48 protein-coding genes and 1 pseudogene (2 of these 49 only partly in view) are annotated in these 57,671 nt (G+C 71.3%); 16 read left to right on the forward strand and 33 right to left on the reverse strand.

The annotated features are described in order from the left end of the window. The 6 genes from OG538_RS06180 to OG538_RS06205 all read right to left on the reverse strand — a co-directional run. Positions 1-1,794 carry the 5' portion of a S8 family peptidase gene (locus OG538_RS06180; RefSeq protein WP_406090952.1) on the reverse strand. 1,959 nt of this gene lie to the left of the window's left edge, so only the first 1,794 of its 3,753 coding nucleotides appear in the window; its start codon is at positions 1,792-1,794; its stop codon lies off the left edge, out of view. A gap of 105 nt (positions 1,795-1,899) precedes the next feature. Continuing rightward, the gene (locus OG538_RS06185; protein WP_406090954.1) at positions 1,900-3,051 is read right to left on the reverse strand and encodes an XdhC family protein; all 1,152 of its coding nucleotides are present in this window, start codon (positions 3,049-3,051) and stop codon (positions 1,900-1,902) included. A 34-nt stretch (positions 3,052-3,085) separates the two neighbouring features. Further along, complete coding sequence (locus tag OG538_RS06190; protein WP_406090955.1) at positions 3,086-4,543, reverse strand: NCS2 family permease; 1,458 nt, start codon at positions 4,541-4,543, stop codon at positions 3,086-3,088. Between the two features lie 279 nt (positions 4,544-4,822). Beyond that, positions 4,823-7,207, reverse strand: a complete 2,385-nt coding sequence (locus OG538_RS06195) for a xanthine dehydrogenase family protein molybdopterin-binding subunit (protein WP_406090957.1) — start codon at positions 7,205-7,207, stop codon at positions 4,823-4,825. Positions 7,208-7,545: 338 nt separating this feature from the next. Next, complete coding sequence (locus tag OG538_RS06200; RefSeq protein ID WP_406090959.1) at positions 7,546-8,139, reverse strand: (2Fe-2S)-binding protein; 594 nt, start codon at positions 8,137-8,139, stop codon at positions 7,546-7,548. A 2-nt stretch (positions 8,140-8,141) separates the two neighbouring features. Next, positions 8,142-9,032, reverse strand: a complete 891-nt coding sequence (locus tag OG538_RS06205; RefSeq protein WP_406090961.1) for an FAD binding domain-containing protein — start codon at positions 9,030-9,032, stop codon at positions 8,142-8,144. 270 nt (positions 9,033-9,302) lie between these two features. Here OG538_RS06205 and OG538_RS06210 point away from each other — a divergent pair, with 270 nt between their 5' ends. Together OG538_RS06210 and OG538_RS06215 are read left to right on the forward strand one after the other, a co-directional pair. Beyond that, positions 9,303-11,027, forward strand: coding sequence for a PucR family transcriptional regulator (locus OG538_RS06210; protein WP_406090963.1), 1,725 nt, complete (start codon positions 9,303-9,305; stop codon positions 11,025-11,027). 163 nt (positions 11,028-11,190) lie between these two features. Next, entirely contained in the window at positions 11,191-11,976 is a 786-nt protein-coding gene (locus OG538_RS06215) for a hypothetical protein (protein WP_406090965.1), read from the forward strand. A 94-nt stretch (positions 11,977-12,070) separates the two neighbouring features. Here OG538_RS06215 and OG538_RS06220 read toward each other — a convergent pair whose 3' ends face one another. Beyond that, positions 12,071-12,832 carry a GntR family transcriptional regulator gene (locus OG538_RS06220; protein ID WP_406090967.1) on the reverse strand — a complete coding sequence of 254 codons (762 nt, stop codon included), beginning with the start codon at positions 12,830-12,832 and terminating at the stop codon, positions 12,071-12,073. A 145-nt stretch (positions 12,833-12,977) separates the two neighbouring features. Here OG538_RS06220 and OG538_RS06225 point away from each other — a divergent pair, with 145 nt between their 5' ends. Together OG538_RS06225 and OG538_RS06230 are read left to right on the forward strand one after the other, a co-directional pair. After that, positions 12,978-13,826 (forward strand): (2Fe-2S)-binding protein, encoded by an 849-nt coding sequence (locus tag OG538_RS06225; RefSeq protein WP_406090969.1) that lies wholly within the window; start codon positions 12,978-12,980, stop codon positions 13,824-13,826. Between the two features lie 227 nt (positions 13,827-14,053). Then, positions 14,054-15,133, forward strand: a complete 1,080-nt coding sequence (locus OG538_RS06230; RefSeq protein ID WP_406090971.1) for a DUF2637 domain-containing protein — start codon at positions 14,054-14,056, stop codon at positions 15,131-15,133. Positions 15,134-15,185: 52 nt separating this feature from the next. On the opposite strand, the gene OG538_RS06235 is transcribed toward OG538_RS06230, so the two are convergent. Further along, positions 15,186-15,584 (reverse strand): ATP-binding protein, encoded by a 399-nt coding sequence (locus tag OG538_RS06235; RefSeq protein ID WP_406100005.1) that lies wholly within the window; start codon positions 15,582-15,584, stop codon positions 15,186-15,188. A 429-nt stretch (positions 15,585-16,013) separates the two neighbouring features. On the opposite strand from OG538_RS06235, the gene OG538_RS06240 reads away from it, so the two are divergent. Together OG538_RS06240 and OG538_RS06245 are read left to right on the forward strand one after the other, a co-directional pair. Continuing rightward, complete coding sequence (locus OG538_RS06240) at positions 16,014-16,406, forward strand: ribonuclease domain-containing protein (protein ID WP_406090972.1); 393 nt, start codon at positions 16,014-16,016, stop codon at positions 16,404-16,406. A 98-nt stretch (positions 16,407-16,504) separates the two neighbouring features. Then, positions 16,505-16,894, forward strand: a complete 390-nt coding sequence (locus tag OG538_RS06245; protein ID WP_406090974.1) for a barstar family protein — start codon at positions 16,505-16,507, stop codon at positions 16,892-16,894. A gap of 44 nt (positions 16,895-16,938) precedes the next feature. Here OG538_RS06245 and OG538_RS06250 read toward each other — a convergent pair whose 3' ends face one another. After that, positions 16,939-19,326, reverse strand: a complete 2,388-nt coding sequence (locus OG538_RS06250) for a M9 family metallopeptidase (protein ID WP_406090976.1) — start codon at positions 19,324-19,326, stop codon at positions 16,939-16,941. A gap of 619 nt (positions 19,327-19,945) precedes the next feature. Further along, on the reverse strand, positions 19,946-20,554 hold the full coding sequence (locus OG538_RS06255; RefSeq protein WP_406090978.1) for a helix-turn-helix domain-containing protein: 609 nt from the start codon (positions 20,552-20,554) through the stop codon (positions 19,946-19,948). Positions 20,555-20,635: 81 nt separating this feature from the next. Here OG538_RS06255 and OG538_RS06260 point away from each other — a divergent pair. Then, positions 20,636-20,769, forward strand: a pseudogene (locus tag OG538_RS06260) (SAM-dependent methyltransferase); the annotation flags it as partial. A gap of 38 nt (positions 20,770-20,807) precedes the next feature. After that, positions 20,808-21,308 (forward strand): DinB family protein, encoded by a 501-nt coding sequence (locus OG538_RS06265; protein WP_406090980.1) that lies wholly within the window; start codon positions 20,808-20,810, stop codon positions 21,306-21,308. 238 nt (positions 21,309-21,546) lie between these two features. On the opposite strand, the gene OG538_RS06270 is transcribed toward OG538_RS06265, so the two are convergent. The 9 genes from OG538_RS06270 to OG538_RS06310 all read right to left on the reverse strand — a co-directional run bounded on the left by OG538_RS06270 (position 21,547) and on the right by OG538_RS06310 (position 34,874). Further along, positions 21,547-22,269 (reverse strand): GntR family transcriptional regulator, encoded by a 723-nt coding sequence (locus tag OG538_RS06270; protein ID WP_406090982.1) that lies wholly within the window; start codon positions 22,267-22,269, stop codon positions 21,547-21,549. Between the two features lie 69 nt (positions 22,270-22,338). Beyond that, entirely contained in the window at positions 22,339-23,340 is a 1,002-nt protein-coding gene (locus OG538_RS06275) for a proline racemase family protein (protein ID WP_406090984.1), read from the reverse strand. Positions 23,341-23,423: 83 nt separating this feature from the next. Further along, positions 23,424-24,332, reverse strand: coding sequence for a dihydrodipicolinate synthase family protein (locus tag OG538_RS06280; protein WP_406090986.1), 909 nt, complete (start codon positions 24,330-24,332; stop codon positions 23,424-23,426). A gap of 65 nt (positions 24,333-24,397) precedes the next feature. After that, positions 24,398-25,852: an NAD(P)/FAD-dependent oxidoreductase gene (locus tag OG538_RS06285; protein ID WP_406090988.1), complete on the reverse strand. Its 1,455-nt coding sequence runs from the start codon at positions 25,850-25,852 to the stop codon at positions 24,398-24,400. After that, on the reverse strand, positions 25,833-26,171 hold the full coding sequence (locus OG538_RS06290) for a (2Fe-2S)-binding protein (protein ID WP_406090990.1): 339 nt from the start codon (positions 26,169-26,171) through the stop codon (positions 25,833-25,835). Before OG538_RS06290 ends, OG538_RS06285 begins: the two co-directional genes overlap by 20 nt. An 81-nt stretch (positions 26,172-26,252) precedes the next feature. Further along, the gene (locus tag OG538_RS06295) at positions 26,253-27,428 is read right to left on the reverse strand and encodes an NAD(P)/FAD-dependent oxidoreductase (protein WP_406090992.1); all 1,176 of its coding nucleotides are present in this window, start codon (positions 27,426-27,428) and stop codon (positions 26,253-26,255) included. Positions 27,429-27,516: 88 nt separating this feature from the next. Further along, positions 27,517-29,259 carry a pyruvate dehydrogenase gene (locus OG538_RS06300; protein ID WP_406090994.1) on the reverse strand — a complete coding sequence of 581 codons (1,743 nt, stop codon included), beginning with the start codon at positions 29,257-29,259 and terminating at the stop codon, positions 27,517-27,519. Between the two features lie 123 nt (positions 29,260-29,382). Continuing rightward, the gene (locus tag OG538_RS06305) at positions 29,383-30,963 is read right to left on the reverse strand and encodes a protein phosphatase 2C domain-containing protein (RefSeq protein WP_406090996.1); all 1,581 of its coding nucleotides are present in this window, start codon (positions 30,961-30,963) and stop codon (positions 29,383-29,385) included. Positions 30,964-31,103: 140 nt separating this feature from the next. Further along, on the reverse strand, positions 31,104-34,874 hold the full coding sequence (locus tag OG538_RS06310; RefSeq protein ID WP_406090998.1) for a S8 family serine peptidase: 3,771 nt from the start codon (positions 34,872-34,874) through the stop codon (positions 31,104-31,106). Positions 34,875-35,085: 211 nt separating this feature from the next. On the opposite strand from OG538_RS06310, the gene OG538_RS06315 reads away from it, so the two are divergent. Both OG538_RS06315 and OG538_RS06320 read left to right on the forward strand, forming a co-directional pair. Beyond that, positions 35,086-36,075 (forward strand): helix-turn-helix domain-containing protein, encoded by a 990-nt coding sequence (locus tag OG538_RS06315; RefSeq protein WP_406091000.1) that lies wholly within the window; start codon positions 35,086-35,088, stop codon positions 36,073-36,075. A gap of 117 nt (positions 36,076-36,192) precedes the next feature. Beyond that, complete coding sequence (locus OG538_RS06320; RefSeq protein ID WP_406091002.1) at positions 36,193-36,675, forward strand: DUF456 domain-containing protein; 483 nt, start codon at positions 36,193-36,195, stop codon at positions 36,673-36,675. 34 nt (positions 36,676-36,709) lie between these two features. Here the strand turns inward: OG538_RS06320 and OG538_RS06325 are convergent, their stop codons facing one another. Next, positions 36,710-38,098: a DNA-3-methyladenine glycosylase 2 family protein gene (locus OG538_RS06325; RefSeq protein WP_406100006.1), complete on the reverse strand. Its 1,389-nt coding sequence runs from the start codon at positions 38,096-38,098 to the stop codon at positions 36,710-36,712. Positions 38,099-38,242: 144 nt separating this feature from the next. Further along, the gene (rsgA, locus tag OG538_RS06330; RefSeq protein WP_406091004.1) at positions 38,243-39,421 is read right to left on the reverse strand and encodes a ribosome small subunit-dependent GTPase A; all 1,179 of its coding nucleotides are present in this window, start codon (positions 39,419-39,421) and stop codon (positions 38,243-38,245) included. 375 nt (positions 39,422-39,796) lie between these two features. On the opposite strand from rsgA, the gene OG538_RS06335 reads away from it, so the two are divergent. Continuing rightward, positions 39,797-40,297: a DUF5949 family protein gene (locus OG538_RS06335; RefSeq protein WP_406091006.1), complete on the forward strand. Its 501-nt coding sequence runs from the start codon at positions 39,797-39,799 to the stop codon at positions 40,295-40,297. A gap of 122 nt (positions 40,298-40,419) precedes the next feature. On the opposite strand, the gene OG538_RS06340 is transcribed toward OG538_RS06335, so the two are convergent. The 6 genes from OG538_RS06340 to OG538_RS06365 form a co-directional block, all read right to left on the reverse strand. Next, positions 40,420-40,830 (reverse strand): rodlin, encoded by a 411-nt coding sequence (locus OG538_RS06340; RefSeq protein ID WP_406091008.1) that lies wholly within the window; start codon positions 40,828-40,830, stop codon positions 40,420-40,422. Between the two features lie 119 nt (positions 40,831-40,949). Next, positions 40,950-41,153, reverse strand: coding sequence for a hypothetical protein (locus tag OG538_RS06345; protein ID WP_406091010.1), 204 nt, complete (start codon positions 41,151-41,153; stop codon positions 40,950-40,952). A 222-nt stretch (positions 41,154-41,375) separates the two neighbouring features. Next, positions 41,376-41,786 (reverse strand): rodlin, encoded by a 411-nt coding sequence (locus OG538_RS06350; protein ID WP_406091012.1) that lies wholly within the window; start codon positions 41,784-41,786, stop codon positions 41,376-41,378. Positions 41,787-41,973: 187 nt separating this feature from the next. Further along, the gene (locus tag OG538_RS06355; protein ID WP_406091014.1) at positions 41,974-42,264 is read right to left on the reverse strand and encodes a hypothetical protein; all 291 of its coding nucleotides are present in this window, start codon (positions 42,262-42,264) and stop codon (positions 41,974-41,976) included. Positions 42,265-42,707: 443 nt separating this feature from the next. Beyond that, positions 42,708-42,941 carry a chaplin gene (locus OG538_RS06360; RefSeq protein WP_406091016.1) on the reverse strand — a complete coding sequence of 78 codons (234 nt, stop codon included), beginning with the start codon at positions 42,939-42,941 and terminating at the stop codon, positions 42,708-42,710. A gap of 281 nt (positions 42,942-43,222) precedes the next feature. Next, positions 43,223-43,624, reverse strand: a complete 402-nt coding sequence (locus tag OG538_RS06365) for a rodlin (protein WP_406091018.1) — start codon at positions 43,622-43,624, stop codon at positions 43,223-43,225. A gap of 360 nt (positions 43,625-43,984) precedes the next feature. Between OG538_RS06365 and OG538_RS06370 the strand changes: the two genes are divergently transcribed. Then, positions 43,985-44,833 carry a chaplin gene (locus OG538_RS06370; RefSeq protein WP_406091020.1) on the forward strand — a complete coding sequence of 283 codons (849 nt, stop codon included), beginning with the start codon at positions 43,985-43,987 and terminating at the stop codon, positions 44,831-44,833. An 87-nt stretch (positions 44,834-44,920) separates the two neighbouring features. On the opposite strand, the gene OG538_RS06375 is transcribed toward OG538_RS06370, so the two are convergent. The 5 genes from OG538_RS06375 to OG538_RS06395 all read right to left on the reverse strand — a co-directional run bounded on the left by OG538_RS06375 (position 44,921) and on the right by OG538_RS06395 (position 51,597). Next, positions 44,921-45,856 carry a dihydrodipicolinate synthase family protein gene (locus OG538_RS06375; RefSeq protein ID WP_406091022.1) on the reverse strand — a complete coding sequence of 312 codons (936 nt, stop codon included), beginning with the start codon at positions 45,854-45,856 and terminating at the stop codon, positions 44,921-44,923. Next, positions 45,853-46,860: an oligopeptide/dipeptide ABC transporter ATP-binding protein gene (locus tag OG538_RS06380; RefSeq protein WP_406091024.1), complete on the reverse strand. Its 1,008-nt coding sequence runs from the start codon at positions 46,858-46,860 to the stop codon at positions 45,853-45,855. The genes OG538_RS06375 and OG538_RS06380 overlap by 4 nt, the downstream gene beginning before the upstream one ends. Beyond that, complete coding sequence (locus OG538_RS06385; protein ID WP_406091026.1) at positions 46,857-48,830, reverse strand: dipeptide/oligopeptide/nickel ABC transporter permease/ATP-binding protein; 1,974 nt, start codon at positions 48,828-48,830, stop codon at positions 46,857-46,859. The genes OG538_RS06380 and OG538_RS06385 overlap by 4 nt, the downstream gene beginning before the upstream one ends. 1 nt (position 48,831) lies before the next feature. Continuing rightward, positions 48,832-49,782: an ABC transporter permease gene (locus tag OG538_RS06390; protein ID WP_406091028.1), complete on the reverse strand. Its 951-nt coding sequence runs from the start codon at positions 49,780-49,782 to the stop codon at positions 48,832-48,834. A gap of 219 nt (positions 49,783-50,001) precedes the next feature. Continuing rightward, a complete protein-coding gene (locus OG538_RS06395) occupies positions 50,002-51,597 on the reverse strand; it encodes an ABC transporter substrate-binding protein (protein WP_406091030.1) in 1,596 nt (531 codons plus the stop codon). 170 nt (positions 51,598-51,767) lie between these two features. On the opposite strand from OG538_RS06395, the gene OG538_RS06400 reads away from it, so the two are divergent. The 4 genes from OG538_RS06400 (at position 51,768) to OG538_RS06415 (ending at position 56,773) form a co-directional block, all read left to right on the forward strand. Further along, positions 51,768-52,487 (forward strand): FadR/GntR family transcriptional regulator, encoded by a 720-nt coding sequence (locus OG538_RS06400; RefSeq protein ID WP_406091032.1) that lies wholly within the window; start codon positions 51,768-51,770, stop codon positions 52,485-52,487. Between the two features lie 176 nt (positions 52,488-52,663). Then, positions 52,664-53,665 carry an acetylxylan esterase gene (locus OG538_RS06405; RefSeq protein ID WP_406091034.1) on the forward strand — a complete coding sequence of 334 codons (1,002 nt, stop codon included), beginning with the start codon at positions 52,664-52,666 and terminating at the stop codon, positions 53,663-53,665. A gap of 372 nt (positions 53,666-54,037) precedes the next feature. Then, a complete protein-coding gene (locus tag OG538_RS06410) occupies positions 54,038-55,474 on the forward strand; it encodes an exo-alpha-sialidase (protein WP_406091036.1) in 1,437 nt (478 codons plus the stop codon). A gap of 117 nt (positions 55,475-55,591) precedes the next feature. Further along, the gene (locus tag OG538_RS06415) at positions 55,592-56,773 is read left to right on the forward strand and encodes an FAD-dependent monooxygenase (RefSeq protein ID WP_406091038.1); all 1,182 of its coding nucleotides are present in this window, start codon (positions 55,592-55,594) and stop codon (positions 56,771-56,773) included. Positions 56,774-57,039: 266 nt separating this feature from the next. Here the strand turns inward: OG538_RS06415 and OG538_RS06420 are convergent, their stop codons facing one another. Continuing rightward, positions 57,040-57,671: the 3' portion of a FadR/GntR family transcriptional regulator gene (locus tag OG538_RS06420; protein WP_406091040.1), read on the reverse strand. It continues 64 nt past the right edge of the window; the window shows 632 of its 696 coding nt (coding positions 65-696); its start codon lies off the right edge, out of view; its stop codon occupies positions 57,040-57,042.

Here is a 57,671-nt window from a genome sequence, read left to right on the forward strand (position 1 = left end):
CTTCGCGATGACCTGTCCGGAGAAGGTGGTGTTGTTCGCGACCTTCGACGGGTCGAGCGAGAGGACGACCTCGGCGGTCGAACCGGCCCGAACGGTCAGCTGCTTCGCCGACAGCGTGTACGCGTCCACGTCGCTGTCCGTCGCCAGGTCCAGCGTGACATCCTCCGTGCCGCTGTTGCGGTACGTGATCGTCCGCTCGGCTACCGGATCGGACGGGCTGTGCGGCCAGTCGTAGGACGCGACCGCGACCGACCCCGTGGCCTCGATCGTCGTGTCGATCGCGGCCTTCACGTCGAGCCGGCCGGTGCCCTGCTCGTACGGGGTGTAGGCGGGCAGCACCTTGGACGAGGTCATCAGCGCTTCCTTGATGCGCTGGCCGGACCAGTCGGGGTGACGCTCCTTCACGATGGCGGCGGCGCCCGCGACGTGCGGGGTGGCCATCGACGTGCCGGACATCGACTGGTACATGCCCTCCATGCCGGGAACCGACTGCGACGCGGCCGCGTTGATGTCGACGCCCGGTGCGGAGAGGTCGGGCTTGAGGCCGTAGGAGCGTGTCAGCGGACCCATGGAGGAGAAGTCCGCGCGGTTGTCCTGCTTGTCGACGGCGGCGATGGTGAGCGCCTTGTCCGCCGAGCCGGGCGAACCGATGGTGCCGGCGCCGTAGGCGTTGCCCGCGGCGATCACGTACAGCGGGCCGCCGTCGGCCGACAGGGCGTCGACCGCCTGCGACATCGGGTCGCTGCCGTCGTCGGGGATGCTGGAGCCCAGGCTCATGGAGACGACGTCGGCGCCCTCCGCCTTCGCCCACTCCATCGCCTCGATGATGCCGGAGTCGGCGCCCGAGCCCCCGTTGCTCAGCACCTTGCCGACGAGCAGGCCGGCCGCCGGAGCGACGCCCTTGTTGACGCCGCCGGAGGCGGCTCCCGAACCCGCGATGGTGGATGCCACGTGCGTGCCGTGGCCGTTCTTGTCGTCGACCTCCTCACCCGGCACGAAGCTCCTGGTCTCCAGGATGCGGTCCTTGACGTCCGGGTGGTCGGTGTCGATGCCGGTGTCCAGGACGGCGACCTTGATGCCCTTGCCGTCATAGCCCTCGGCCCAGGCCTGCGGGGCGTTGATCTGCGGCACGGAGTCCTTGAGCGCGGCCTCGACGCGTCCGTCGAGCCACAGCTTCGCGATGCCGTTGTCCAGCGAACGGGCCGTGGCGGTGCGGGCGATGTCGTCCCAGAAGGCGCGCGCGGTGCCCTTGCCGGCCGTCAGCGCCGCGCCGTGGATGGACTCCAGGGTCCGCACGGACTTGCTGCCGCGCGGGGCGACGGGCAGCGAACGGGCCTTGCTCGCCGGGTAGGTGGCGATCAGCGGGATGCCGCCGGTCTTCTTGTCGTCGTAGCCCATCTTCGCGAGCGCGGAGATGTTGAAGAGACGGCGGTCCAGCTTGCCGGCGGCGATCAGGCTGCCGGCCTCGTCGGGCAGGACGTAGAGATCGTCCCCGGCCTGCTGGACGTGGACCCCGCCGATCGCGCCGTCGGGCCGGTCGACGGTGACGGTGTCCTGCTTGCCCGCGCCGTCGGCGTAGTGGACGACGTCACCGGTGACCAGGGTGATGTCGTACTCGTGGACCGAAGCGCCCCGGCCGGTGGCCGGAGCGGGACCGGTCGCCGCCGAGGCGGCGCCGGTGACGGGCAGCAGGGCGCCGCTCACCAGGGCGACGGACGTCGCTATGAGGAGGGCTCTGCGCCGCGCGCGAGCGGGTCTCGCCCGGTCGCCGGCGGTGGAGGGTGTGGATGTCATGCAGCTGATCTACCGGTAAACGCACCGGTTCGTCATGCGCCATCGCTGGCGGAAAACCGCCGCGGCGGAGAACCGCCGTTCCCGGACCGCGCCGGCGGGCGCGGATCAGGCCACGGAATCGATGCGCCCGGCCGGCGCCGGGGCGCCGCCGTGGTGGATCGGGGTGTGGGCTCCGGTCAGTGGGACACCGGTGCCGCCACGCCGGTCGGCGACGATCTCGGCGGCGATCGACAGGGCCGTCTCCTCGGGCGTACGGGCGCCGAGGTCGAGGCCGATCGGCGAGTGCAGCCTGGCGAGTTCCAGTTCGGTGACGCCCACCTCGCGCAGCCGGTCGTTGCGCTCCAGGTGGGTGCGGCGCGAGCCCATCGCGCCGACATAGGCGACCGGCAGCCTCAATGCCGCCTCCAGGAGCGGGACATCGAACTTCGGGTCATGGGTCAGGACGCACAGGACGGAACGGCCGTCCACCTCGGTGGTGGCCAGGTAGCGGTGCGGCCAGTCGACGACCAGCTCGTCGGCGTCCGGGAAACGTGCCTTCGTGGCGAAGACGGGGCGGGCGTCGCAGACCGTGACGTGGTAGCCGAGGAACTTCCCCGCCCGCACCAGTGCGGAGGCGAAGTCTATGGCCCCGAACACGATCATCCGGGGCGGCGGGACGCTGGACTCGACGAGCAGGGTGAGCGGCTGACCGCACTGCCCGCCGTCCGCACCGATGGTGAGGGTGCCGGTACGGCCCGCGTCCAGCATCGCCCGGGTCTCCGCGACCGCGACGCGGTCCAGTTCCGGATGTCCGCCGAGCCCGCCCTCGTGGCTGCCGTCGGGACGGACCAGCAGGGGCCGGCCGAGGAGTTCGGCGGGCCCGTCGGTGATCCTGGCCAACGCCGCCGCCTCCCCCCGTGCGGCGGCGGCGAGCACGCCGGCGAACACCGGCCGGGCGGGGTCGTCCGCCCGGACCGGTGTCACCAGGATGTCGATGACGCCACCGCAGGTCAGGCCGACCGCGAAGGCGGTCTCGTCGCTGTAGCCGAACCGCTCCCGCAGGGTCGTCCCGTCGTCGAGTGCCTGCCGGCACAGCTCGTACACCGCGCCCTCCACACACCCGCCGGAGACCGAGCCGATCGCCGTGCCGTCACGGTCGACGGCCAGCGCGGCACCCGGCTGCCGGGGCGCGCTGCCGCCGACGGCGACCACGGTGGCCACGGCGAAGTCGCGTCCCTGCCCGGCCCACCGGTCGAGTTCCTCGGCGATGTCCAGCATCTCGGTCTCCTTGGCGGATGGGGGTGAGGCGGGGTCAGCTGACGCCCAGCCAGCTCTCGATCGGGTGCAGGGCGAAGTAGATGACGAAGATGACCGTCAGCCCCCACATGAAGGCACTGACCTCCCGGGCCCGGCCCTGGGCCGCCTTGATGGCGACGTAACTGATGACACCCGCGGCCACACCGGTGGTGATGGTGTACGTGAACGGCATCAGGACCACGGTCAGGAAGACCGGGACGGCGACGGAGCGGTCGCTCCAGTCCACGTGCCGGGCGTTCTGCATCATCATGGCGCCGATGACCACCAGGGCCGCGGACGCCACCTCGGCCGGCACGATCGCCGTGAGCGGGGTGAAGAAGAGGCAGGCGGCGAAGAAGAGGCCGGTGACGACCGAGGCGAGCCCGGTCCGGGCGCCCTCCCCGACCCCGGTCGCGGACTCGACGAAGACCGTCTGCCCGGAGCCGCCGGCGACGCCGCCGATGGCACCGCCCGCGCCGTCGATGAAGAGCGCCTTGGACAGGCCCGGCATACGGCCCTTGTCGTCGGCCAGTCCGGCCTCCGTACCGACACCGATGATGGTGGCCATCGCGTCGAAGAAGCCGGCCAGTACGAGGGTGAAGACGATGAAGCCGACGGTCATGGCGCCGACGTCGCCCCAGCCGCCGAACTCCACGTCCCCGAAGAGGGAGAAGTCGGGTGACGAGACCGCGGAGCCGCTGAGCTCGGGCGGGCCGCTGCTCCAGATCTTCGGGTCGACGTCGGCGACCTTGTTGATCACGACGGCGACGACCGTACCGACCACGATGCCGATGAGGATCGCGCCGGGGATGTTGCGGGCCTGCAGCATGAAGATCAGCAGCAGGGTCACCGCGAAGACGAGGACGGGCCAGCCGGCGAGTTCGCCGGTCGCGCCGAGCGTCACAGGGGTGGCGGTGCCCTTGCCCACGAAGCCGGCCTTGTAGAGGCCGATCAGGGCGATGAAGAGCCCGATGCCCATGGTGATGCCGTGCTTGAGCGGGAGCGGGATCGCGTTCATGATCAGCTCCCGCAGACCGGTGACCACCAGGAGGCAGATCACCAGGCCGTACATCACGCACATGCCCATGGCCTGCGGCCAGGTCATCTCCGGAGCCACCTGCGAGGACAGGACGCCGGAGACGCTGAGTCCCGCGGCGAGCGCGAGCGGGACCTTGCCGACGAAGCCCATCAGCAGGGTGGTCGCCGCGGCCGCGAGCGCGGTGGCGGTGATCAGGCCCGGCTGGCTGAGGAGGTTCCCGTCGACGTCCTTGCCGCCGAGGATCAGCGGGTTGAGCAGCAGGATGTACGCCATGGCCATGAAGGTCGTGACACCGCCGCGCACCTCGGTGACGACGGTCGATCCGCGTTCGGATATGTGGAAGTACCTGTCGAGCCACGATCTGCCGGCGGGAACACGCGGGCCGGGGCCCGCCTCCTGGGCGAGGGTCTTCGGTTCCACTGACTGCTGGGTCATGATGCCTGACTCCCAAGGTTCACAGGGGCACCCGCGATGGAGAATGGAGATGCGGGATTTGGGATGAATGCTCTGGCTGCACGACCCGGGGGACGGCCCGAGACGAACTGTTCATGCGTGGTGGACGGCGTACCGCTGGTGCGGTGTGCCGCAGATGCCATGGAGAGGCTCAAGGGCCGCGAGCGGTGCGGAACTTGGTTCCTCCGGGCGGTACGGGCCGAGGAAGTGTGACGTTCCCTTCGGGCACGCACCGCCCGGAGCGCCGTGGCGGAGCTCCGGTCAGGTGCCGGTGAGGTGCTCCGGGCGGACCGGGGTCCGGTTGAGCTCGAGTCCCGTCGCGTTCCTGATCGCCGCGAGGACGGCCGGGGTCGACGAGAGGGTGGGAGCCTCGCCGACGCCACGGAGCCCGTACGGGGCGTGGTCGTCGGCGAGTTCGAGCACATCGACCGGGATGGTCGGGGTGTCGAGGATGGTGGGCAGGAGATAGTCCGTGAAGGACGGGTTGCGTACCTTCGCGGTCTTCGGGTCGACGACGATCTCCTCCATGACGGCGATACCCATGCCCTGGAGGGTGCCGCCCTGGATCTGGCCCACGACGGAGAGCGGGTTGAGCGCCTTGCCGACGTCCTGGGCGCAGGCCAGTTCGATGACCTTGACCAGGCCCAGCTCGGTGTCGACCTCGACGACCGCGCGGTGCGCGGCGAAGGAGTACTGGACGTGTCCGTTGCCCTGTCCGGTCCGCAGGTCGAGCGCCTCGGTGGGCCGGTGGCGCCACTCCAGCTCGATGTCGACCGCCTCGTCCTCCAGCACGTCGGCCAGGTCGGCCAGCACCTCGCCGCCGTCGGTGACGACCTTGCCGCCTTCCAGGAGGAGTTCGGCGGTGGCCCAGGCGGGGTGGTACGTACCGAACTTGCGACGGCCCATCTCCAGGACCTGCTCGCGCACGGCCTCGCAGGAGTTCTTCACGGCGCCGCCGGTGACATAGGTCTGACGGGACGCGGAGGTGGAGCCGGCCGAACCGACCCGGGTGTCGGCCGGGTGGATCGTGACCTGGGAGACGCCCAGTTCGGTACGGGCGATCTGAGCGTGCACGGTGACGCCGCCCTGTCCGACCTCCGCCATGGCGGTGTGGACGGTCGCGACGGGCTCGCCGCCGATGACCTCCATGCGGACGCGGGCGGTGGAGTAGTCGTCGAATCCTTCGGAGAAGCCCACGTTCTTCAGGCCGACCGCGTAGCCGATCCCCCGCACGACGCCTTCGCCGTGCGTGGTGTTGGACAGCCCACCGGGCAGTGCGCGGACGTCCGGGTGCTCGCCGGCGCTCTCCCACTGGCGCTCGGGCGGCAGCGGCCTGGCCTTGACCCGGCGCAGCAGTTCGGCGACCGGGGCGGGTGAGTCGACCTGCTGGCCGGTCGGCAGGAGGGTGCCCTGCTCCATGGCGTTGATCTGCCTGAACTCAACCGGATCCATGCCGAGTTCGGCGGCGACCTTGTCCATTTGCGCCTCGTAGGCGAAGCAGGCCTGGACGGCGCCGAAGCCGCGCATCGCGCCGCACGGCGGGTTGTTGGTGTAGAGGGCGATCGCCTCGATGTCGACGGCGTCGACGGCGTAGGGGCCGACGGCGAGCGAGGAGGCGTTGCCGACGACGGCCGGGGAGGCGGAGGCGTAGGCGCCGCCGTCCAGCACGATGCGGCACTTCATGTGCGTCAGCTTGCCGTCACGGGTCGCGCCGTGCTCGTACCAGAGCTTGGCCGGGTGACGGTGGACATGCCCGAAGAACGACTCGAAGCGGTTGTAGACCATCTTGACCGGCTTGCCGGTGCGCAGTGCCAGCAGGCAGGCGTGGATCTGCATCGAGATGTCCTCACGGCCGCCGAACGCGCCGCCGACGCCGGAGAGCGTCATGCGGACCTTGTCCTCGGGCAGGCCGAGGACGGGTGCGATCTGACGGAGGTCGGAGTGCAGCCACTGGGTGGCGACGTACAGGTCGACGCCGCCGTCCTCGGCGGGTACGGCCAGGCCGGACTCGGGGCCGAGGAAGGCCTGGTCCTGCATGCCGAAGACGTACTCGCCGCTGACCACGACATCGGCGCGGGCCTTCGCGGCCTCCGCGTCACCGCGGACGATCGGCTGCCGGTGGACGATGTTGGGGTGCGGCACGTGCCCGATGTGGTGGTCGTCGCGGCCCTCGTGGATGAGGGGGGCTCCCTCGGCGGTCGCGGAGGCCTCGTCGGTGACGACCGGCAGTTCGCGGTAGTCGATCCTGATCTTCGCGGCGGCGCGGCGGGCGGTCTCCGGGTGGTCGGCGGCGACGAGCGCCACCGGCTCACCGTGGTGGCGGACCCGGCCATGGGCCAGGACGGGGGTGTCCTGGATCTCCAGGCCGTAGTTCTTCACCGCGGTCGGCAGGTCGTCGTAGGTGAGCACGGCGTACACGCCGGAGGTGGCGAGCGCCTCGGAGGTGTCGATCGAGACGATCTCGGCGTGCGCGACGGTGGAGCGCAGGGTGTGGCCCCAGAGCATGTCCTCGTGCCACATGTCCGAGGAGTACGCGAACTCGCCGGTGACCTTCAGGATCCCGTCGGGGCGCATCGTGGACTCGCCGATGCCGCCCTTGGTGCGGGTGCCCTGGTTGATGTTGGTGGGGGAACCGGTAACGCCCATCGTCTAGATCCTGTCTGGAGTCCCACGACGTCCGCGCGGAGCGCGGGCGACGCGGCGGTCGGTGCGTGCGATCGGTGTGCGTGGTCGTGGGTCATGTGGCGCAGTCGCCTGTCCCGCGACCACGTGCGGCGAGCGAGCGTGCCGGGCATCGGGGCGCAGGGGCGGGACTCCGGGCAGGACCCGGGGGGTGTCCGGCGGATCAGGGTCGAGTAGGGCGCGGCGTCCGGCGCGGTGCGTGGCAAGGCGCCGGAGCGTCCCGGCGGCGGAGTTGTCCGGTCGTTCCGGCAACGCCGCGAGGTGCCGTGCCAGGCGTCGCGGCCAGGAGCCGCCGGACACCCCTAGACCGTCTCTTCCGCGCGGGCGGCCGCGAGGCGGACCGCGTCGAGGATCTTCTCGTAGCCGGTGCAGCGGCAGAGGTTGCCCGAGAGCGCCTCGCGGATGTCCGCGTCGGACGGCTCCGGGGTGCGCTCCAGGAGTTCGTCGGCGGCAACGAGCAGTCCGGGGGTGCAGAAGCCGCACTGGACGGCTCCGGCGTCGATGAACGCCTGCTGGATCGGGGAGAGCTCACCGGTGTCGCGGGTGTCCTCGCCGGACGGCTTGGCCTCCCAGCGCCGGGCCCTGTCGACCGAGGTGCCGCAGGCACCGGAGGCGCAAGCGGTGCCGGGGTGGGCCTCGGAGCGGTGGGCGGCGAAGTCGGCGAGGCCCTCGACGGTGACGACGTCGCGGCCCTCGACCTGGCCGGCGGCGACCAGGCAGGAGCAGACGGGGACGCCGTCCAGGCGGACCGTGCAGGAACCGCACTCGCCCTGCTCGCAGGCGTTCTTGGAACCGGGCAGGCCCATTCGCTCACGCAGGACGTACAGGAGGGACTCGCCCTCCCAGACGTCGTCGGCCTCGTGACGGCGGCCGTTGACCGTGAAATTGACGCGCATGATCAGGCGGCTCCTTCGGTGCTGCGGCTGTTGCCGCGGTACGACTCCCAGGTCCAGCCGAGGGTCCGGCGGGCCATGATCCCTACGGCGTGCCGGCGATAGCTCGCGGTACCGCGCACGTCGTCGATCGGGTTGCAGGCGGCCGCGGCGAGCGTGGCGAACTGCTTGGCGACGGACGGCGTGATGATCGCGCCGCTGTCCCAGAACCCGCCCTCCTCCAGCGCGGCGTTCAGGAACTCCTCGGCCTCCTTCGCCCGTACGGGTGTCGGGGCGGCGGATCCGATGCCGGTGCGGACCGTGCGGGTCTCCGGGTGCAGGGCCAGGCCGAAGGCGCAGACGGCGATGACCATGGCGTTGCGGGTGCCGACCTTGGAGTACTGCTGGGGCCCGTCGGCCTTCCTGATGTGCACGGCGCGGATCAGCTCGTCCGGCTCCAGGGCGTTGCGCTTGACGCCGGTGTAGAAGGCGTCGATGGGGATCAGCCGGGTTCCGCGGACGGACTCGGCCTCCACCTCGGCCCCGGCGGCGAGCAGCGCCGGGTGGGCGTCGCCTGCGGGCGACGCGGTGCCCAGGTTGCCGCCGACACCGCCGCGGTTGCGGATCTGCGGCGAGGCCACGGTGTGCGAGGCCAGCGCGAGTCCGGGCAGCTCGGCCCGCAGGTGCTCCATGATGGCGCTGTACGGCACCGAGGCGCCGAGCCGTACGCTCTCCTGGCCCACCTCCCACTCGGACAGGTCACCGATGCGGTTCAGGTCCAGGAGGTACTCGGGCCGCCGGTGGTCGAAGTTGATCTCGACCATCACATCGGTGCCGCCCGCGATCGGGACAGCCGTCGGGTGCTCGGCCTTGGCGGCGAGCGCCTCCTCCCAGCTGGCGGGGCGAAGGAAGTCCATGAGTGGCTCTCTTCTTCTCAATCGGGTTGTTCGCCGGGATGTCGTTCGTCGGGCTGGGGACGGCCGGCCCTCGACTTGTTCATGTCTTGTTCACGCGGTGTGTGGCCCAGTACACAAGCCCTGCTCCACCTGGTGCAGTCACCGAAACCATGAAGGTGTTGGCTGCTCTCCACGCTCGTCTTGTAGATTCGAACGAATGGCGGGGTTCGGTGACCTCACCGCAATACCCAGTTTTCACCCGCACCAACGAAAGAGATCGGCGGCGACGAGATGCGGCTGCGCGCACTGCTGGAGACCGACGCGCTGGGCCTGCGGCTGCTCGGCGGCGACGAGGAGCTGGACCGGTCGGTCCGCGGCGTGATGACCACCGACCTGCGGGACCCCAGCCGCTACCTCACGGGTGGCGAGCTGGTGCTGACCGGGCTGGCCTGGCACCGGGACGCGAAGGACTCGGAGCCGTTCGTACGGATCCTGTCGGGGGCCGGGGTCGCCGGGCTCGCGGCGGGCGAGGCGGAGCTCGGCGCCATCCCGGACGATCTGGTCGAGGCATGCCGTCACCACCGGCTGCCGCTCTTCGCCGTCCATGAGACCGTCGCGTTCGCAACGATCACCGAGCATGTGGTCCGCCAGGTGTCCGGCGAGCGGGCGGGCGACCTGGCCGCCGTGGTCGACCGGCACCGCCGGCTGATGACCTCGGGTCCGGCGGGCGGAGGCCCCGAGGTGGTCCTCGACCTCCTCGGCTCCGATCTCGACCTGCACGCCTGGGTACTCTCGCCCACGGGCCGGCAGATCGCGGGCGCGGGTGCGCCGCTGCCCGAGCCGGCCGGCGCGGAGCTGGCCGGGCTGCATCTGGCAGCGGTGCGCTCCGGGCGGCGGGCCCCGCACCGGGCCACCGTCGGCGGGGTGACGTATTCGCTCTTCCCGATCCGCAACCACGGCCGGGGTGCCGTGCCGGCCTCCCGGGATGTGCGGGAGTCGGTGCTCTCCGACTGGCTGCTGGCCGTCGAGGCCGACGCGAGCGACTGGCCGGCGGCCCGGCTCGACCTGCTCCAGGGCGTCACCCAGCTGATCGCGGTCGAGCGCGACCGGCGTGACGCGGCCCGCACGGTGCGCCGCAGACTCGCCCAGGAGGTCCTGGAGCTGGTCCAGGCCGGCGCCCCTCCCGCCGAGATCGCCGCGAGGCTGCGGGTGGCCGCCCCGGTCCTGCTGCCCGGCCTCGGCACCGCGCCGCACTGGCAGGTGGTGGTGGCCCGGGTCGAGTGGAACGAGGCGGATGCGCCGGGCGGCGCGGGTTCCAAGATCGCAGGCGGCCCGGTCGCCCAGGCGCTGCTGGAGGAGATCCTGGTCGACCCGGCCGTGACCGGGCCGGATTCCGCGGACCGGATCGCGGTCGCCCACACGGGTGACGAGGCCATCGCACTGGTGCCGCTGCCCGCTCTCGCCGGCGCCAGGCCGGAAGCGGACGAGGCCGCGGACGGGGAGGCTGCGGAGAACGACCCGGCGCTGCACGCCGACGCCCTGCTCGCCGCGGTGCGCGACCCGCTTTCCGCCGGCCTCGCCGACGACGGCCGCCTGACACTGGGTGTCAGCGCGTCGGTGCATTCGCCGGAGGGGCTGCGGGGCGCCCTGGAGGAGGCCCGGCACGCCCGTCGGGTGGCGGCGGCCCGGCCGGGGCGGGTCTGCGCGGCCGGCCACCACGAACTGGCCTCGCACGTGCTGCTGTTGCCGTTCGTCCCCGACGACGTGCGTCGCGCGTTCACCGCACGGCTGCTCGACCCGCTGCGCGACTACGACCGGCGCCACCGCGCGGAGCTGATCCCGACCCTGGAGGCGTTCCTGGACTGCGACGGCTCATGGACCCGCTGCGCGGCCCGGCTGCATCTCCACGTCAACACCCTGCGCTACCGGATCGGGCGAATCGAGCAGTTGACGGGGCGTGACCTTTCGCGGCTCGAGGACAAGCTCGACTTCTTCCTCGCCCTGCGTATGAGCTGACTCCCGGGGGGTACGGCGGCTAGCACAGGGTCCGGCCGATTGTGAAAAGTTTCACCTGACATTGCCTCGACCTCTTGGCCCGGCGTGCCATTCCGTGCTGTGATGCGGCCAGACTCAACAGCTCGATGGCGCGCTCGGGGAGGGCAATGTGGCGCATACCGCCATGTCTGGTTCCGGAACGACAGCAGATGACGATCCGCCGCTCCAGACAGCGGTATGGCGGCTGCGGTCACGCGCCTGCTGGACGGACGCCGCGGCACTGCTCGAACACGACGCCGCTACCGACCCGGCCGCGGCCCTGCAGCGCACGGCGCTGCTGACCGAGCGGTGTCTCTACACCGGGGAGGGCTGGACCGAAGCGGAGGACGCCCTGCGCACGGCCGAGGCCATGGCCCACGACGACGCCGAGCGCGGGGCCGCCGCCTGTGAGCGCGGCTATCTCGCCTACGCCTCCACCCTGCTCGGCGTACGGGACCGGGCCGACGAGGCGCGGGTGGCCCTGAGCCGCGCCGCGGCGCTCCTGGCGCCGGCCGCCCCCGGCCGTCCGCTGCTCGACTTCCGGCGGGGCCTGATCGCGCAGAACATCGCCGACTCCCCGCAGGCCGCCCGTGCCGCGTACCGCAGGGCCCATGCGGGTGCCACGGCCCAGGGAGACGCGCTGCTGCTCTCCTCCACCTGGCGCCATCTGGCCCTGATCGCCCTGCGCGAGGGCGAGTTGGCCGAGGCCAGGCACGGCTTCGCGGAGTCCCTGCGGATAAGGGAGGAGCTGGGTTATCTGGTCGGTACGGCCCCGGCACTCATCGCGATGGCGGACGCCGAGCCGGAGCCGGAGGCCGCGACGCGGCTGCGCGCCGAGGCGGGCCGGCTGTTCCGGCTGCTCGGTGGCGTACCCACGTGGCTGGCGCCGCACCTGGATCCCCCGGCGCCGGAGACGGCCGGGGCGAACTGAGCACGGGCCCGGCCGAGGACCGTCAGCGGTCCTCGGCCGGGTCGCCGGGCTTCCGGTCCGCCTCGCCCCACGAGGGCGGCCCGTACGGCAGGGGTCAGCGGTCAGCGCCGGTGAAGTGTTCGCGCACCAGCGATTGCACGACGGGCAGGTCCTCGGCGATCAGCGCGTCGAGCAGCGCGGTGTGTTCCACGGCGTCGGCGAGGAGGTCCGCCCGGCGGGTGGCCGGATTGTGCCCCAGGGGCCACTGGGAGCGGCGGTGCAGGTCGTCGGCGACCCTCACGAGTTCCTGGTTGCCGGACAGCGCCAGGACCGCTCGGTGGAATGCCCGGTCGGACTCCGCGTAGCACGCCCGGTCGCCCACGGCGGCGGCCTCGACCGTGGCGTCGGCCAGCGGACGCAGGGCGGTCCAGCCGGCCCGGTCCACGGTACGGGCCAGCCGCAGCATGACGGGCACTTCGAGCAGTGCCCGCACCTCGGCCAGCTCGGCCAGCTCGCCGGGCCCGCGCTCGGCCACCCGGAAGCCGCGGTTGGGCACCACCTCGACGGCGCCCTCCACGGCCAGCTGCTGCATCGCCTCGCGCACGGGGGTGGCGGAGACTCCGAAGCGGGCGCCGAGCGCCGGGGCGGAGTAGACCTGCCCGGGGATCAGCTCACCGTCGACGAGGGCGGCGCGCAGGGCATCCAGGATCTGGCCGCGAACGGAATGCCGCTGCACGGCGACCCGAGGGGCCGGCGGCTCGCTGTGGGTGTGCTCACCGCGGGCCTGCTCGGGGACCCGGAGGGACGAGGAGGCGGTCAGGGAGGCGGCCGGCGCATGCGGTACCCACGCGTCCTCACGGGCTCTGCCCTGCTCCACGGTTACCTCCTCGGCCGGTCGCGGGCGCCGCTCGCTGCGCGGCGCCTCCTGTGCACGATAGGCGGAGGAGGCTGCAGTTCAAACATCGATCGCGTCGGGTAAGGTAAGGCTTACCTGCAAACGATCGCGATTCGGTGGTCCCTGCATGACCCTGCCCACTCTGCTTCCCGGCACGACGACCTCGGCGATGAGCGACGCGTACGCGCGCCTGGCCGAGGTCTTTCCCGGGCTGCGCGCCGAGGCGCTCTCGGACGGCGAGCCCGCACCCGGCGGTAGCGGCTGGGTGGGCGCCCACGAGCTCGCGGCCGGGGGCAGCGGACTCGACGCCTTCCTCGCCTGGGACGACGCGCAGGTGCTGCGGGACTACGGGCAGCGGGCCCGGCCCGACGTGATCGCCGGTTTCGGCCTGCACCGCTACGCCTGGCCCGCGTGTCTGCTGGTGACGGTCCCGTGGTTCCTGCACCGGCGCGTGCCCCGGATCCCGGTCGAGGACGTCGCCTTCCAGCGGACCCTGGGTCATCTGACCGTACGCGTAAGGGAGTTCGCCTGCCTGCCCGATGACCCGGCGGCGGAGCTGCCGGGCGCGCGCGTGGTGGCGGACGAGGCCGCGTTGCGGGCCGAGGTACTCGCAGCCGTGGCAGAGCACCTCGGCCCGGTGCTCGACGGCTTCGGCCCGCGGATGCGGCGCGGCAAGCGGGCACTGTGGGGCATGGCGACGGACGAGATCGTCGAGGGCCTCTGGTACATCGCCCATCTCCTCGGTGAGGAGCGGCGCGCGATGGCCGAGCTGGAGGCGCTCCTGCCTGGCACCACGAAGCCGTACGTCGGCACGGCGGGCTTCCGTGAGCTGACCGGACCGGACGGGCAGTCGCTGCCCACCCGGGACCGGGCGAGCTGCTGCATGTTCTACACACTGCGGCCCGACGACACCTGCGTCACCTGCCCACGCACCTGCGACGCGGACCGCGTCCGGAAGCTGACGCCCGCCCCCTGATCCGCGCCGCTCGAAGGGGTGGCGCGGACCCAGGGTCCACACCGCCCGCACGGGTGGCGAGAATCGAACGCAACTCCCGTGCGCCACAAAGGCGTTCGACCAGATCGCCGGAATCCATCGACTCCGCCACCCCATTGGCGTTCTCTTGCCCCGAAACCGCCTGTACGTGAGCCGATCCCCGGCACGATGGCGGCCGAAACGCCCTATCGCGACGCAAGGGACCGCGCATGAGACTGACCGACATATCGCTTGACTGGCTGCTTCCGGCCGCCGTGCTGCTGGCGGGGGTCATGGCGGCGGTGGCGGTGGTCGCGCGCGGCAAGCGCGCCTCTGACACATCCGCGGCCGACGACACCTGGGAACGCAGCGAGGACCGGCGCAGGCGCAAGGAGGCGCTGTACGCGACCGCTTCCTACGTTCTGCTGTTCTGCTGTGCCGCGGTCGCCGCCGCGCTCTCCTTCCACGGGCTCGTCGGCTTCGGCCGGCAGAATCTCAGCCTCTCCGGTGGCTGGGAGTACCTGGTGCCCTTCGGCCTGGACGGGGCTGCGATGTTCTGCTCCGTCCTCGCCGTGCGCGAGGCCAGCCACGGGGACGCGGCGCTCGGTTCGCGGCTGCTGGTGTGGACCTTCGCCGGCGCCGCCGCCTGGTTCAACTGGGTGCACGCACCGCGCGGCCTGGACCACGCCGGCGCTCCTCACTTCTTCGCGGGGATGTCGCTCTCGGCAGCCGTGCTCTTCGACCGGGCACTGAAGCAGACCCGCCGGGCCGCGTTGCGCGAACAGGGCCTGGTTCCCCGTCCGTTGCCGCAGATCCGGATCGTACGTTGGCTGCGAGCGCCCCGGGAGACCTTCGGCGCCTGGTCGCTGATGCTGCTCGAGGGCGTACGCACGCTGGACGAAGCGGTCGACGAGGTGCGCGAGGATCGCCGGGAGAAGGAGCAGAACCGTCTGCGCCGGAGGGACCAGGAGAAGCTGGACCGGGCGCAGATCAAGGCGCTGAACCGTCAGAACCGGGCCTGGGGGCGGGTAGGCCGCGGAGGCACCCAGGTGGACGTCCAGGCCATCGCCCCGGCGACGGGCTCCGCGCAGCCCGTCGCGGAGCCCGCCATATCCGAGCCGGGTCAGCTACCCCTGAGACCCCGGCCATCCCTGCAAGCCGTCACCGGCCCGAACTCCAGGGACGTCCCTGAGCTGGGCGCGACCGATCCGAGAGCGGTCGACCTCACCGCCGAGGACGACACCCAGGCACTGCCCAGGCTCGACTCGCTGGAGCAGAAACTGAAGGACCTGGAGCAGCAGTTCGGCTGAGGCATCGGACGACGAGCTTGCGGGACACCGCCCTGACGATCCGTTCGGACCGTCAGGGCCGTTCGCCGTCCAGCTCGAACCAGACCACCTTGCCGAGGGCATGCGCGCTGATTCCCCAGGAGTCCGCGAGGCTCTCCACCAGGACCAGTCCCCTGCCGTGCGTACCGTCGTCGGCGTTCGGTACGTGCGACAAGGGCATGCCCGGGACGAAGTCCCGCACTTCCACGCGCAGCTTCTGTGGCTCCACGCTCACGGCGACGACCGCTCCGTCACCCGTGTGGACCAGCGCGTTGGTCACCAGCTCGCTGAGCAGCAGCTCGGCCACCTGCGCGGGCTCCTCCTCCCATCGGTACCGTAGTAATTTCCTCACCGCGCCCCGCACTTCCGCCACGGCCGCCAGATCGGCACGGCCGACTCTGCGATGCAGTCGGGCCAAATCCTGACGCCCCATCGTTTCCCCCGCCCACACAGTGAATCGCCCCCTGTCATCGAAGGTGCTCACGCAATGCATGCCCCGCCTACGGGCTGTCACGCTTGATGTACGCATCACAAGGGGTGATTCCTGCGACCTCCGGAGGAATCGGGCCAGTTGACCAGCCTCACCCTGTCGGTGATGGAATCACTGATCCCGGGCCCGGTGACCGGGCACCGCGCGCCGCCGGCTCCCCGTCGCTGAGATCGACACCGAGGAGGCCACCCGGACCGTCCCGGACCACGTGCGGCGCTCCGTCAGCGCGTGAACGGCCTTTCGAGGCCCCGCCCCCATGTCGTGCGGCCGCCCCCGGAGCACGGTGTTTACCGGTCTTCTCGGTTAACCCCCAAAAAATTCACTCTTGTTGGCGTTGACGGAACCGCATCTACGCGCGTCATCATGGTGGGTATGCGAATCCCCCCACGGATCACCACGCTCGGCGGCGTCGCCGCCCTCCTGTCCGTACTCTTCGTCGGCGGCCCCATCGCGTCGTCCGCGACCGCCTCGACCACCTCGGTCGGCAGCATCTGCTACTCCGCCCTGCCGTCCCAGGCCCACGACACCCTCGATCTCATCGACGCCGGCGGGCCCTTCCCGTACGACCAGGACGGGACCGTCTTCCAGAACCGCGAAGGCGTCCTGCCCGGACAGAGCACCGGCTACTACCACGAGTACACCGTGATCACTCCCGGCTCCCCGACCCGCGGAGCGCGACGCATCGTCACGGGCGAGGAGGTCCAGGAGGACTACTACACCGCCGACCACTACGCGACCTTCGACCTCGTCGACCACGACTGCTGAGTCCGTCGGGTCACTCCCGGCACCCCCGGTCCGGTCCGCGCCGTAGCCCCCCACCTGCGGCGCGGATCACCGGAGCGACGCACTTGTACGCTCCCCCCATGACCGTGACCTATGTGATCGACGGCTCCCGGGTCACCGGCCTGGAGCGCTTCTGGGACGTGATCGGCGAGGCGGTGAACGGCCCGGGCGGCTACTTCGGCCGCGGCCTCGACTCCTTCGCGGACTGTCTGAGAGGCGGGATGGGCACGCCCGACGACGGCGACTTCGCGATCGAGTGGCGGGACCACACGCTGTCCGCCCGCGCACTCGCCCACCAGGAGACCGCACGCTATCTCCGCCGGCTTCTCGGCCGTGCCCATCCGAGCAACCTGCCCGGACTGCGCCAGGAGCTGGCGCAGGCGGAGGCCGGCACGGGGCCGACACTCTTCGACCGACTGCTGGAGATCATCCGGGCCGAGACGGCGCCGGGCACCCTGCGACTGCTCTGAGGGCCACGAAGGCGGTCGGCCGCATCCGTGGCCCCCGGGGCCGGTCAGTACTGCGTGGAGACCTTCACTCCGTCGAAGTCCTGCACTGCGTGGAGGCTGATGTAGTGGGGCCCTTCCGCCGGGTTCTCGACCGTCAGCGTGTGTGCGTTGCCGCTGCCGGTGGCCCGGGAGGTGTAGGCGCCCGTGGTCGCCCAGCCGTTCGCGTGGTAGTAGAGGTCGGCGTCACCCGTGCCACCGCTCGTGGTGATCCTCAGCCGGGCCGTTCCGGCGGGCACGTAGAGGTACAGGTAGGAGTAGTTGCCCCGAGTGGCCCGCTGTCCGCTCCGGGCGCAGTCCTGGCCGAGCTCGCGCACGTCACTCGCGGTGCACTCGGCCGAGGGCTCGGTCGGCGGGTTGGTGGTGGTGCCGCAGCTGCCGGCCGCGCAAGCGGTGAGCCAGGCGTTCCAGTCGGAGTCGTAGCGGCTGCCGATGGTGGACGTGAGCAGGGTGCGGGCACCGTTCCAGTCAGCGCTGCGGTAGAGGCCGAGCAGTCTGTCGACATCCGCGCGGTGCGACTGGAGCATGTAACGGACCGCCAGGTAACCCCAGTTGTAGATGCGCGTCTGGTCGGCGTTCTCGTAGGTGGTGTCGAAGAGGGAGCTCAGGGTGTAGGTGTGCGCGGCGGCCTGAGTGACGGCGGCGTCGTAGGTGACCTCACGGTAGGAGTAGGAGACGTACTCCGCGAAGCCCTCCACCCACCAGATGGTCGGGGTCCTCACGCCGGCCTCGAAGTCCCCGGCCATGTCGAACCGGCCGTCGAGGTAGTGCGTGTACTCGTGGTTCAGGTTCCAGATCTGGAAATCGGGGCGGACCCATTCGGCTTCGTAGGCGATGAAGCGCGGCTGGTTGCCGGCCGCTGCCGGGTCGCCCTCCAGGTACATGCCGCCGTTGTTGGTGTCGATGCCGTAGATGGCTCCGGCGTAGGTCCGGTAGTCGGTGCTCGAATCGAAGACGACCACCTCGATGGTGGTGTTGCTGTCGTCGGCGACGGGTCCGCTGTCCCGGGCCACCTCGTGGAAGTAGGCGTCCTGGCCGCGCAGGCTGGTGCACGCAGCCGCGAGGTCGGCCGGTGACATCTGCTGGGCGAGGACGCGGATGCTTTCGCTGCAGGTGTACTGGACGGGCAGAACGGCGCTCTTGATGCGTGCCGCCAGGTCACAGGTGTGGTAGGCGGTGCAGTTCGCACGGTCGTAGTAGTCGGTCATCTCGGCGAGTCCGACCCAGAGCGGCGCGGTGGGCCCGGTCAGCGAACTACGGCCGAGCAGATCGATGACGAGCGGACGGGCCTTCGGCCGCAGCGGTTCCTCCTGGAGGAAGCGCCCCAGTTCGCGCCCCGCGTTGGAGGTCAGGTACGCGTGGTCCGTGCCCAGCAGGGCCAGGTGGTCGCGGGCGAATCCGGCGAGCGAGTCGAGCAGGCTCGGGTCGGCCTGGACGGCGCTGACGAACGCGGGCAGTTGATGCCCCCGGAAGGTCACGGTGTAGACGTTGTTGACGGCGTTGAGCATGTACCAGGAGCTGTCGTAGGAGGAGTTGTAGCCGGCGAGCAGCCGCTTGACGACGTACAGGTAGCGGTCGTTCTGCTCGGCGCTGTCGATGAGGGTGACGGCCTCGGCCAGGGTCTCGCCGTTGGCGTCCGTGACGTCGCGCGAGTGGGCGGAGGCGAAGAACGCGTCGAGGCCGCCCTGGATGGCGGTGCGCAGCGGGGCACCGTAGGAGCCGACGGTGCCGGGGTCGTAGTACTGCACGTAGTAGCCGGCTCGGAGGAAGAGCACCAGCTGCGGCATTCCGGTGCTGCTGTCACCCGGGTACGCGGCAGAGCCGTCGCGCAGGGCGTCCGCGACGCTGACCATCTGGGCCTCGCGGAAGGCGAGGTAGCCGTCATTGCCCTTGACTCCGAACAGGGTGTTGACGCAGTCGGTCGTCGACGACTTGACCTGCTGGACCAGGGCGCTGCCGGTGCGGTTCGTGAAGTCGGTGACGGAGCACGCGGCGGCCGGAGCGAGTCCGGCGGCCTTCGAGGCGGAGCGGGCCTTCGCCTTCATCGACGGGGCCGGGTGGCTCGGCACGGAGGCGCGCGGGTCGTCGTAGTCGCGCTTCAGCGCGTCCTGGGACGCGGTCTGCGGGGCCCGGTCGGATGGCTTCAGAGCGGTGACGCTCATGTGGCCGGCGTCCTGCGCGGGTGCGGTGAGGGCCTGAGCGGCGGGGCCGCCCGGCTCGGGTGCCACGGGCCCAACAGCTCCTCCCGCGGCGGCAGTCGCACTGCCGGCTGCCGATATGGAGGGCCGGGGCTCGGCGGCCCGGCTCGGTGCGGCAAGCATGCCGACACCCAGGCAGGCCGCCAGGGCCACGGTGGACAAGCCGGTTAATCTCTGTCGAACCAGACGGTTCTTCACGTGCCGCCTCCCAGCGGTGGGGCCGCGCGACGCTGCGCGGCGTGGGGGATGGTGCGGCCGGAGCCGGGCGGCCGGTTCATGACCGGGCTCACTCCATGAACCCGCCCGTGACATGAGCACGACCTCGACTGCGGCCGCCTGTACAATGGCACATGTCACATGTCCTTGGAAGGCGTTGAGCGCATTCATCCGCGCACGCCGGCGCTGGAGGACCGTCCGGAGATGGTGGTGGACTTCGTCCGGCGTGAGGCGGAGCCGCCGGAGGGCACCCTGCCGAGATGGCCTCGAAGATCCGCACCTGGGTGAGCGCCTCGATCTGCACGGGCATTGACGACCGCATGAGCGCCGCTCAGCGGGCGGGGCTCAACCGGCTGCTGGAGGACCGCGACGGCGGCGGGACGACGCTGCTCAACGGGTTGAAGGAGCCCGCCAAGGGCCCGGCATCTCCTTCACCACCCAGAACTGGCGCACGGCCGTCCTCGACACGACCCGGACCGGGCAGTTCGCCCGCAAGCAGTGCGAGGCGATGGTCTTCACCGCGCTCGCCGAGGAGCTGCCTACCGGGGACGTCGCGGTGGTCGGCTCGGAGGAGTACGCCGACTGGTCCGACACGCTCAGTTCACCGTCGGCTCCCGGCTTGAGACGACCGATGAGGTTCGGTGCGTACGTGCGCACGCACCCCTTGCAGACCGAACAGGATGAGAAGCTCAACCACGCCGCCGTCGGCGCTGCCCAGCCAGTGCGGCAAGGACGTGTCGAACTCGGCTGCCTCACCTGGCCGCAGTGTCAGGTCTCGCTCGCCGGTGACGAGTCGCAGGCGTCCGTTGAGCACGTAGAGCCACTCGAAGCCTTCGTGGGTCTGCGGGGTCGGTTCGAGTGGTTCCGGCCGGGCGGGGATGATCATCTTGAACGCGTGCACACCACCCGGTCGCCGGGACAGGGGCACGAAGGTCATGCCGAACCGGCTGATCGGCTTGACATGGAGCCGGGGGTCGCCGGTGCGCGGGGCACCGACGAGGTCGTCCAGCGGAACGTCGTAGATACGGGCCAGCGGCAGCAGCAGTTCCAGGCTCGGCCGGCGCTGCCCGTTCTCCAGCCGGGACAGGGTGCTCTCCGACACGCCGGTCGTCGCCGCGAGGTCGGCGAGTGTGATGCCGCGGTCACGACGCAGCGCACGCAGCCGCGACCCCACCGCGTCGAGCACGTCGTCGTCCGTCCTGGGATCCATGGGGCCCACCTTGCCATTACCGCAAGATTCCGTGCCAAGCCGTGGTGTGCCTGCCAAGACTGAACACCTACTGACGCAAGGAGCGCCGGTATCGGCCTGGCCCCGGAGACATGGACGGTAGAGCGGGCCGACGCCCCCGCCGGATCGCGGCCGGACCGGGCGGGCACACCGCCGAGGTCACCGACCACGTCCTCCTCATCCGCCGCACCGCCTGACACGGCGGCCGGTCCCCCATGAAGGGAGGCGACCACAGTTGCCCAGCACCACACGGCGCATTGGCCGCGGAGACACCCCGCCGCCCCGGACCGGAAGCAGTGAGATCGCGGTCTTGCGCGGCTTTCTCGACTATCTCCGGACCTCGATCGCCACGAAGGTCGACGGCGCCCCCGAGCCGCAGGTGCGAACGGCCGCGGTGCCGTCGGGCACGAACCTGCTCGGCCTGCTCAACCACCTGACGTACGTCGAGCGGTCGATGTTCCTCGGGGACGACGTCACCGACTGGCAGGCGACGTTCAGCGCCGCGCGGACGGACAGCGTGGCCGAGGTCGTCGCCCGCTACCGAGACGCGGTCAAGCGCGCGAACGACGTTCTCGACGGGTGCGCCGATCTCGGCGAACCGGTCCCCCGACCGCGGCCGGACCGCCCCGCTCCCAGCGTCCGCTGGGCACTCGCCCACATGATCGAGGAGACCGGCCGGCACGCGGGCCACGCGGACATCCTCCGGGAACTCATCGACGGCACGACCGGCCGCTGACCCGCCCTCTCCAGGACGGAAACACACGGTCACAGAACCTCGGCCGTTACCACGCCGCTCCCTCCGTTCCGCGGCGATGCCACGGCAGCCGGGCGGCGGCGCGGCTACGGCGGCCGGCGCCGCAGGAGCCGACGCCGCGACGCCACATCGCCTTGAGAGGATCCCCCGATGCACATCCGGATCATGGATGACCGGCCGGAGGCGCCATGGAGGCTGCGGACCCGGGCCCCCGAAAGACTCAGATCTGGCCTGCCTGCACCCCTTCGGGCTCTCCGTCCGCGCGCTCGGACCCGGCCTGCCGGCCGTCGGCCCACAGGGACCGGATGTGGGACATGTGGGCGAGCATGCAGGCCTCGGCGCCCGGTGCGTCACCGGCGACCACCAGGTCGAGCAGTTGTACGTGTTCCTGCGCGGAGGCGATCAACTGCCCCGACTCGGCCAGCCTGTTCAGGCCGAAGAGTCGTGAGCGCTTGCGCAGTTCACCGACCTCCTCGACCAGTCGGCGGTTCCCGGCCAGTGCCAGCAGGGCGAGATGGAAGCGGCGGTCCGCCTCCAGATAGCCCAGGATGTCGTGCCGCGTCGCCGCCTCGACGATCTCCACCGCCACCGGCCGCAACGCCTCCAACTCCCGTGTGAGGCCCATCCGCGCGATCCGGCCCACGGTGGGGACCTCGATCATCGCGCGGAGTTCGGTGAAGTCGTCGAGGTCCTGCTCGGTGAGTTCGGTGATCCGGAAGCCCTTGTTGCGCACGGCCTCCACCAGGCCCTCCCGGGCCAGATCGAGCATCGCCTCACGGACGGGCGTCGCCGAGACGCCGAACTCGGAGGCGAGCGCCGGTGCGGAGTAGACGGTCCCGGGCTTCAGTTCGCCGGAGATGAGCGCCGCCCGCAGCGCGTGCGCCACCTGGTCGCGCAGATGTTCCTGCGCCGAGATCACGTTGAGCGACGTCAGGCGGGCCATGTCTGTTCCTCCAGGACCGTGCGGAGCCCAAGAATACAATGTGACGTTGTCCGTCACGGATTGGGAGGATCACAGCAGGAACCCCTCGGGGAACGGGTCGGCCGGGTCGAGGAAGTACTGCGCGGTCCCGGTGATCCAGGCACGGCCCGTGACGGTGGGGACGACGGCGGGCAGCGGCCCCACGGTCGTTTCGGCCACGAGCCGGCCGGTGAACTCCGTACCGATGAATGACTCGTTGACGAAGTCGGCCCCCAGGGCGAGTTCACCCCGCGCGTGCAACTGGGCCATGCGCGCGGAGGTGCCGGTGCCGCACGGCGAGCGGTCGAACCAGCCGGGGTGGATGGCCATGGCGTGCCGGGAGCGGGCGGCGTCCGAGCCGGGGGCGATCAGCTGTACGTGCTTGAGCCCGTGGATGGCGGGGTCGAGCGGATGGACCGGGCGGTCGGCGGCGTTGACCGCGTCCATCAGGGCCAGCCCGGCGGCCAGCAGCTCCTCCTTGCGGGACCGGTCGAACGGCAGGCCCAGGTCGTCCAGGTGAACCATCGCGTAGAAGTTGCCGCCGTACGCGAGGTCGTAGGGCACGGTGCCGTGGCCCGGGACCTTCACCGTGAGCCCGAGCCCGGCACTGAAGGCGGGGACGTTGGTGAGCGTGACGGAGGCGGCGGCGCCGTCCTCGACCCGGACGTCGACGCTCACCAGTCCGGCGGGGGTGTCCAGCCGTACGGTGGTGACCGGCTCGGTGACCTCCACCATGCCGGTCTCCACCAGGACCGTGGCCACCCCGATCGTGCCGTGCCCGCACATCGGCAGACAGCCGGAGACCTCCATGAACAGCACCCCGATGTCGGCATCGGGACGGGTCGGCGGCTGGAGCACGGCCCCGCTCATCGCGGCGTGGCCGCGGGGCTCGTACATCAGCAGCGTGCGCACCGCGTCCCGGTGCGCCATGAAGTAGGCGCGGCGCTCGGCCATGGTGGCGCCGGGCAGCGTACCGATTCCGCCGGTGATCACCCGGGTGGGCATGCCCTCGGTGTGCGAGTCCACGGCGTGGAAGATGTGACGCGTGCGCAAGTGTCCCCCTCGGTCGTCCGGCCGGTCCGGTACGACGCCCGGGCCGGCGGATGTCTGCTGTGGTTACGGGTGGGGCGGGCGGTTCAGCCGAGGCCCTCGGCGAGGGCCTTCTCGGTGGCTGCGCGCACGGCGGCCAGGGCGGCGGCGTCGAGCGGCAGGCGCGGGGGCCGGGTGGGGCCGCCGTGCCGTCCGACGATGTCCATCGACGCCTTGATGGCCTGGACGAACTCCGGCTTGGAGTCCCAGCGCAGCAGGGGGTGCAGGCGCCGGTACAGCGGCAGTGCCGTGTCCAGATCCCCGGACACGGCGGCCCTGTACAGCGCGACACAGCCGGCGGGCAGCATGTTGGGACAGCCCGCGATCCAGCCGACTGCCCCGGCCAGGGCGAGCTCCAGCAGCACGTCGTCTGCGCCCACCAGCAGGTCGAGCCCCGGGGCCTCCTCCGCGATCTCGTACGCCCTGCGGACGTCCCCGCTGAACTCCTTGACGGCCACCACGGATCCCTCCGCGTGGAGCTGGGCGAGCAGCCGCGGCGTCAGGTCGACCTTGGTGTCGTACGGGTTGTTGTACGCGACGACCGGCAGACCCACGGAGGCGACCTCGGCGTAGTGCGCGCGGACTGCCTCGTCCTCGCACACGTATCCGTTCGGCGGCAGCAGCAGGACGGAGCCGGCCCCGGCCTCGGCCGCCTGCTCGGCGCGGCGCCGCGACTGGGTGCTGTCGTAGGCGGAGACGCCGGGCATCACCCTGGCTCCGTCTCCGGCCGCCTCGACGGCGACGCGCACGACCTGGTCGCGCTCCTGGTCGGTGAGGGTCTGGTACTCCCCCAGCGAACCGTTGGGCACCACGCCGTCGCAGCCTGCGGCAACGAGGTCGCGCACATGCGCGGCGTACGCGTCGAAGTCGATGGACCGGTCCTCCCGCAGGGTGAGAGGCGTGGCGACCATGACGCCCCGCCAGGGGCTGGTGCGTGCTGTGGTGTTCGTCGTCATGTGGACTCCCTGAGAGGTGCGGCGAAGAGGGGCGGACAGGTGGCTGTGGGAGGGGGTGGGCGTCCTCACGTGTCCTCGGGGCGGGCGGCACGGGCGAGGACGGACAGGGGGACCGGGCAGGCGAGTGGACGGCGGTCGGGGGTCCCGGTCTCCGCGGCGCAGCCCGCGAGCTCCCGTACGGCGAATCCGCACGTCCGGCCCTGGCACCAGCCCATCCCGGCCCGGGTGAGGAGCTTGACCGTACGGCTGTCCCCGGCACCGAGTTCACCGACAGCGGTACGGATCGCTCCGATGGTGACCTCCTCGCACCGGCAGACCTCGGTGTCCGCCGCGGCCCATTCGGTCCAGCCCGGTCCGGGCCGGTGGACGCCGCCCATCAGTTCGGCGAAGGCGCGCAGCCGGCGCCGGGCCCGGAGCAACGCCGCCGTGCGGGCCGTGCTCGGGCCGCCGCGCGCGTCCGCGACGATGGAGCGGGCGGCCAGTTCCCCCTCGGTCAGGGCGAGATGGACTCCGCCGATGCCACCGGTCTCGCCCGCGGCCCAGACTCCGGGCACCGTGGTGCGCAGTTCCTCGTCGAGCTCCAGCGCGGCCGAGCCGTCCGTGCCGCACCGGGTGGCGCAGCCCAGCCCGACAGCGAGGTCGATCTGGGGCACCAGACCGTGGCCTACGGCCAGGACGTCGCAGTCGATGCGGCGGCCGGTACCGGGCAGCGGGCGCCAGTCGCGGTCCAGCCGGCTGACCGTGACGCCCTCCACCCGGTCGGTGCCGTGTACGGCGGTGACCGCCCGGTGCATCAGCGGCCGGACCCGGTGGCGCGCCAGCGCCGCGGCGTGCCGGGCCCCTTCCGCGATCCTGCCCGGGCTGGCGGCGAGCACCAGGGGCGCGCGTCCGTACGGCCCGTAGCCGGAGGCCTCGACCAGGGCGGGGACCCGGGCGCCCGCTCGGGCGAGTGAGACCGCGACGGCCTGTAGCAGGGGCCCGCTGCCGGCGACGACGATGCGCCGGCCCGGCAGCACCAGGCTGGATTTCAGCATGGCCTGCGCCCCGGCCGCTCCGACGACCCCTGGCAGGGTCCAGCCGGGGAAGGGGAGTTGGCGCTCGTGGGAGCCGGTCGCGACCAGCAGGCGACGGGTGTCGAGCGTGGTGGGGCGGTCCCGGCCGTCGGGCCCGGTGACCGCGTGCAGGGTCCAGTCCGCTCCGCTGCGTACGACGGCCCAGACGTGGTGGCCGGCGAGGTGGCGGATCCGGCCTGCCGTGCGGTGCCGGTCGAGCCGTGCGGTGAGTGCGGCGAACTCCGTCCAGCCGTGGTGCAGCGCCTCGGGGCGGGTGGCGCCGAGGCCGGGCGCGGGGGCGCGGTAGTACTGGCCGCCCGGCGCGTCCGCGGCGTCGATCAGGACCACGTCGAGTCCGCCGTCGGCCGCGGTGACGGCGGCGGCCAGCCCGGCGGGTCCGGCACCCACCACCGCGAGTTCGGTACGGTCCGGCCGGGCGGTGGCCGGTTCAGCGGAGGGGGCCGTCATGTCCGTTCCCCTCCTGCGTGGTGACGACGTCGCCGGGCCGGGCGGGCAGCAGGCAGGCGCGACGGTTGGGCTGCCCGTTGACGGTGGCCAGGCAGTCGAAGCAGGAGCCCATCCCGCAGAAGGCGCCCCGCGGCCGTCCGCTCACCCGGGTGGTGCGCCAGGTGAGGACGGAGGCCGCCCAGAGTGCGGCCGCGATGCTCTGGCCGGGCAGGGCCCGGACCGGGCGCCCGTCCAGGGTGATCTCGAATGCGGGGCCGGGATCCGCTCGGGCCAGGCGGGCCGGGGTCGGTGCGACCGTGCGGGTGCGGGGACGTCTCACCAGGGCTCCTGCTCAGTCGGCGGTCGGACGGGGCCGGACCGTCAGCGGCTTCTCGGGAAGTACGGCGTCACAGCGGCGGCATCAGCCACGGGAACCGGCCCGGGGGCTCACACCGAACCGGTCCGGGCGGAACGGACGGGGGTCAAGGGCGGGTTCCTCCCCCCGGATCGCGGCGGTGACCAGCGCGGCCGTGGCGGGCGCGAGTCCGATGCCCGCGCCCTCGTGCCCACAGGCGTGGAAGAGACCCGGCACCCTGGGGTCGGGCCCGATCGCGGGGAGGTGGTCGGGCAGATAGGGGCGGAAGCCGTGGTAGGTCCGCAGTACGCGGGCGTCGGCCAGCACCGGGAAGAGTGCGGCCGCCGCCGCAGCCAGCCGGCTGACGACCGGGAGGGACAACGTCCGGTCGAAGCCGACCCGTTCACGGCTGGCACCGATCAGGACCGGACCCGCCCGGGTGCCCTCCACCACGGGTGAGGTCTGCAGGGCGGCCGATGCGCTCGACACGTCGGCCACGTACTCCGCCGCGTACACCTTGTGCCGGATCAGGCACGGCAGCGGCTCGGTCACCAGGACGAAGCCGCGCCGGGGCAGCACGGGCAGCTCCACGCCCGCCATGGCCGCCAGCTCCCCGCCCCGTACACCCGTCGCGTTGACCACCGCCGGGGCGAGCAGGTCGCCCGCGCCGGTCCGTACGCCGCGCACCGCGCCCGTCGGCCCGGTCAGCACGGCCGTGACCGCCCGCCCCGGGTGGAGGCTCGCTCCGGCGTCGCGGGCCGCGCGGACGAGGTGCGCCGCCGCCAGGGCCGGCTGGACCTGGGCGTCCTGCGGATAGTGGACCCCTCCGGCGAGCCCGGACGCCAAGTGCGGTTCGAGTGAAGCGAGTTCGTCGGCGGCCACTGCGGTGGCCCGCACCCCTGCCGTCCGCTGCCCGGCAGCGGTCGCGGTCAGGGCGGCCAGCGACTCGGGGCCCGCCGCGACGACCAGCCCGCCCTTCTGCTCGAACTCGACCTCCTCGGGCAGCACTTCGGCCAGCTCCCGCCAGAGTGCTGCGGACAGGAGAGCGAGATCCAGCTCCGGGCCCGGCACCTTGTCGGAGACCAGGAGGTTGCCCTCCCCTGTCCCGGTGGTGCCGCCGGCGACCGGCCCGCTGTCCACCACCGCGACCGAGAGTCCCGACCGGGCGGCGTAGTACGCGCAGGCGGCACCGACCATGCCGGCGCCGACGACGACCACGTCCAAAGACTGTCTCGTGAACACGTCAGTAATATGTCACATTGCTCAGAGGTCGCCAAGAGGGCGTCAGGGACGCCGACATGACGACCCGTCAATATCCCGGCGGAGCCCTCTACAGCCGGGGCACGTTCCGCAGGTTGGACCGGGCCATCTGAACCATCCTGCCCACGCCACCGTCCAGCACGATCTTGCTGGCCGAGAGTGCGAAGCCGGTCACCATGTCCGCACTGATCTTCGGCGGGATGGAGAGGGCGTTCGGGTCGGTCACCACGTCGACGAGTGCCGGGCCCTTGTGCTTGAAGGCGTCCCTGAGGGCACTCTCCAGTTGCTTGGGCTTCTCGACGCGGACTCCGTACGCCCCCGAGGCCCGCGCGACGGCCGCGAAGTCGGGGTTCTTGTTGGTCGTACCGAACGACGGCAGTCCCGCGACCAGCATCTCCAGCTCGACCATGCCCAACGAGGAGTTGTTGAACAGGATGACCTTGACCGGCAGGTTGTACTGGACGAGGGTCAGGAAGTCCCCCATCAGCATGGTGAATCCACCGTCCCCGGACATCGAGACGACCTGCCGGTTGCGGTCGGTGAACTGCGCGCCGATGGCCTGCGGCAACGCGTTCGCCATCGAGCCGTGACTGAACGAACCGATCACCCGGCGCTTGCCGTTCGGCGTCAGATAGCGGGCGGCCCAGACATTGCACATGCCGGTGTCGACGGTGAAGACCGCGTCCTCGTCCGCGAGTTCGTCCAGGACCGAGGCAACGTACTCCGGGTGGATCGGAACGTGCTTGTCGACCTTGCGGGTGTACGCGCTGATCACACCCTCCAGCGCGTCCGCGTGCTTCTTGAGCATCCGGTCGAGGAACTTGCGGTCGCTCTTGGCCTTCACCCGGGGGGTCAGACAACGCAGGGTCTCGCGGACGTCGCCCCAGACCGCCAGGTCGAGCTTGGAACGGCGGCCGAGGTGCTCGGGGCGCACATCGACCTGGACGATCTTCACATCGGTGGGCAGGAAGGCGTTGTACGGGAAGTCCGTGCCGAGCAGGATCAGCAGATCGCACTCGTTCGTGGCCTCGTACGCGGCGCCGTAGCCGAGCAGCCCGCTCATGCCGACGTCGTACGGGTTGTCGTACTGGATCCACTCCTTGCCGCGCAGCGCATGGCCCACGGGGGCCTTCACCCGCTCGGCGAACTCCATGACCTCGGCGTGTGCGCCCGCCGTGCCGCTGCCGCAGAACAGCGTCACCCGTTTGGCCTCGTCGACCATCCGGCAGAGCTTCTCGATCTCCGCGTCGCCCGGCCGCACGGTGGGCCGGGAGGTGACCAGGGCGTGCTCGATGGACTTCTCCGGTGCGGGCTGCGAGGCCACGTCGCCGGGCATCGAGACCACGGCGACACCGCCGCGGCCGACCGCATGCTGGATGGCCGTCTGGAGCAGCCGCGGCATCTGCTGCGGGTTGGAGATCATCTCGTTGTAGTGGCTGCACTCCTGGAAGAGCAGTTCCGGATGGGTCTCCTGGAAGTAGCCGAGTCCGATCTCGCCCGACGGGATGTGCGAGGCGAGCGCGAGGACGGGCGCCATGGACCGGTGGGCGTCGTAGAGGCCGTTGATGAGGTGCAGGTTGCCGGGACCGCACGACCCGGCACAGGCCGCCAGTTCGCCGGTGATCTGCGCCTCGGCGCCCGCGGCGAACGCGGCTGCCTCCTCGTGCCTGACCTGGATCCAGTCGATGTCGGGATTGCGGCGGATCGCGTCGACGACCGGGTTGAGACTGTCGCCGACCACCCCGTACAGGCGCTTGACGCCCGCCCGGGCGAGGATGTCGACGAACTGCTCCGACACGTTCTGCTTGGCCATGGGTGCGCACTCCCTCTGCCTGTGCTCCGTGCACGATCGGCTGACGGCGGTCCCGGCGAGTCGAGGCACCAGAACCTCGCCAGGACGGGTTCTCCGGAGTCCATCAACCCACGGCGCACGTGATTACGCCTCCCAGACGCCGACCGCCGTCCGGTCGTCGGCGTACCCCTTCACCCTGAGCTGGGTGTCGGCGAGAAACTGACCGAGACCGGGCGCCTCCGCCGGTGCCCAGCGCTCGGCAAGCTCCTCGGCCAGCGCGGGCTCGCCGCGCAACGGCTCGGCGAGGCCGGGGCTGCAGAGCAGCAGGGTGTCGCCCGGCCGGGCGACCGACGCACGGAAGCGGAACGGCTCGGCGGGCGGCGGGACCGGGTCCTCGATGTACGGGGGCGGTGCGGTGGTCACCCCCAGGTCCATGGTCAGCCGGTCGCCCTCGGGGCCGCTCTCGGGCGCTTCGGAGTTGAAGCCGGTCGCGGCCTCGCCGGTGAGCGTGCCCGTCTGCGGCACGATCGGTTCGAGGTCCTGCCAGCCGCCGCTCCGCAGCCGGAAGAGCCCGCCGCCGCCGACGCCGAAGAAGACCCGGGTGCGGCATTCGGGATCGGCGGACAGCAGGAGGCAGCGCAGACCCGTCGTGTACGCGTGCGGGTCGCGGCCGAGCTCGGCGGCGCGGGCCCGCAGTCTGCCGTAGCTGCGGTCGGTGAGCCGGTGCAGCCCGGCCTTGAGATCGCCGCGGCGGCCCGCCCTTATGTCGTCGGAGAGCCGGGCGTGACTGCGGCCGACGGCTTCCGCGATCCAGCGGCACGCGTCGGCCGCGGCCAGATGCGCGTGCTCGGACGACCGGTCGCCGCCCGCGACGGCGACCAGGACGAGCGCGCCCTCCGCGGTGCCGAACCGCGCGGTGAGCAGCGCGTCGCGCCGGAGCTCGCCCCGGAAGCGGGCGGAGTCACCCCGTACGGAAGCGGCTCGCAAGGTGTACGTGCCGTATCGGGCGCCGTCGAGCACGGTGTCGGCGACGAGCCCGTGCAGTTCGCGGGGGTCGCTCGCCGGCAGCGCGGTGGGTTCGGCGTCGTACGTGGGCGGCCTGGGGCCCACGTGGGCGACCGGGGGACGCGGCGGCGCCGCCTCGGGGAGGGGGACCGGTTCCGTGAGCGGAAGGGGTCCGGCCGGAACGGCGTCGTCGGGCCGCTCGACGACCGGGCGCCTGGGCAGCGGCGGCACCGCCCCGTCCGGTGCGACGGGCCGGCGGGACACGACGGTCGGCGCATCGGCCGGCGTCGGCGGCTCGGCATCCTGCCCGGCCGGGAGGCTCTGGGCGATGCGGGGGTCGGCGGGGGGTGGCGGGGCTTCGGGCGCGGGAGGCAGTGGTGGTGTGGGAGCGGTAGCCGGTGGCGGCCCGGCGAAGGTACGAGGTCCTGGGAGGTCGGCGAGTGGCTCCCACGGGGCGCGCGTGGCCGTCTCGGGCGGCGGGGCAGGCGACGCGTCCGCTTCTCGGGCGATCGTGGAAGGTGCCGCCCTCGGTCCGGGCACCGCGGCAGCGGTCTGGTGGGCCTCGCTGCCGTCGGGCCCCACCGCGCCCGCCGCCGAGTCGAAACGGTCATCGAGACTGTCGGCCGCATGGCTCGCCCCGGTGTCCGGGGCGGATTCGTCGTACAGCCTGCGCCACCAGTCGTCCTCGTGGGCGGCGGGCCTCTCCCCCTGCTGACTCATGCCCTTATTGTCCACCGCGGAGGCCGTGCGAAAACGGGACATCCGGAAATAGTGACCGAGTCCCGTCGTGGAAAAGGTCCGCCGGGCGGCCCCACCCCCCACGGGAAGGACGCCCGGCGGACCGGTCGGGTGACGTGACGTCAGCGCACGGCGTAGGCGTCGGTCACGGTCTGGACGACGGAGTTGCCGTTGGAGTCCGTCATTTCGGTACGCAGGGTCACCGGCTTGCCGGCCGCCTCCGCATGATTCACGGTGGCGGTCCAACGGCCGTTGTGCTGCGTGGTGGTGGCCTCGGTCCAGGTGCCGCCCTCGTCGTACGAGTACGAGACCTTGGCCGCGGTGACCTTGCCGGGCGTGTAGCCGGCGTGGCCCGAGACGCTCAGTCCGATCCGCTGACCGTCCGTCGCGGCAAGGGTCTTCATACCGTCCGACGGCAGCTCGTAGCCCGGGAAGAGCAGCGGGATGCCCTGCGAGTAGGCGTTCTCGTCGCGGTGCGAGCGGAACTTCCAGGTGGTCTCGGTCCGGGTGGACCGCTTCCACACCTGAGCGGGCTGACCGGTCTTCATGGTCATCATGGTGAGCTCGTACGCGGCGTCCTCGGCCGGGACGGTGAAGACCCCGGCCGGCCAGCCGGATTGACCGAGCACCTGGCCACCACTGGTGAGTGTCATGTTGCCCATGTCCCCGAACGAGCCCTGCAGTCCGCCGTGTTCGGTGTCGCTCCAGAAGCCCGGGGCGACGCCGATCAGATTGTCCTGGCGTTCGGCGGCAAGCTGTTCCTTGCCCTGGTCGTCGCGGGGCGCGGACGGGACGAGGACGCCCCGGTACCAGTTCGCGGATCGCTTCGCCCCGGCCTTGTACGTACGGAGCGTGTCCATCATGAACTCGCCCCAGGGGAAGCTGGAGGAGAGCGCCTGCTGCCAGGTGCTGTCGCCCGCCGAGTAGTACTCGGTCCGCTTTCCGGGTGCGGCCACGCTGTCGAACGTGCCGATGCCGAGCCGGGCACCGTAGGGCGTGGTGACGAGCAGAGTGTCCACGAAGTCGGCCGTGACACCCATCGATTCATAGGTGGACTCGACCGTGCCGAGCGCCCTGTCCCTGACCTTGTACGTGCGGTCGGAGGAGACGGTGCCCTTCTCGGGGAAGGCCAGGTTGTAGACGAACGGACTGGACGCGGTGGCCCTCCAGCTCAGCTTCACCGGTCCGGCGGCGAGCGCGGCGGCCAGAGCGGCCGCTTCGTCCGCCTGGATGCCGAGCGAGGGCAGGGGCGCCGCACCGTATCCGACGGACGGCTTCCACGGGCCCGCGGACGGGCGGTGCGCGATGATCGCCACGGCGCCGGCGGCCTTGGCGTTGCGCGCCTGGACGGCCATGAGACCGTCGTCCGCGACCTCGACCAGGGCGATCCTGCCCGAGACGTCGGCGGCCTTCAGCTCATCGGGGGTTCCGGTGCCTGCGTCGACGAGGGCGGCCTGGCCCGTTCCGTCGAGGTTGACGGAACCGGAGGAAGCGGGGGTGGGGTGCAGGGTGGCCCCGCCGACGACCGCGAGCTTCTCGATCTGCGGGGCGTAGGCGCGCCAGAAGCTGTCGAACTCGAAGTCGCCGTCACGGGCCTTGCCCTGGATGTCGACCAGGTAGTCCTTGATGACGGTGCTGCCGGCGATCGATCCGGAGTGCAGCCAGACGTCGTCCCAGCTGCGGCCGAAGGCGAGCGTGGCGCTGCGGGTCTCGGTGGTCCGGTCCTCGGTCTTCAGCTTGATCCGGTGCGCCTTGCGGGCGTCCAGTACCAGAAGGGTGTCCTTGGTGACGTTCAGCTGGGGCCGGGCCAGGTAGCCGACCGACTCGGCGAGCCGCCCGGTGGTGTCCTCGGGGTCGGCCGAGACGATGAAGCTGGAGATGAAGTATGCGCCCGGCCGCACCTGGTACACCTGGTCGATGGAGCCGTCGTTGAAGCGGCGCTCACCGGTGGCGGTGTCCGTGCCGATGACGTCCAGCGACGACGAGCCCGTGGCGGGCTCGCCGTTGCGGTCGATCAGCTTGACGCGCAGGGTGACCGTCTCGGCGCCCACGTACAGCGAGAACGGGGTGGAGACCTTGGCCCCGCCGGCGGCGGTGGCCAGCACCCGGCCGGTGACGTCGCCGTACTGGCTGTCCTGGAGGCGGGCGGTCGGGTCGAGCTTCAGCGGGACCTCGACCGTCGCCCCGGCGGGCACGGTGACGCTCTTCGCGGCGAGCGCGGCGACGGAGGACCGGACGGCCGACCCGTCGTTGCCCGTGATGCTCTGGAGCGTGAGCGAGAGCTTCACCGGCTTGTCGCCCGTGTTGGTGTACGGGATCTGCACGGTGGTGCGGTCCGACTTGTCCTGCGGCCAGTTGAACGTGCCGCCCTGGACCGCGGGAGCGCCGGTGAGCGTGGTGTCGATGGCGGCCTTGACGTCGAGCCGGCCGCCACCGGTCTCGCGTACGTCACCGGGGATGTCGCTCTTCGCGGACGAGACGAGGGCCGCCTTGATCTGCTGGGCGGTCCAGTCGGGGTGGCGTTGCTTGACGATGGCGGCGGCGCCCGCGACGTGCGGGGTGGCCATCGACGTACCGGACATCGACTGGTACGCGTAGACGCCGCGGCCGCCTGCCGCGGCGGCGGAGATGTTGACGCCGGGGGCAGCGATCTCGGGCTTGAGGGTGTGCGCGCCGATCGCGGGGCCGCGGCTGGAGAACTGGGCGGTGGAGTCGTCGCGGTCGACGGCTCCGACGGTGAGCACGCTGGGTGCGCAGCCCGGCGAGGAGACCGTGTTGAGGGAGGGGCCCGCGTTACCGGCCGCGATGACGAACAGGGTGTCCTTGCTCTTGCCCAGTTCCTGGGCGGCCAGGCTCATCGGGTCCGTGCAGTCGGTGGGGGTCTGGCTGCCCAGGCTCATGGAGACGACGTCGGCCTTCTGGTCGACGGCCCACTGCATGCCCGCGATGATCCAGGAGGAGTCACCGGAGCCGCTGTCGTTGAGCACCTTGCCGACGAGCAGATCGGCGCCGGGGGCGACGCCCTTCTTCTTTCCGCCACTGGCCGCGCCGGTGCCGCCCACGGTGGAGAGCGTGTGGGTGCCGTGCCCCTGACGGTCGTCGGTGGTGTCGGAGTCGGTGAAGTTCTTCGACTCGGCGATCCGGCCCTTGAGGTCCGGGTGTTCGGCGTCCGCGCCGGTGTCCAGGACCGCGACCTTGGTGCCCTTGCCGTCGTAGCCGGCGGCCCAGGCGAGATCTGCGCCGATCTGTTTGGTGGAGCGGTCCAGGCTGGCCTCGACCTTGCGGTCCAGCCAGAGCTTCTTCAGCCCGGCGGCGGAGCGCGACCGGCCGGTTCCGGTGACCTCCGACCAGAATCCGGCGGTCTGCTTCTTGTCGGCCTTGAGCGCCACACCGTCGATGGCCGGGAGCGCGAGGCCTCGCTCGGCACCGCGCGGGGTGACGGGGGCGCTGCGCGCGGCGTCCTTGGAGTAGGTCGCGATCAGGGGTACGGAGTCCGCGTGCGCGTCGTCGTAACCCTGGCGGATGAGCCCGGTGACGTTGAAGAGTTCCTCGTCCACGGTGCCATCGGCGAGCGCCTTCACCGCGGTGTCCGGGTAGACGTACAGGTCCTTGCCCGAGCGGCGGGTCTGTACGAGGGGGGCCGTGCCGTCCTCGCGGGGCAGTGCGGCGGCCGAGGCGTTCCCCGAACTGTCGGTGCTCACCAGCACCTTGTCGCCGGTGACCAGGGTGACCGTGACCGGTCTGCTCCCCTCGGCGGCGGCTGCCGCAGTGCCGGTCAGCGGTCTCTTCGCGGTCGCGTCGCCCTGTGGCGCTGCCACGGACGGTGCGATCACCGTGACGGCGAGGACGGCGGCGGTGGCCGCCCCCAGTGCCGTACGCGATATCGGACGCATCGCTCTCCCCATGTAAAACCAGAACGGAAAGGCACAAAGGCCCGCGTTCCGGAGGTTGTTGGTACTGCGGTGGCGCCACATTGGCAGAGTGACGGGCGGGACAGGGATGATGTGCCACGGCGGGTTTACGCCGTGGCCGCTTTCCGCCATGGCAGGACGGCCGAGCAGTGCGTCACGGCAGGGAAGCAACGCGGTCGGGAGGGGTCCGGGAATGCTGGGAGCCATAGGTCTCGACGAGACACAGGAGTCGGCCTATCGCGCGCTCGTGGCGGTGGGAGCAGCGGAGGTCACCGACCTCGCGCACCGGCTGGCACTGCCCGAACGGGACACCGAGCGGGCACTGCGGCGGCTGGAGCAGCACGGGCTGGCCGCCCAGTCGTCGGCCCGTACGGGGCGGTGGGTCGCGGCGCCGCCCGGGGTCGCGCTGGGAGCACTGCTGACGCAGCAGCGCCACGAGCTGGAGCAGGCGGAGCTGGCGGCGGTGCTGCTGGCCGAGGAGTATCGCGTGGACGCCGCCGAGCCTGCCGTGCACGACCTGGTCGAGGTGGTCACCGGTGCGAGCGCCGTGGCTCATCGCTTCCATCAGCTGCAGCTGGGGGCGACGAGTGAGGTGTGCGCCCTGGTGACCGGAAACCCGATCGCGGTGAGCGGGCTCGAGAACGAGTCCGAGGAGCAGGCCGCCACTCGCGGGGTGTCCTTCCGGGTGGTGGTCGAGCGCGCGGTGCTGGGGCTGCCGTCGGGGATCATGGAACTGTCGGCGGCGCTGAGCCGCGACGAGCAGTGCCGCGTCGTGGACCGGGTGCCGACCAAGCTGGTCGTCGCGGACGGGGCGATGGCGATGGTGCCGCTGACCGGACGGGGCGCGGAGCCGGCGGCCCTGGTGGTACACGAATCGGGACTGCTGGAGTCCCTGGCGGGGCTTTTCGAGGCGGTGTGGCGCGAGGCGATGCCGCTGCGGCTCGCCGAGAGCGGCCGGATCGTCGAGGACACGACGGGTCCCGATCCGACGGATCTGGAGATCCTGTCGCTGCTGCTGGCCGGCCTGACCGATGCCAGCGTCGCGAAGCAGCTGGACCTGGGGCTGCGGACGGTGCAGCGCCGCGTCAAGGGCCTGATGGAGCTCACCGGGGTGTCGACCCGTCTCCAGCTGGGCTGGCATGCGTACGAGCGCGGCTGGGTCGCCCGCGAGCTGCGTCCCTGAAAGGGCCCGCGTCCCTGTCTCCGCGACCCCGTCTCCGCGCCTCTGAGCTGCGCCGACGGCCTCGGGAGCCGGGAGCGACGACGGGCGGGACCGGCCGGATTCCGGCAGGCTGGTCAGATGAGTGTGTGGCAGCTCGTCGCCGTCGGCCTGGTCATGCTCCTCGGCCTGATCGGTGTGCTGGTCCCCGGTGTGCCGGGGCAGGCGATCGTCTGGGCCGCCGTCCTGTGGTGGGCGCTGACGGACATGACCCCGGCCGCCTGGGGCATCTTGATCGGGGCCACGGCGCTGCTGCTGCTGAACCAGGCGCTGAAACCGCTCCTGCCGCCGCGCCGCCCCCGTGAGTCCGGGGCGCCACGGCGGACGCTGATGCTCGGCGGGATCGGCGCGATCACCGGATTCTTCGTGATCCCCGTGGTCGGAGCGATCGCCGGGTACGTCGGCGTGATCTACGGGGCGGAGCGGCTGCGGCTGGGCAGCCGCGGCGCGGGCTGGGCGTCGGTCCGCTCGGTGATGCGGGCGACCGGCTACTCCGTCCTCGTCGAGCTCTTCGCATGCCTGCTGGTGGCGGGGGCGTGGCTGGGCGCGGCGATCTGGGGCTGACGGCTCCCGTAGTCCTCACCTGGGCGAAGCCCGATCACCTAGAGAATTGCGCGGGCGCCCGGGTCGCCCCGGCCGTGGGTTGCGCACGGCGAACGCCGTAGGAGCGCCACGGCCGCCACCGCTCCGAACCGGGCGTCCCGTACGGGTCCACATCGGGGTCGCCCAGGCCGCGCATCCGGATCAGCTTCGCGGTGGCCGGTGTGATGCCGGGCAGCCGCAGCAGCGCCTGCTCGGCCTCGTCCCGGTCGGCACCGGCGTCGAGCCGCACCTCCCCGTCGGCGAGTGCCGCGGCGAGCGCCCGCAGCGCAGGGTCCGCCACCGCGCCGGCCAGGACGCCCGGTTCGGGGAAGACATGGGTGAGGCCGCCACAGGGCACGTCCAGGACCTTGCCGTACGTCTCGACCAGCTCTCCGGCGGCGGCAGGACCCAGCAGCGCCCGTACGGCGAACTCCTCGGCGTCCGCCGTTCCGGGCGAGCGCAGCCCGGGGCGGGCCGCGACCCCGGCCGCGAGCAGCGGATCGGTACCGAGCGACTCGTCCACGGCGTACGGGTCGGCGTCCAAGTCGAAGAGCCGGCGCAGCCGCTGCACCGCGGTGGTCAGGTCACGCAGGTCCGTGAGGTGGATGCGGGCCTCCAGCCAGCTGCCGGCGGACCGCTCGTCCACGGCGGCGATGCCGGTGCCGTGGGGCAGGCGCAGGGTACGGCGGTAGGTACGGGCACCGGGCTCCCCGCTGACCTCCTCGATGCGGACGACGGTCTCGGCCGCGAGCAGATCGAACACCTCTCGGGCCGCGTACGGCCCCCGGTGGGCGAGCCGGAGGGGGATGCCGGTGGTACGGGCCTCCCGGACCGCGGCGCCGAGCCCGGTGCCGGCCTCGGCGCGCAGCTCGCTCGGGGTCCGGGCGTAGATCTGCCGGACGGTGTCGTTGAACTGGCGCACGCTGGCGAAGCCGGCCGCGAAAGCGATCTCGGTGACGGGCAGCGCGGTGGTCTGGAGCAGGACGCGTGCGGTGTGCGCCCGCTGGGCGCGGGCCAGGGCGACGGGCCCGGCGCCCAGCTCTGCGTTGAGCTGCCGCTGGACCTGCCGCGAGCTGTAGCCGAGCCGGTGGGCGAGACCGGGGACGCCCTCCCGGTCCACCACACCGTCGCCGATCATCCGCATGGCGCGGCCGACCACGTCCGCCCGGACGTTCCAGTCCGCGGAGCCTGGGACGGCGTCCGGGCGGCAGCGCCGGCACGCCCGGAAGCCGTTGCCCTGGGCGGCGGCCGCGGTCGGATAGAAGCGGACGTTCTTGCGCTTGGGGGTGACGGCGGGGCAGCTCGGCCGGCAGTAGATGCCGGTCGTCTCGACGGCGAAGAAGAACTCCCCGTCGAAACGCGCGTCGCGGCTGCTCACCGCCTCGTACCTGGTCTCTTCGTCCATCACACCGTCCAGTGTGCGCCCCTGGACACCCCCGCACTCGCGGTTTTCGGACGTCGACCAGGTCCACCTCGGCCGGTGCTGCGGCGGCAGCGTCCGCCAGGGCAGACGCTGCCGCCGCGTCCCCAACCTCACGGGTCAATACACCTAGCGCACCCGGCCGCGCTTCGCCTCCATGGCGGCCCGGCCCTCGGCCCCCTTGCGCTTCCAGTCGCGCCGGATCTCGGAGCGGACCCGGGCATCGGTCTTGGCGACGATGCGCTGGTTCTCGCGGAGCAGCTTGCGGTAGCTGTCCATGCGCCGCTCGGGCAGCGATCCGTCCTCGACCGCCGCCATCACCGCACAGCCCGGCTCGGCCTCGTGGGCGCAGTCGTGGAACCGGCACTTCGCGGCCAGTTCCTCGATCTCGGAGAAGACCTGTCCGACACCGGTCTCCGCGTCCCAGAGGCCGACGCCGCGCAGTCCGGGGGTGTCGATGAGAACCCCGCCGGAGGGCAGCACCAGCAGATTCCGGGTCGTGGTGGTGTGCCTGCCCTTGCCGTCCATGTCGCGGGTGGCCTGCACCTCCATCTCGTCGTGCCCGAGCAGGGTGTTGGCCAGGGTGGACTTGCCCGCGCCCGAGGCCCCGAGGAGCACGCTCGTACCGCCGGAGACGATGGCGGAGAACACGTCGACGCCCTCCCCGGTGGTCGAACTGACCGGCAGCACCTGCACACCGGGCGCGAGCCGCTCCACGTCCTGGACGAGGTGGGAGAGCGTGACGGCGTCCGGAACCAGGTCGGCCTTGGTCAGCACGACCATCGTCTCGGCCGCGCCGTCCCCGCCCGCCGCGCCGTCGCGGAGCAGCGCGTCACCACCGGTGCTGGACATGGCCAGGGCGAGGAAGCGCTCCACCCGCCCCAGGTCGAGTTCGACCGCCAGGGAGACGCAGATGGCGATGTGGTCGACGTTGGTGGCGAGCACCTGGCCCTCGGAGCGCTTGGACGAGGTGGAGCGGACGAAGGCCGTGCGGCGCGGCAGCAGCGTACGGACGAACTGCGGGTCACCGTCGGGGTCGACGGCCGCCCAGTCGCCCGTGCAGACGATCCGCATCGGGTCACGGGGTACGACGAACGCGGTGTCCGCGCGGACCGTGCCGTGCGGGGTGACGACGTCGCACTGCCCGCGGTCGACCCGCACCACGCGTCCCGGCAGCAGCCCCTGCGCGGCGTAGGGGGCGAACTCGGCTGCCCAGCCGTCGTCCCAGCCATAGGCGGCCAGCGGGTGCGACGAGGAGCCCTGAAGAGTGGAGGAGGAAGAAGGAGAAGAAGAAGTCGGGAAAGACAAGGGAAACCCTTCACAGGGTGGCCCGGCAGAGCGCACTGCGGCGCGGTGGTGCTCGAGGTAGGTCAGCCGGCGGCCACGGGGGTGGGAACGATGATCTTCGGCTTGTGGGCAGCGCCCATCGCAGCGACAGTCATCAATGTCCTCACCTCCGGTTTCACGCACGGTCCGGCACCGGCGGTCTGCTCCGCCGTCCGTAACGCTGCACACGATAGCCCGCGACCGCCGGGGGGCGTCAACGGATTTACTGCGGCGCTCCGTTCCGGGGAGCCGCAGAGGAGTCGGTCCTGGAGTTCCGGCCGGGAATATCACATGCTCTCACTCGATCGGGTGATACACATGGAGATCGACCGGTCGCGGACGGTTAGGGTGCCGGACATGACCTCCCCCCAGACAGCCCCCGGCACGTTCACCCAGGCCCAGTTGGGCACGCTCATCCTGATCGGCTGGAGCGGCGAGCACCCCCAGGGCGGGCACGACATCGCCTTCCTGCTCGCCTACTCGCTGGGCGACGGATCCGACGGACCCGAGGTCGGCGAGGCCGCCATGCGCATCGCCCTGAACCGCTGCGGGCTCCCCGCCGGTGGCGCCCCGGTGCGTGCCGACGAGACTCCGGGCCTCCCGGTGAAGCTCCTCGTCCAGGCGGGCCAGGCCGTTCTGACGCTGCCTCACTTCAAGGCCCAGTACCCCGTGCCGCCCCAGTGGCTGGCCGCCGCCAACGAACAGGGCGAGGTGCACGCGATGTTCGCCACCCGCCCCTGGCCGCAGGGGGCCCCCGGGCTCCCGGTGGGCGAGGAGGAACTCCGACTCTTCGCGGGCGACCCGGAGGTCATCGCGAGCTCCGCCCACTGCGTCCTTCCGGTACGCAGCCTGGGCTGACCTTCCCGGCCACGCAGATGCCCACCGCCCCCGTGGAGCGGTGGGCATCTGCGTGCTCAGGTTCCTCACCCACGCACCGCGGGCGGCCCGGAAGTTCGGGCCGCCCGCGGTGCGTGCCGGACTCAGTTGTTGCCGATGCCGTTCCCGGAGAGGACCGGGATGCCGTTCACGAGGTGCGAGAGGGCCTCGTCGCCCTTGGCCTGGGTCGAGTTGTCGGCACACTGCTGGTTCTGCGGGGAGGACAGGACGTTGATGTCCTGGACCGCCACGGGCACGAGGATGCCCACCAGCGCGCCCGCGTTGGCCTTGATCGGCGCTCCGACGCAGAGCTTGTTCAGCGAACCCTGGACGAGCTGGACCTGCGGGCTGCCGTCACCCCGGGTCACGCTGTTGCCGAACGAGTCCACGGCGCCGTTGCCGTTGACCGACGTGGTGCCCCCTTCGTTCCCGATCGCCATGGCCGAGGGGGCCACGGCTGCCGAGATACCGACCAGGGACACGGCCACTGCTGCGCCGGCCATCATCTTCTTCATCACGCTTCACCTTTCGGAGCGTTCCGTTCTGGAACGTACTGATCAACCTCTTGCGGAGGCTTCGGTTCCGCGGTTCCACTCAAATGGGTTCAATCCAGCGTAAGTTCGACGTCTCGACGTCAACCCCGCGATCCCTCACCGGAGATGCGCGCCCCAGGCACGAGGCCGCCCACACCGGGCGGTCCGGAGTCCGCGCCGCCCGGCGGTGTCATCCCGCCGCGGGCCGCCGCCTGCCACTCGGCGAGGAGGCGGTCGTAGATCGGTGTGCCGTCCTGCGGGTACCGGCGCGCGTCCGGTCGTCGTTGACTGTCGTACTGGTCCATGAACTGCCTCTACCCGCTCCGGCGGAAGCCCTCCGCCGCCACTACGGCAACCGGCCCAGCGGTCCCGTCCTTTCGGGCGAACGCCCGGCCCCACCTCGGCACACGACGTGGGGCCGACCTGTCCCGGGCGGCCGGAAATCCGGCTGCCGCGAGGACGGGTCGGCCCCACGTGTGATCCAGGAACCGCGGGCGCCCCGGGAACCGCGGGCGCCTCGGGAACGACTAGTCGTTGGCGACGCCGTTGCCGGACAGGATCGGGATGCCGGACAGGATGTGCGACAGAGCCTCGTCACCCTTGGCCTGGGTGGAGTTCTCGGTGCACTGCTGGTTCTGCGGGGAGGACAGGACGTTGATGTCCTGGACCGAGATCGGGACGGCGCCGAGGAGCGAACCGACGTTGGCCTTGGCCGGCAGGGCGATGCAGGGCTTGTTGAGCGAGCCCTGGATGAGCGCGAACTGCGGGCTCCAGTCACCGTGGGTGGCGGAGTTGCCGTAGGACTGCACGGCACCGTTGCCGTTGACCGAGGTGGTGCCTCCTTCGTTACCGATCGCCATGGCCTGCGGCGCGATCGCGGCGGAGACGCCGACGATGGAAGCAGCGACGGCCGCCGAGGCCATAATCTTCTTGATCATGAAATAGCCCTTCTGGGTTTTTCTGTTGCCCGCCTGTCCGGAGCTACCTGATCAACTCGCGGTGGCGGGAATGGTTGTGGCGCTTCACTCGAACGGTGTTGTCACGATCCGTACGGTTACGGATCGCGCGGCACCGGAGACATGCGCGAGCCTCGGAGCGAGGCGGGAACCGACGTCGTGGTGGCGGTCAGCCGCCGAGCGGGAGGCCGCCCATCAGCGGGGCAGCACCCTTGGCCGCACCGGTGGTCTGACCGGCGACCTTGGTGACGGTGCCGTCCTTCTGCAGTGCGTCGGCCGCGCCGCCGACGGTGTCGACGACCGGGTCGACGGCCTGTGGGGCCGCGGCCACCACCTGGTTGACACCGCCGTCGAGGCTGAAGCTGGGGGCCGTGGCGTTGGTAACGGCGAAGGCGGGAGCAGCCGTTCCGAGAGCAACCACGGAACCGGCGACGAACGCAGCTGTCTTCGCGTACTTCACTTTCGGGTTCCCTTCTGCAGCGGCAGCAGTTTCGGTCGCGTCCCCGCGCCGCACCAGCCTTCTTTAGCTGTGACTTCTGCCGCTTTCTCCATGAGTAACGATGCGATTGCGGCCGGGCAACTGGATGATTCCGCTTTTCTCCTGACCGCTGCCTCGCGACTCCAGCAGATTGCATGACTATTCACCGATTCGAGTCCGGAGCGGGACACCGGACACGATTCGGTGGTGCACTGTCCGTACTCCGTTCCGCGCACCCACCCCGATGTCAGCCCCCAGCCGCCGGCGCACCGCGCCCCGGGCCGGTGGAGCGCCACCGGCCGTTCCACCGCATCGAGGAGAGCTGCGAACTCCCGGAACGGAACGCAGGAAAGAGGAAAGCCCCGGATCGCAAGGAATGCGATCCGGGGCAGACCGGTGTGCCGAACGAATTCGGCGCGCCTGGATCAGACGTTGGCGCAGGTGTTGCCGAAAGCCGGGTTCAGCAGCCCGATGACGTTCACGGTGTTGCCGCAGACGTTCACCGGAATGTGGATCGGAACCTGGATGACGTTGCCGGACAGCACGCCCGGGGAGTGCACGGCCGCGGCCTCGGCGCCGGAGTCGGCGAAGGCCGGGGCGGCGGCACCCATGGCCATGAGGGTTCCGGCGGCGACGGCGGCAATCTTGGTGTACTTCACGTTCAGCCCTTTCTTCGACGGAGTCCGGAGCGGCCACGACTTTCGTGCCGCACGAGCGCGGTCCTGATCGCTCGTAACTCCACCACTGTAATTCGTAACGATTTAGGACGGTAAGCGAAACTCTTCAATGAAGAGAATCTTCGGATTCCGCCCGGATGACGCAGTTCAGGTCACACGCTGTCACCGTCTCCGCGGCGGACTCTGGCGCCGCGAGAAGGGCAGCAGCAGGCCCGGGCCACCGGACGGGAAATGCCGACGGACCGGGCCTGTTGACAGCTGGGTCAGCTGTTGCCGGCGCCGTTGCCGGAGAGAACCGGAATGCCGGACAGGATGTGCGACAGCGGCTCGTCACCCTTGGCCTGGGTGGAGTTCTCGGTGCACTGCTGGTTCTGCGGCGAGGACAGGACGTTGACGTCCTGGACCGCGATCGGGATGAATCCGATCAGCGAACCGACGTTGGCCTTGACCGGCAGGCCGACGCAGGGCTTGTTCAGCGAGCCCTGGACCAGGCCGAACTGCGGGCTCCCGTCGCCGTGCGTCTCGGCGTTGCCGAACGACTGCGAGGCACCGTTGCCGTTGATGGAGGTCGTGCCGCCCGCGTCGCCGATGGCCATCGCCTGCGTCGCGCCGAGACCGAGGATGGAGGCGGCAACGGCACCCGTAGCCAGGACCTTCTTGATCACGATGAACCCTTCTCGTACTGGACGCCCCGAACCGGAGCGCACTGACCAACTGGCTTCCGGACGTTTGGTTATCTCCATTCACCCGAATGCCGAGATCATGCGGACGCCCGTGCGAAAGGGATCGAGAAGTACGGAGAGAGCCGCCAGACGAACAGGTATGCGTAACCCGTCCGAGTGATCACAGGATTTTCACTGGTTGCACGTTTCCCTATGGATTTTGCCTCGTTATGGGTGTCGTCAAGCTTGCCCGAAGGGACGCCCACCCAGCAGAACTGGCAGGCCCTAGGGCTGCTGGACCGCCTGATGAATGAACTGCGGGCCACTGTCGCCCGCGCGTAATGTCCTAAGGAAGGGCAACCCATGCGAAAAGCCTTGAGTAAAAGCGTGCTCGTCATGGCGGCGGCGTCAGGCATCCTGACCGCCTCCGGCGGCTACGCATTCGCCGACGCCTCGGCCGACGGCGCCGCGATCGGTTCGCCCGGTGTGGGTTCGGGCAATGCCGTGCAGGTGCCGGTGCACATCCCGGTCAACCTGTGCGGGAACACGGTCAACGTGATCGGCGCGCTGAACCCCGCGTTCGGTAACGAGTGCGAGAACGAGGACGGCGGCTCCGACGCCGGGGACGCCCAGGGCGCGGACGCCGACGGCGTCGCCGCCAACTCCCCCGGCGTGCTGTCGGGGAACCTGATCCAGGCTCCGGTCGACGTCCCGGTCAACGTCTGCGGCAACACCGTCGACGTGGTGGGTCTGCTGAACCCCGCCTTCGGCAACGAGTGCGAGAACGAGTCGGGCGACGTCGACACCCCGAAGCCCCCGCACCACCACAAGCCGCCGACGCACCACAAGCCGCCCACCCACCACCACAACCCGCCGAAGCCCCCGAAGCCCCCGACGGGTCACCACCACCACCACGACGGCGACTGCCCTCCGGGACACCACCACAACCCGCCGACCCACCCGCCGCACCACAACCCCCCGACGCACCCCCCGCACCACAACCCGCCCACGCACAACCCGCCGACCCACACCTGGCACCCGCACAACCCCCCGACCCACACCTGGCACCACACCCCGTCCAAGCACCACAAGCCGCCGCAGATGGCGCACACCGGTGCCAACGACAACCTGGGCATCGCGGGTGGCGCCAGCGCCGCCCTCGTGCTCGGTGGTGGCCTGCTGATGCGCCGCAGCCGCGCCGCGCAGAAGTGACCTAGCCCCACACGCGAAGGTCCGGCCGGACAGCACGAAGCTGACCGGCCGGACCTTCTCACGTCCGGGTGCCGGACCCGTCGGCCGTCAGACCCTGGAGAGCCCCGCGCGGTCGAGGCACTCGGCGATCGTCGCCGTCTCCGCGGCGTCCAGCCGGCGCATCGGCGGGCTCATCACGTTGGTGGTGATGACCCCGCGCAGCATGAGCGCGGTCTTGAAGGCGCCGAGCCCGGCCGCCGTGGCGGACGCGGTGCCCGGACGGGCGGCCCGGATGATGTCGAACAGAGCGACAAGACGGTCCTGCTCGGCCTTCGCCGCCGCCCAGTCGCCGGTGACCGCGGCGTGGTGCAGGCGTACGTACCCGTGCGGGTCGACGTTGCCGAGCCCCGGGACCGAGCCGTCGGCGCCGCCGAGCATCATCGCGTCGACCACCAGCTCATGACCGGTGAGGACGGAGAAGTCCGGCAGTTCCCGGGCGCCGATGACCAGCCGTCGGAACGAGCCGTCGTCGCCGCTGGAGTCCTTCACTCCGGCCAGCACGCCGTCGGCCGCGAGCGGCAGCAGCAGTTCGGGGTCCAGTTTGCTGTGCACGCAGACCGGCACGTCGTACGCCAGGAGCGGGAGTCCGGCGGCTGCGGCGATGTCCCGGAAGTGCCGGTCGATCTCCAGGTCATGGGTGCGGGTGTAGAACGGCGCGGTGGCGACTACGGCGTCCGCGCCGAGGGCGGCGGCCCGGTGGGCCCGCTCGATCGCCCGATTGGTAGTGGTCTCGATCGCACCGACCAGGACCGGCACCTGGCCGGCGGCGGCCGACGTGATGACCTCGACGACCTGGTCCTGCTGTCCGGGTGTCAGATAGGCGGTCTCGCCGGAGCTGCCGAGGGCGAAGAGTCCGCTGACACCGCCGTCGAGGAGATGCCCCACGACCCGCTCCAGGGACGGGCGGTCGAGCTCGCCGTCCGCGGTGAGCGGGGTGACGACGGGCGGAATCACTCCCGAGTAGCGGGGGGTTCGGGCGGTCATGCGGCGCTCCTTGCGGACGGTACGGGGGTCGGGTCCCCGGAGGGGGACGCGGGAGTCTGGGGGTGGACGCAGTGCCAGCGGTGTTCGCCGGACCCGAAGGTCTCCGCCGGGAAGACCGTGGAGCACTCGTCGTCGGCCTTCCAGCAGCGGGTGCTGAACGGACAGCCGTGCGGCGGGTTGGTGGCCGAGGGCACCGGGCCGGTGAGCACGATGCGCTCGGTGGTCTCCAGCAGGCTGGGGGTCGCGGAGAGCAGGGCTTCGGTGTACGGGTGGCTGGGCCGGCCCGCCACGTCGGCCGCGCGCCCCTCCTCGACGATGCGGCCGAGGTACAGGACGGCGATGCGGTCGGCGAGGTAGCGCACGGTCTGGATGTCGTGCGAGATGAACACCATGCCGAGGCCGAGGCGTTCACGCAGGTCGACCAGGAGGTTGAGGACCTGGGCGCGGACCGAGACGTCGAGTGCGGAGGTCGGCTCGTCGGCGACGATCAGCTCCGGTTCGAGGGCCAGGGCCCGCGCGATGGCGACGCGCTGGCGCTGGCCGCCGGAGAGCTGGCCGGGCAGTGCCGCCAGAGTGTGTCCGGGCAGCCCGACCAGGTCGAGGAGTTCCTCGACGCGGGCCTCACGCTCCTCGCGGGTGCCGCGGCGGTGCACGTCGAGCGGGTCGCGCAGGATCTGGCGCACCGTGAGCCGGGGGTTGAGGGCGGTGGACGGGTCCTGGAAGACGACGCCCACGGCGGAGCCGAAGTCACCACGCCGCTCGGCTCCCGACATGGCCCACAGGTCACGCCCGTGGAAGAGGACCTCGCCCTCGGTGGGCTTCTGCAGTCCGGTCAGCACGCGGGCGAGCGTCGACTTGCCGCAGCCCGACTCGCCGACCAGGCCGACGATCTCGCCGCGCCTGACCTCCAGCGTGGCATCGGTCAGCGCATGGACGGCGTCGCGGCTGAAGAGACCTCCGCTGCGTGCCTTGTGGCGTACGTGGACGCCGTTGAGCCTGATCACAGGGCGCTCCCTTCCAGCTTCTTCGCGGCGGCTCCGGCCGGGTGGTGGCAGGCGAAGCCGTGGTCCTTCGCGGCGCCGCGTCCGGCGAGGGCGGGGGTGGTGGTGCGGCAGAGGTCGGTCGCCGCACCGCAGCGGCCTGCGAAGCGGCACCCCGCACCGAAGCCCTGGGGGGCGGGAACGACACCGCGGATCTGGTGGAGCCGCTCGGCGCCGGCCTCCAGGGAGACCACGGAGCCGAGGAGTCCGCGGCTGTAGTGGTGGGCGGGATCGGTGAGGACCGACCGGGTGTCGCCGACCTCGGCGAGCCGTCCCGCGTACATCACGGCGACCCGGTGGGAGAGGTCGCCGACGAGGGCGAGGTCGTGCGAGACCAGCACCATGGCGAAGCCGAGCTCGTCGCGGAGCCGGATGAGGAGTTCGACGACCTGGGCCTGGACGGTGACGTCGAGGGCGGTGGTCGGCTCGTCCGCGATCAGGAGGCGGGGGCTGCGGGACAGGGCCATGGCGATGAGCACGCGCTGGCGCTGCCCGCCGGAGAGTTCGTGCGGATAGCTGCGCAGGGTGCGTTCGGGCGAGAGGCCGACGAGTTCCAGGAGCTCGGCGGGGGTCTTCGTGCCGCCTCGCGAGGTCAACTGCCTCAGCTGGGTGCCGACGAGCACGGAGGGGTTGAGGGAGGAGAGCGCGTCCTGGTAGACCATCGCGATCTCGGGGCCCATCAGCGCGCGGCGTTCCTTGGGCGGGAGCTTCAGCAGGTCCCGGCCGCGGTAGAGGATCTCCCCACTGACCTCGGCGTTGCGGGCGAGGAGGCCCATGACGGCGAGGCTGGTGATGGACTTGCCGCAGCCGGACTCGCCGACCAGCCCGAGGGTCTCACCCTCGTGGACGGTGAAGTTCAGCCTGTCGACGACGGGGATCTCGCCGTAGCGGTCCGGGAAGCGGATCGCCAGGTCGCGTACGACGAGGAGTTCGTCGGCGTCCGCGCGAACCGGGGTGATGGTGGGCTCGGTGGCGTTGATGTGCCGGGCGAGCTTGGCGAGTGCGGCGTCGATGTCGACGGTGGCGGCGGCCTCGACGGGGTCCGGCGCGGTGGTGGCGGTGGGGTCGACGGCGGCGCGGGCGCTCCTGGGCGCTGCGGAGGCGTCGGTGAGGCCCTCGGAGAGGACGTTGAGCGCGAGGACCGTGATCAGCAGGGCCAGGCCGGGGAAGAAGGTGGCCCACCAGCCGCCCGCCAGCAGGATCTGCCGGCCGTAGGCGAGGACGCTGCCCCAGCTGGGGTCGGGGTCCTGCACGCCGGCGCCGATGAAGGAGAGGCTGGCCTCGAAGATGATGGCCTCGGCGACCATGACGGTCGCGAAGACCATGACCGGGGCCATGCAGTTCACGGCGACGTGGCGGAGCACGATGTAGCCGCGCCGGGCACCGATGACCTTCTCGGCGGCCACGTAGTCCTCGCCGTACTGGGAGAGGACGTTGGCGCGGACCACGCGGGCGAGCGACGGGGTGTACACGAAGGCGATCGTGAAGATGATCACCGGGATGCTGGTGCCGAACACGGCGACGAGGACGGCCGCGAGCGCGATCGGCGGGAACGACATGATGACGTCGAGCGTGCGCATGACGGACTCGTCGCCGAGCTTGCGCGAGGTGGCGGCGAGCGAGCCGAGCAGGGACCCGGCGATCAGGGCGCAGGCGGTCGCGCCGAGGCCGATGATCAGCGAGTAGCGCGATCCGTGCACGACGCGGGCGAGCACGTCGCGGCCCGCCCGGTCGGTGCCGAACCAGTGTTCTCCGCCCGGTGCCTGGACGGGGTTGCCCGTGGCCAGCGGGTCCTGGGTGAGCAGGGGGGCGAGTACGGCGCCGAGGACGACGACGATCAGGACGCCGAGGGCGACGCGCGAGGTTACCGGGAGGGCGCGAAACGCGACGCCCGGTCGGGAGAGCTTCTTGGCCAGACGGCCCGTGGCGAACATGTCACACCGTCCTGATGCGCGGATTGACCAGCAGGTAGAGCAGGTCGACGACGACGTTGACCACCAGGAAGGCGATGGCGATGGTCAGTACGGTGCCCTGGACCAGGGCGACGTCGCCTCCGGTGACACCTTCGAGGATGAGTTTGCCCATGCCGGGCAGGTCGAAGATCGCTTCGATGACGACGGCGCCGCTGAGCAGGTAGCCGACCTTGACTCCGAGCACGGTGAGCGGGGTGACGAGCGCGTTGTGCAGCACCGAGCGGATGACCAGGAAGACCGGCAGGCCGTTGCCCTGGGCGGTACGCACGTAGTCCCGGTCGAGTTCGGTGACCATCGAGGTGCGGATGAGGCGGGCGAGCGACGCGGCGACGGGCACCGCCAGTGAGACGGCGGGCAGGATCATCGTTTCGAGCCAACCGCCGAACGAATCGGCGATGTTCGTGTATCCGCCGGTCGGGAAGATCCGGGTGTTCAGCGCGAACTGCTGGATGAGCAGGACTCCGAGCCAGAAGGACGGGACGGCGACCCCGGCCATGGACAGGACCCGGAAGAGCTGGTCGGGCCAGCGGTCGCGGTACATGGCGCCCAGGACGCCGCCTACGACGGCGAGGGCGATGGCGATGACGAGCCCGAGGACGGTGAGCTGGAGGGTGAGCGGGAAGGCAGCGGTGATCCGGTCGACCACGGGCTGACTCGGGGGAACGGTCATCCCGAGGTCGAAGTGGAGCAGTTGACCGAGGAAGTCGAAGTAGCGGACGGGCAGCGGGTCGTTGAGCCCGTTGGCCTCGGCAAAGGCCTCCCGCGCTTCTGGAGTCGCGCTGTCCCCGAGCGCGTTGAAGGCCGGGTCGACCGGCGAGAACTGCAGCACCACGAAGACGAGCAACGCGATACCGAGGATCATCACCGGCATCATCGCGACGCGGCGCAGCGCGAGCCGGAGAAAAGCAACCATCGTCGGGTTCCTTGCGATTGGGCGGTCATCCGGTCCAGGACACCGGGGGTGTTCGATGTCCTGGACCGGGTTATCGGGCGCGCGGGGGCGGCGCCGGTCAGCGGGCTCCCGTCCGGTCCGGGCGGGTCCTGGCCGGCGCGGACCGGACGGGAGCGCCGGGGGCCGGGCCGGACGGCAGCCTGTGCGGGGACTGCCGTACGGTCCGGCGGGGAGGAACGGTCAGGAGCGGCCGACGTCCAGGAAGGACAGGCCGGTGGTCGGCAGCGGCTTGAAGCCGGCCAGGCCCTTCTCGTTCCAGGCGGTGGGCAGCTTGCGGTGGAGGATCGGGTAGAGCGGCACCTCGTCGGCGACGACGTCCGTGATCCGGCCCCACAGCTGCTTGCGGGTCGCCTCGTCCCCGGCCTGGGCAGCCTTGTCGAGGAGCTGCTTGACCTTCTTGTACTCGGCGGTCCTGGACCAGCCGTAGCGGTTCTCCGGCCAGAAGCCGTAGTAGAACCAGCGCAGCAGGAGGTCCGCGTCGTTACCGAAGACGGACGGGTCGCCGGGTGCGACGAGGACCTCGAAGTCACCGCTGTCGACCTTGGCGTACTGGGCCGCGGACTGGGCGATGCCGAGCGTCGCCTCGATACCGGCCGCGGCCCAGCTCTCCTTGATCAGCGGGGCGATGTCCTTGACCCATCCCGTGTCGGTGGTCAGGACGGTGAACTTGAGGTCCTTCACCCCCGCTTCGGCCAGCAGCTTCTTGGCCTTGGCCACGTCGTGCGTGTAGACGGTGGCGGCCTTGTGGTAGTCGGGGTGCGTGGTGGGGACGTAGCCCGTGGCGGCCGTCGCGTTCCCGACCATGGCGGTCTTGATGATCTTCTCGGTGTCCAGCGCGTAGTGGAGCGCCTGGCGGACCCGCTTGTCGGCGAACCGCTTGTCCGCGGTGTTGAACATCAGGAAGAGCAGGCCGAACGACTGCACGGACTCGGTCTTCGCCGTGGCGGAGAGCCCCTTCACGTCGATGTACGGGACGTCCTCGATGGCCTGGACCCGGCCGGACTGCATGGCGCTGACCCGGGCCGACTGGTCCGATATCAGGCGCCAGACCATCTTCTTGGCCTTGGCGGGGTGCGCGCCGTTGTACTTCTCGTACTTCTCGAAGACGATCTTGTCTTCGCGGGTCGCCGAGACGAACGTGTACGGCCCGGAGCCGACGGGCTTGGCGTCGAAGGCCTTGACGTCCGCCTCGACGATCTTCTTCGGCACGATCCGGGCCACGGCGATGCGGGACGGGAAGAGCGCGAAGGGGTACGTGAGCTTGAACTCGACCGTGCCGGCGTCGACGGCCTTGACGGTGTCGATGAAGGGCACGAACTGCGCCATCAGCGAGGCGTTCTTCGGGTCCAGGATGCGCTCGAAGCTGAACACGACGTCGTCGGCGGTGACGGGCGATCCGTCGTGGAAGGTCGCGCCCTTGCGGAGCGTGGCGCGGTAGGTGGTGGCGTTGATCTTCTTCGGCATCTCGGTGGCGAGTGCGGGCCGGGCCACGAGTGTTGCCGGATCGAGATCCACCAGCCCCTCGAAGATGTGCATGTTGGCGGCGTACGGGGTCGCACCCGAGGTGATCATCGGGTCGAAGCCGGTCGACAGCGGGTAGGACAGACCGGCCTCGATGAGGTCGCTGCCGCCGCCCTTGTCCGTCGAGCCGTTGGCGGTCGAGGACGGACCGCCGCACGCGGAAAGGCCCGCCGTGATGGCGGCCGCGGCACCGACAGCACTGGTGTAACGCAGGAAGGTGCGGCGCTCGACACCGGCTGATCTCAGCTCGGGCACGGGTCCTCCAGGGACTTGAGGTGGGGCGTCAGGGGGTGAGAACGGGGGTCCGGCACAGGTTCGACGGAGACTGTGGAACCTAAAGCATCAGACGTCAGATGTCTGATGCCTTGATAGCGTGGGAACGTAGCTTGACAATCGATGGGGGTCAAGAGGTGGGGAGTTCACATATGTCCGGAACGAGGCCTGGGCGACAACTGCTCCGGCAGGAAGTCGTCGACGGCATCAAGCGGTACATCCTCGAGAAAAGGCTTCGCCCCGGGGACCCGCTGCCCACCGAGCCCGCCCTGTGCGAGGCGCTCGGCGCCAGCCGCTCCAGCGTCCGCGAGGCCGTCAAGATCCTCAACGCGCTGGACATCGTCGAGGTCCGCCACGGGCACGGCACCTACGTCGGCCGGCTCAGCCTGTCCGCACTGGTGGAGAGCCTCACCTTCCGCGGGCTGCTCTCCCCCGACGACGACTTCCAGGTGATGGCCGACCTGGTCGACGTACGCGAGCTCTTCGAGCGCGGGATGGCCGACCGGATCGTCTCCCTGCTCACCCCGGAGCAGCTCGACACGCTGGACGGCCTGGTGGCCACCATGCGCGAGACCGGGGCCCGGGAGGGGCACGGCTTCGTCGACGCCGACCGCGCCTTTCACGCACTGCTCGTCGCTCCGCTCGGCAACGATCTGATCGGCCAGCTGTCGATGGCGTTCTGGGATGTGTACGCGATCGTGGCGCCACACCTGGACGGATTCACGCACGCCGACGAGACCGAGACGATCGCCGCCCACCAGAACATCGTGGACGCCGCCCGGGCCGGCGACATCGCCGGGTTCCTCAAGGCGCTCGGCGAGCACTACGCCCCGGTCAGGCGCCGCATCTCCGAGGCCCGCGCCCGCGGCTGAGCCGCGCACCCGCACACCCCGGAGCCGGCGGGGCCGGCCGGACGGACCCTTGACGACCCCCTCAGTGGGTGCCTAGGGTCCGTGTGCCGACAGGACATCAGACGTCAGCCGTCTGATGATTGATGCATCACCTCGTACACGGCACTTCCCCGCCGCGCCCCCAGGAGGGCACCTCCATGCCGTTCACGGACCTCTCTCTCGCGGACTGCCGCGACTACCGGCCGACGCTTCCCGTCCCCGCGGACTTCGACGCCTTCTGGTCGCGGACCCTGGACGAGGCCCGGTCCTGCGCGGCTGACGAGCCCGTGTTCACGGTGGTGGAGACCGGGCTCACCCAGGTCCGTACGTACGACGTGACCGTCCCCGGCTTCGCCGGGCAGGCGGTGCGCGGCTGGCTGCGGATGCCGGCCGACGCGAGCGAACCGCTGGGCTGCGTCGTGGAGTTCCTGGGATACGGCCGCGGCCGGGGCCTGGCTCACGAGAACCTGCTGTGGGCGGCGGCCGGTTACGCGCACCTGCTCATGGACACCCGCGGCCAGGGCTGGTCGGCCGCGGGCGGCGACACCGCCGATCCGGACGGCGGCGCGGCCGGAGTCGTACCCGGCTTCCTCACCCGGGGCATCGAGAGCCCCGAAACGTACTACTACCGAAGGCTGTTCACCGACGCGGTGCGCTGTGTCGACGTGGTGCGGACCCGGCCCGAGATCGATCCGGACCGGATCGTGGTCACCGGCATCAGCCAGGGCGGCGGCATCGCGCTGGCCGTCTCGGGGCTCGTGGCCGGGCTGGCGGGCGTGATGCCGGACGTTCCGTTCCTCTGCAACTTCCCTCGTGGGGCGGAGATCTCGGGCCGCCCGCCGTTCACCGAAATCGCCGAGTACCTCAGACTCCACCGCGACCGCACCGAGTCGGTCTTCTCCACGCTGTCGTACTTCGATGCCGCACTGCTCGCCACCCGGGCCACGGCCCCCGCGCTGTTCTCCATCGCGATGATGGACGACATCTGTCCGCCCTCCACGTGCTTCACCGCCTACAACGGCTACGCCGGCCCCAAGGAGGTGCGGATCTACGCGTTCAACGGGCACGAGGGCGGCGCGGAGTACCAGCAGCGGGAACAACTGGCCTGGGTGCGCTCCCTGTTCGCAGGCCTGCCGACCGGGCAGGCCGGCCACTCCTGACCGGAGGCACCTTCCGTGCGCAGACGATCCATGCTCCTTGCCGCAGGCGCGGCAGCCCGGCCGGGTGAACCTCTCCCAGTACGCGCAGGTCATGGGCGAGGTCGCGGCGCAGCATAAGGCCGTCTTCGTCGACCACTGCAACGCCTGGAGAGACGGCAACGCCCGGCCAGGTCCCCCCTGCCCCTCCTCAGCGACGGACTCCACCCCCCTACGAGCGGGGCCATCACCGCATCGCCCTGAAAATGATCAAGGATCTGCGGATCTTCGACGCGGACGGCCGGGTCTGCTCCCTGCACATCCCGTAGCCCGACGCCGCCACCCCGTCTCCCACCCTTCGAGAAGCCCCACCCCTTCCGAGAAGAGAGATCGTCCATGAAGCGAACAGTCCCGGTCGCCCTGCTCGGCGCCGCCCTGCTGGTCATCACCACGACCGGCACCGCACAGGCCGCGTCGCCCGCCCCCGGCTCGCTCACCTCCCAGGACCTGACCGTCGACGGAGTCGGCTCCCCCCACTACCGCATCCCGGCGCTGACCACCTCGGTCAAGGGCACCCTGCTCGCCGCCTACGACGCCCGCCCCACCCTCGGCGACCTGCCCTCCAACATCGGCATCATGCTGCGGCGCAGCACCGACGGCGGTACGACCTGGCAGGCGCAGCAGGTCGTCCGCAAGGACGCCGCCCCCGCCGGCTACGGCGACCCGAGCCTCCTGGTCGACCGGACCACCGGCCGGATCTTCCTGTTCTACGCGGCCGGGGTGAACCAGGGCTTCTTCGGCTCGGCCACCGGCAACGACGAGACCGACCCGAACATCCTTCAGGCCGACTACAGCTACTCGGACGACGACGGACTGACCTGGACCCACCGCCGGATCACCAAGCAGATCAAGAACCCCGCCTGGGGCGGCATGTTCGCATCGTCCGGTGAGGGCATCCAACTGCGCAACGGCGCCCACCGGGGCCGCCTGATCCAGCAGTACGCCATCCGCGACAACGGGGCGAACTACGCGGTCAGCGCGTACAGCGACGACCACGGCGCGACCTGGCGGATGGGCACGCCGGTCGGTCCGGGCGGGGACGAGAACAAGACCGTGGAGCTGAACGACGGCACGGTCATGCTCAACAACCGCTCGGCGCCGTACCGGACGATCGCGTACTCCACGGACGGCGGAGTCACCTACACCCCGTTCGTCCAGGACACCGAGCTCCCCGACCCGGCGAACAACGCCTCGGTCATGCGGTACGCCCCCGACGCCCCGGCCTCGAATCCGCAGTCGTCCTGGCTGCTGTTCAGCAACACCGAGGCCACGTCACGGAAGAACCTCACGGTCAAGATGTCCTGCGACAACGGGAAGACCTGGCCGATCAAGAAGGTGGTCGACGCGGGCGCCGCGGCCTATTCGACACTGACCCGGCTGCCCGACGGGCGCGTCGGCCTGCTGTACGAGCGCGCGGACTACACACACATCACGTACGACTCGTTCGATCTGAAGTGGCTCGGCGGCACCTGCGCCGACATCACGATCACCCCGCCGGCCTCCCTCAGGGCGGGTACGAGCGCCCAGGTGACGGTCAGGGTCGTCAACAGGATGGACGTGCGCCGCAGTGCGGGCACCGTCGACCTGACCGTGCCGGGCGGCTGGACGGCCTCGCGGACCGCGATCCCCGCCTTGAGGCCCGGGGAGGGCGCCAACATCAACGTCCCGGTCACCGTGGCCGCCGGTGCGTCGGGCAACGCCACGCTCACCGCCACGTACAGGGCGGACGGCAAGCAGGCCTCGGGCAGCGCCACCGTGACGGTCACCTCGTAGCCCGGACGACGGCCCTGCGTCCAGCCGCCACGGCGTGGTTGGACGCGGGTCGCCGCCACCCCGTTCAATAGGCGCCACGCGCAGTGATCGAAGCAACCGGAAAAGGCGGTGGCGGGCGTGACGGGAGCCGGATTACGCATCGGGGTGGTCGGCGGGAGCGTCGCCGGCTGTGCGATGGCGATCGCCGGGGCCAGGGCCGGGGCCGAGGTCACGGTGTACGAGCGCAGCGACGGGGCGTTGGAGGACCGGGGGTTCGGCATCGTCGTCCCGCCGCCGCTCCACGCGGAGCTGGTCGCGGCCGGATATCTGGACTCCGGCATGCCGACCGCCCCGGTACCGTCACGGGTCTGGCTCACCCGGGATCGCGGGCAGCGGACCGAACGCGAACTGGCACGCCAGGACAGCGCGGTGACGCCCTGTCACTGGGGTCTTCTGTGGCGCACACTGCGGGCGAACGCCGAAGGGGTGACGTATCACCGGGGACGTCCCGTCACCGGGGTGCTGGCTCATCCGGCGGGCGGCGCGGTGATCCGCACGGCGGAGTCGCGGGAGCGGTACGACATCGTCGTCGGGGCGGACGGGCCGCGGTCCGTCACCCGGTCGGCCCTCGCGTCGGGGGTACGGCCGGTTCCGGCGGGGTACGTGGTGTGGCGCGGCACCCTCCCGCTCGACGCGCTCGCCGAGCACCCGCGGCAGCTGGAACTGGTGCGAACCGCCTGGGTCACGCTGGGCTTCCGTGGCGGCCACGGCGTGTTCTACCTGATCCCGGGCGCCGCCGACGGCTCCCGGCTCCTCGCCTACGCCATTTACGGTCCCCCTCCCCCGCCCTCGTGGGCCGCCGGGCGCGAAGAGTACGTACGGCACGTCGCCGAGGAGCACTTCCCGGCAGGCTGGGCGGAGATCGTCGGCCGGGGTGCGCACACGTCCCTGGCGTGTCACGACGTGACCGACTTCCATGTGCCCCGGGTCGCGGAGCCGCCGTTCCTCCTCGCGGGCGACGCGGCGAGCATCACCCGGCCGCACACCGCGAGCGGCGCGACCAAGGCGCTGCAGGACGCGCTCTGTCTGGAGCGGGTCCTGCGCACCTCGTCGTCGGCCGCCCAGGCACTGCACCGGTACGCAGACGAGCGGTCGGGCGAGGGCGCCCGTCTGGTGGCCCTGGGCCGCAGGCTGGGTCACGCCATGGTCGAACGGACGCCGGACTGGGCGTCGATGGGCCCCAGGGAGGTGGCGTCGTGGAGCCGGGCCACGCTGGACGGCGCCGGCAGCTATCTGTACGGAAGCGTCCAGCGGGAGTGAGCCCGGAAACGGGTCCAGCGGCCGGCCAGGGATGACGGGGCCGCGTCCGCGGTCCGCGCGGCCATGGCCACGAGGCCGTCAGCGGCCTCCGCCACGGCTGGATCAGGTTCGGTGGTTCGGTGGTTCGGTGAGAGGAAGAACGCACCGCGACCGCGGCCGCGGTGACCGGCCGGCGGTACGCACGGCCGCCACCCCGATCACCGGGACGCTCCCGGAACGGTGCGGGAACCGGGCGGGCGGACATCGCCGGTCCGGACCCGCCCCGGTCACCGGACCGGGGACGGTTCCAGCCGGGTGCGGATGCCGTCGAAGTGGGTGCGCATCGCCCGTACCGCACGCTCGCCGTCGGCAGCGGCGACCGCCGCGACGATCTCGCGGTGCTGGGCGCAGGTGACCGACGGGTCCTGGTGGCCGTCGTCGAGATCCTCGCGCACCCGGTCCATGGCCGCCCAGAACGCGTCGAGCACCTCGCTGAGCAGGTGGTTGTCCAGCGAGGCGTAGAGCGCGAGGTGGAACGCCCGGTCGGTGGAGCGCGCCACCCGGCCCGAGCCGGCCTCCTCCTCCATCCTCGCGACCAGGGCGCGCAGCACGTCGAGGTCCTCGTCCGGAACGCCCGCCGCGACGGCCCCGACGAGCCCCGCCTCCAACGCCTCCCGCACCTTCATCAGTTCGGCGAGCCCCGGCTCGCCCTGGCGGTGGCGGACGGCCGCGCGAAAGGCGAGCCCCTCGGCGAACGGTGACAGGGAGAGCGAGCCCACGAAGGTGCCGTAACCGCGGCGGATCTCCACGACGTTGACCGCCTGGAGCGACTTGAGGGCCTCGCGCACAGACACCCGGCCGGCCTCGAAGAGCTCCATCAGCTCGGCCTCGGTGGGCAGCGCGTCACCCGGCGCGAGCC

It is taken from the genome of Streptomyces sp. NBC_01013, from assembly GCF_045162765.1.
Taxonomy (GTDB): Bacteria; Actinomycetota; Actinomycetes; order Streptomycetales; family Streptomycetaceae; genus Streptomyces.

Coding starts and splice junctions, on each gene's coding strand:
- OG538_RS06345 (WP_406091010.1), bottom strand. CDS start 41,153: ATGGACCAGTACGACAGTCAACGACGACCGGACGCGCGCCGGTACCCG.
- OG538_RS06235 (WP_406100005.1), bottom strand. CDS start 15,584: ATGGGGCGTCAGGATTTGGCCCGACTGCATCGCAGAGTCGGCCGTGCC.
- OG538_RS06230 (WP_406090971.1), top strand. CDS start 14,054: ATGAGACTGACCGACATATCGCTTGACTGGCTGCTTCCGGCCGCCGTG.
- OG538_RS06210 (WP_406090963.1), top strand. CDS start 9,303: ATGCGGCTGCGCGCACTGCTGGAGACCGACGCGCTGGGCCTGCGGCTG.
- OG538_RS06225 (WP_406090969.1), top strand. CDS start 12,978: ATGACCCTGCCCACTCTGCTTCCCGGCACGACGACCTCGGCGATGAGC.
- OG538_RS06240 (WP_406090972.1), top strand. CDS start 16,014: ATGCGAATCCCCCCACGGATCACCACGCTCGGCGGCGTCGCCGCCCTC.
- OG538_RS06185 (WP_406090954.1), bottom strand. CDS start 3,051: ATGCTGGACATCGCCGAGGAACTCGACCGGTGGGCCGGGCAGGGACGC.
- OG538_RS06190 (WP_406090955.1), bottom strand. CDS start 4,543: ATGACCCAGCAGTCAGTGGAACCGAAGACCCTCGCCCAGGAGGCGGGC.
- OG538_RS06315 (WP_406091000.1), top strand. CDS start 35,086: ATGCTGGGAGCCATAGGTCTCGACGAGACACAGGAGTCGGCCTATCGC.
- OG538_RS06405 (WP_406091034.1), top strand. CDS start 52,664: ATGCCGTTCACGGACCTCTCTCTCGCGGACTGCCGCGACTACCGGCCG.
- OG538_RS06340 (WP_406091008.1), bottom strand. CDS start 40,830: ATGAAGAAGATGATGGCCGGCGCAGCAGTGGCCGTGTCCCTGGTCGGT.
- OG538_RS06310 (WP_406090998.1), bottom strand. CDS start 34,874: ATGCGTCCGATATCGCGTACGGCACTGGGGGCGGCCACCGCCGCCGTC.
- OG538_RS06350 (WP_406091012.1), bottom strand. CDS start 41,786: ATGATCAAGAAGATTATGGCCTCGGCGGCCGTCGCTGCTTCCATCGTC.
- OG538_RS06215 (WP_406090965.1), top strand. CDS start 11,191: ATGTCTGGTTCCGGAACGACAGCAGATGACGATCCGCCGCTCCAGACA.
- OG538_RS06320 (WP_406091002.1), top strand. CDS start 36,193: ATGAGTGTGTGGCAGCTCGTCGCCGTCGGCCTGGTCATGCTCCTCGGC.
- OG538_RS06370 (WP_406091020.1), top strand. CDS start 43,985: ATGCGAAAAGCCTTGAGTAAAAGCGTGCTCGTCATGGCGGCGGCGTCA.
- OG538_RS06255 (WP_406090978.1), bottom strand. CDS start 20,554: ATGGATCCCAGGACGGACGACGACGTGCTCGACGCGGTGGGGTCGCGG.
- OG538_RS06300 (WP_406090994.1), bottom strand. CDS start 29,259: ATGGCCAAGCAGAACGTGTCGGAGCAGTTCGTCGACATCCTCGCCCGG.
- OG538_RS06375 (WP_406091022.1), bottom strand. CDS start 45,856: ATGACCGCCCGAACCCCCCGCTACTCGGGAGTGATTCCGCCCGTCGTC.
- OG538_RS06245 (WP_406090974.1), top strand. CDS start 16,505: ATGACCGTGACCTATGTGATCGACGGCTCCCGGGTCACCGGCCTGGAG.
- OG538_RS06410 (WP_406091036.1), top strand. CDS start 54,038: ATGAAGCGAACAGTCCCGGTCGCCCTGCTCGGCGCCGCCCTGCTGGTC.
- OG538_RS06400 (WP_406091032.1), top strand. CDS start 51,768: ATGTCCGGAACGAGGCCTGGGCGACAACTGCTCCGGCAGGAAGTCGTC.
- OG538_RS06285 (WP_406090988.1), bottom strand. CDS start 25,852: ATGACGGCCCCCTCCGCTGAACCGGCCACCGCCCGGCCGGACCGTACC.
- OG538_RS06335 (WP_406091006.1), top strand. CDS start 39,797: ATGACCTCCCCCCAGACAGCCCCCGGCACGTTCACCCAGGCCCAGTTG.
- OG538_RS06385 (WP_406091026.1), bottom strand. CDS start 48,830: ATGTTCGCCACGGGCCGTCTGGCCAAGAAGCTCTCCCGACCGGGCGTC.
- OG538_RS06305 (WP_406090996.1), bottom strand. CDS start 30,963: ATGAGTCAGCAGGGGGAGAGGCCCGCCGCCCACGAGGACGACTGGTGG.
- OG538_RS06195 (WP_406090957.1), bottom strand. CDS start 7,207: ATGGGCGTTACCGGTTCCCCCACCAACATCAACCAGGGCACCCGCACC.
- OG538_RS06325 (WP_406100006.1), bottom strand. CDS start 38,098: ATGGACGAAGAGACCAGGTACGAGGCGGTGAGCAGCCGCGACGCGCGT.
- OG538_RS06205 (WP_406090961.1), bottom strand. CDS start 9,032: ATGGACTTCCTTCGCCCCGCCAGCTGGGAGGAGGCGCTCGCCGCCAAG.
- OG538_RS06270 (WP_406090982.1), bottom strand. CDS start 22,269: ATGGCCCGCCTGACGTCGCTCAACGTGATCTCGGCGCAGGAACATCTG.
- OG538_RS06390 (WP_406091028.1), bottom strand. CDS start 49,782: ATGGTTGCTTTTCTCCGGCTCGCGCTGCGCCGCGTCGCGATGATGCCG.
- OG538_RS06280 (WP_406090986.1), bottom strand. CDS start 24,332: ATGACGACGAACACCACAGCACGCACCAGCCCCTGGCGGGGCGTCATG.
- OG538_RS06200 (WP_406090959.1), bottom strand. CDS start 8,139: ATGCGCGTCAATTTCACGGTCAACGGCCGCCGTCACGAGGCCGACGAC.